Origin of the sequence: Acinetobacter sp. YH12045 (assembly GCF_013419925.1) — a bacterium.
Taxonomy (GTDB): domain Bacteria; phylum Pseudomonadota; class Gammaproteobacteria; order Pseudomonadales; family Moraxellaceae; genus Acinetobacter; species Acinetobacter amyesii.
On record NZ_VOZE01000001.1, the window covers coordinates 688,614 to 738,877 of the forward strand.

General features: G+C 39.3%; 48 protein-coding genes, 2 rRNA genes, 1 pseudogene and 1 riboswitch (1 of these 52 only partly in view). Of the genes and pseudogenes, 26 read left to right on the forward strand and 25 right to left on the reverse strand.

The genetic code is table 11. From position 1 onward, the window contains the following. The 13 genes and pseudogenes from cobT to FTU02_RS03500 all read right to left on the reverse strand — a co-directional run. On the reverse strand, positions 1-804 hold the 5' portion of the coding sequence (gene cobT / locus FTU02_RS03440; RefSeq protein WP_180155816.1) for a nicotinate-nucleotide--dimethylbenzimidazole phosphoribosyltransferase. The gene continues 249 nt to the left of window position 1, outside the view; 804 of the gene's 1,053 nt are visible here — the first part of the coding sequence; its start codon is at positions 802-804; its stop codon lies off the left edge, out of view. Continuing rightward, on the reverse strand, positions 801-1,322 hold the full coding sequence (gene cobU / locus FTU02_RS03445; RefSeq protein WP_180155818.1) for a bifunctional adenosylcobinamide kinase/adenosylcobinamide-phosphate guanylyltransferase: 522 nt from the start codon (positions 1,320-1,322) through the stop codon (positions 801-803). The genes cobT and cobU overlap by 4 nt, the downstream gene beginning before the upstream one ends. Further along, on the reverse strand, positions 1,319-1,993 hold the full coding sequence (locus FTU02_RS03450; protein WP_373684195.1) for a 2'-5' RNA ligase family protein: 675 nt from the start codon (positions 1,991-1,993) through the stop codon (positions 1,319-1,321). The genes cobU and FTU02_RS03450 overlap by 4 nt, the downstream gene beginning before the upstream one ends. Positions 1,994-2,183: 190 nt before the next feature. Continuing rightward, positions 2,184-4,355, reverse strand: a complete 2,172-nt coding sequence (gene mtlD, locus FTU02_RS03455; protein WP_180155820.1) for a bifunctional mannitol-1-phosphate dehydrogenase/phosphatase — start codon at positions 4,353-4,355, stop codon at positions 2,184-2,186. Between the two features lie 235 nt (positions 4,356-4,590). Continuing rightward, positions 4,591-5,811 carry an MFS transporter gene (locus tag FTU02_RS03460; protein WP_180155822.1) on the reverse strand — a complete coding sequence of 407 codons (1,221 nt, stop codon included), beginning with the start codon at positions 5,809-5,811 and terminating at the stop codon, positions 4,591-4,593. 111 nt (positions 5,812-5,922) lie between these two features. Further along, entirely contained in the window at positions 5,923-8,190 is a 2,268-nt protein-coding gene (locus tag FTU02_RS03465) for a TonB-dependent receptor (protein ID WP_180155824.1), read from the reverse strand. A gap of 15 nt (positions 8,191-8,205) precedes the next feature. Further along, positions 8,206-9,477, reverse strand: coding sequence for an MFS transporter (locus FTU02_RS03470; protein ID WP_257232752.1), 1,272 nt, complete (start codon positions 9,475-9,477; stop codon positions 8,206-8,208). Further along, positions 9,453-9,845 (reverse strand): hypothetical protein, encoded by a 393-nt coding sequence (locus FTU02_RS03475; protein WP_180155828.1) that lies wholly within the window; start codon positions 9,843-9,845, stop codon positions 9,453-9,455. Before FTU02_RS03475 ends, FTU02_RS03470 begins: the two co-directional genes overlap by 25 nt. Continuing rightward, positions 9,842-10,474 carry a GNAT family N-acetyltransferase gene (locus tag FTU02_RS03480; RefSeq protein ID WP_180155830.1) on the reverse strand — a complete coding sequence of 211 codons (633 nt, stop codon included), beginning with the start codon at positions 10,472-10,474 and terminating at the stop codon, positions 9,842-9,844. The genes FTU02_RS03475 and FTU02_RS03480 overlap by 4 nt, the downstream gene beginning before the upstream one ends. Positions 10,475-10,528: 54 nt before the next feature. Then, positions 10,529-12,187, reverse strand: a pseudogene (locus FTU02_RS03485) (IucA/IucC family siderophore biosynthesis protein); the annotation flags it as partial. A gap of 176 nt (positions 12,188-12,363) precedes the next feature. After that, positions 12,364-13,821, reverse strand: coding sequence for a lysine N(6)-hydroxylase/L-ornithine N(5)-oxygenase family protein (locus tag FTU02_RS03490; RefSeq protein WP_180155834.1), 1,458 nt, complete (start codon positions 13,819-13,821; stop codon positions 12,364-12,366). Beyond that, entirely contained in the window at positions 13,814-15,598 is a 1,785-nt protein-coding gene (locus FTU02_RS03495; protein WP_180155836.1) for an IucA/IucC family siderophore biosynthesis protein, read from the reverse strand. The genes FTU02_RS03490 and FTU02_RS03495 overlap by 8 nt, the downstream gene beginning before the upstream one ends. Before the next feature lie 584 nt (positions 15,599-16,182). Continuing rightward, positions 16,183-16,452, reverse strand: a complete 270-nt coding sequence (locus FTU02_RS03500) for a hypothetical protein (RefSeq protein ID WP_180155838.1) — start codon at positions 16,450-16,452, stop codon at positions 16,183-16,185. Between the two features lie 353 nt (positions 16,453-16,805). Here FTU02_RS03500 and FTU02_RS03505 point away from each other — a divergent pair, with 353 nt between their 5' ends. Continuing rightward, positions 16,806-17,297 carry a hypothetical protein gene (locus FTU02_RS03505; RefSeq protein ID WP_180155840.1) on the forward strand — a complete coding sequence of 164 codons (492 nt, stop codon included), beginning with the start codon at positions 16,806-16,808 and terminating at the stop codon, positions 17,295-17,297. 113 nt (positions 17,298-17,410) lie between these two features. Here the strand turns inward: FTU02_RS03505 and ybaK are convergent, their stop codons facing one another. Then, positions 17,411-17,878 carry a Cys-tRNA(Pro) deacylase gene (gene ybaK, locus FTU02_RS03510; protein ID WP_180155911.1) on the reverse strand — a complete coding sequence of 156 codons (468 nt, stop codon included), beginning with the start codon at positions 17,876-17,878 and terminating at the stop codon, positions 17,411-17,413. A 154-nt stretch (positions 17,879-18,032) separates the two neighbouring features. Here ybaK and FTU02_RS03515 point away from each other — a divergent pair, with 154 nt between their 5' ends. The 7 genes from FTU02_RS03515 (at position 18,033) to FTU02_RS03545 (ending at position 24,906) form a co-directional block, all read left to right on the forward strand. Then, positions 18,033-18,926: an acyl-CoA thioesterase II gene (locus FTU02_RS03515; protein WP_180155841.1), complete on the forward strand. Its 894-nt coding sequence runs from the start codon at positions 18,033-18,035 to the stop codon at positions 18,924-18,926. A gap of 90 nt (positions 18,927-19,016) precedes the next feature. Continuing rightward, positions 19,017-19,652, forward strand: a complete 636-nt coding sequence (locus FTU02_RS03520) for a CDP-alcohol phosphatidyltransferase family protein (RefSeq protein WP_168378667.1) — start codon at positions 19,017-19,019, stop codon at positions 19,650-19,652. Positions 19,653-19,699: 47 nt separating this feature from the next. Then, positions 19,700-21,454: a bifunctional alpha/beta hydrolase/class I SAM-dependent methyltransferase gene (locus tag FTU02_RS03525; RefSeq protein ID WP_180155843.1), complete on the forward strand. Its 1,755-nt coding sequence runs from the start codon at positions 19,700-19,702 to the stop codon at positions 21,452-21,454. A gap of 18 nt (positions 21,455-21,472) precedes the next feature. Then, a complete protein-coding gene (locus FTU02_RS03530) occupies positions 21,473-22,825 on the forward strand; it encodes a phosphatase PAP2 family protein (RefSeq protein ID WP_180155845.1) in 1,353 nt (450 codons plus the stop codon). Beyond that, complete coding sequence (locus FTU02_RS03535; RefSeq protein WP_111884314.1) at positions 22,822-23,250, forward strand: hypothetical protein; 429 nt, start codon at positions 22,822-22,824, stop codon at positions 23,248-23,250. Before FTU02_RS03530 ends, FTU02_RS03535 begins: the two co-directional genes overlap by 4 nt. A gap of 61 nt (positions 23,251-23,311) precedes the next feature. Beyond that, positions 23,312-23,962, forward strand: a complete 651-nt coding sequence (locus FTU02_RS03540; RefSeq protein ID WP_180120382.1) for a lysophospholipid acyltransferase family protein — start codon at positions 23,312-23,314, stop codon at positions 23,960-23,962. Continuing rightward, positions 23,962-24,906 carry a phosphatidate cytidylyltransferase gene (locus FTU02_RS03545; RefSeq protein WP_180155847.1) on the forward strand — a complete coding sequence of 315 codons (945 nt, stop codon included), beginning with the start codon at positions 23,962-23,964 and terminating at the stop codon, positions 24,904-24,906. Before FTU02_RS03540 ends, FTU02_RS03545 begins: the two co-directional genes overlap by 1 nt. A 445-nt stretch (positions 24,907-25,351) precedes the next feature. Here FTU02_RS03545 and FTU02_RS03550 read toward each other — a convergent pair whose 3' ends face one another. Further along, on the reverse strand, positions 25,352-26,557 hold the full coding sequence (locus FTU02_RS03550) for an alkane 1-monooxygenase (RefSeq protein WP_180155849.1): 1,206 nt from the start codon (positions 26,555-26,557) through the stop codon (positions 25,352-25,354). A gap of 181 nt (positions 26,558-26,738) precedes the next feature. On the opposite strand from FTU02_RS03550, the gene FTU02_RS03555 reads away from it, so the two are divergent. Next, the gene (locus FTU02_RS03555) at positions 26,739-27,689 is read left to right on the forward strand and encodes an AraC family transcriptional regulator (RefSeq protein WP_180155850.1); all 951 of its coding nucleotides are present in this window, start codon (positions 26,739-26,741) and stop codon (positions 27,687-27,689) included. Between the two features lie 4 nt (positions 27,690-27,693). Here the strand turns inward: FTU02_RS03555 and lpxB are convergent, their stop codons facing one another. After that, positions 27,694-28,866: a lipid-A-disaccharide synthase gene (gene lpxB, locus FTU02_RS03560; protein WP_180155852.1), complete on the reverse strand. Its 1,173-nt coding sequence runs from the start codon at positions 28,864-28,866 to the stop codon at positions 27,694-27,696. Between the two features lie 106 nt (positions 28,867-28,972). Then, entirely contained in the window at positions 28,973-29,233 is a 261-nt protein-coding gene (locus FTU02_RS03565) for a helix-turn-helix domain-containing protein (protein ID WP_180155854.1), read from the reverse strand. A gap of 387 nt (positions 29,234-29,620) precedes the next feature. Between FTU02_RS03565 and FTU02_RS03570 the strand changes: the two genes are divergently transcribed. The 3 genes from FTU02_RS03570 (at position 29,621) to FTU02_RS03580 (ending at position 32,318) form a co-directional block, all read left to right on the forward strand. Then, on the forward strand, positions 29,621-30,517 hold the full coding sequence (locus tag FTU02_RS03570; RefSeq protein ID WP_180155856.1) for a sulfite exporter TauE/SafE family protein: 897 nt from the start codon (positions 29,621-29,623) through the stop codon (positions 30,515-30,517). A gap of 127 nt (positions 30,518-30,644) precedes the next feature. Then, positions 30,645-31,736: a 3-deoxy-7-phosphoheptulonate synthase gene (locus FTU02_RS03575; protein ID WP_143221612.1), complete on the forward strand. Its 1,092-nt coding sequence runs from the start codon at positions 30,645-30,647 to the stop codon at positions 31,734-31,736. 57 nt (positions 31,737-31,793) lie between these two features. Continuing rightward, positions 31,794-32,318, forward strand: coding sequence for a protein tyrosine phosphatase family protein (locus FTU02_RS03580; protein WP_078191020.1), 525 nt, complete (start codon positions 31,794-31,796; stop codon positions 32,316-32,318). On the opposite strand, the gene ispF is transcribed toward FTU02_RS03580, so the two are convergent. Next, positions 32,306-32,794, reverse strand: coding sequence for a 2-C-methyl-D-erythritol 2,4-cyclodiphosphate synthase (gene ispF, locus FTU02_RS03585; RefSeq protein ID WP_168378679.1), 489 nt, complete (start codon positions 32,792-32,794; stop codon positions 32,306-32,308). The two genes, FTU02_RS03580 and ispF, sit on opposite strands and share 13 nt — an antisense overlap. 100 nt (positions 32,795-32,894) lie before the next feature. On the opposite strand from ispF, the gene FTU02_RS03590 reads away from it, so the two are divergent. After that, entirely contained in the window at positions 32,895-33,545 is a 651-nt protein-coding gene (locus tag FTU02_RS03590) for a hypothetical protein (RefSeq protein WP_180155858.1), read from the forward strand. 94 nt (positions 33,546-33,639) lie between these two features. Here FTU02_RS03590 and FTU02_RS03595 read toward each other — a convergent pair whose 3' ends face one another. Then, positions 33,640-34,881 carry a D-amino acid dehydrogenase gene (locus FTU02_RS03595; RefSeq protein WP_180155860.1) on the reverse strand — a complete coding sequence of 414 codons (1,242 nt, stop codon included), beginning with the start codon at positions 34,879-34,881 and terminating at the stop codon, positions 33,640-33,642. A gap of 134 nt (positions 34,882-35,015) precedes the next feature. Beyond that, positions 35,016-35,106, reverse strand: a riboswitch (glycine riboswitch). 229 nt (positions 35,107-35,335) lie between these two features. Between FTU02_RS03595 and FTU02_RS03600 the strand changes: the two genes are divergently transcribed. The 3 genes from FTU02_RS03600 (at position 35,336) to FTU02_RS16295 (ending at position 36,810) form a co-directional block, all read left to right on the forward strand. Continuing rightward, positions 35,336-36,109: a hypothetical protein gene (locus tag FTU02_RS03600; protein WP_180155862.1), complete on the forward strand. Its 774-nt coding sequence runs from the start codon at positions 35,336-35,338 to the stop codon at positions 36,107-36,109. A gap of 174 nt (positions 36,110-36,283) precedes the next feature. After that, positions 36,284-36,490, forward strand: coding sequence for a hypothetical protein (locus FTU02_RS16290; protein WP_257232743.1), 207 nt, complete (start codon positions 36,284-36,286; stop codon positions 36,488-36,490). A gap of 56 nt (positions 36,491-36,546) precedes the next feature. Beyond that, positions 36,547-36,810, forward strand: a complete 264-nt coding sequence (locus FTU02_RS16295) for a hypothetical protein (protein WP_257232744.1) — start codon at positions 36,547-36,549, stop codon at positions 36,808-36,810. A gap of 104 nt (positions 36,811-36,914) precedes the next feature. On the opposite strand, the gene FTU02_RS03610 is transcribed toward FTU02_RS16295, so the two are convergent. From FTU02_RS03610 to prmB, 3 genes are all read right to left on the reverse strand, one after another. Next, complete coding sequence (locus FTU02_RS03610; protein WP_180155864.1) at positions 36,915-37,430, reverse strand: GNAT family N-acetyltransferase; 516 nt, start codon at positions 37,428-37,430, stop codon at positions 36,915-36,917. A 346-nt stretch (positions 37,431-37,776) separates the two neighbouring features. Then, positions 37,777-38,871, reverse strand: coding sequence for a chorismate synthase (gene aroC, locus FTU02_RS03615; protein ID WP_180155866.1), 1,095 nt, complete (start codon positions 38,869-38,871; stop codon positions 37,777-37,779). Positions 38,872-38,884: 13 nt separating this feature from the next. Continuing rightward, entirely contained in the window at positions 38,885-39,895 is a 1,011-nt protein-coding gene (gene prmB / locus FTU02_RS03620) for a 50S ribosomal protein L3 N(5)-glutamine methyltransferase (protein WP_078193871.1), read from the reverse strand. A gap of 312 nt (positions 39,896-40,207) precedes the next feature. Here prmB and FTU02_RS03625 point away from each other — a divergent pair, with 312 nt between their 5' ends. The 10 genes from FTU02_RS03625 to FTU02_RS03670 all read left to right on the forward strand — a co-directional run bounded on the left by FTU02_RS03625 (position 40,208) and on the right by FTU02_RS03670 (position 49,142). Beyond that, entirely contained in the window at positions 40,208-40,513 is a 306-nt protein-coding gene (locus FTU02_RS03625; protein WP_180155868.1) for a hypothetical protein, read from the forward strand. A 157-nt stretch (positions 40,514-40,670) separates the two neighbouring features. Beyond that, the gene (locus tag FTU02_RS03630) at positions 40,671-42,044 is read left to right on the forward strand and encodes an AarF/ABC1/UbiB kinase family protein (RefSeq protein WP_180155870.1); all 1,374 of its coding nucleotides are present in this window, start codon (positions 40,671-40,673) and stop codon (positions 42,042-42,044) included. A 241-nt stretch (positions 42,045-42,285) separates the two neighbouring features. After that, positions 42,286-43,572 carry an acyl-CoA dehydrogenase family protein gene (locus FTU02_RS03635; RefSeq protein ID WP_180155913.1) on the forward strand — a complete coding sequence of 429 codons (1,287 nt, stop codon included), beginning with the start codon at positions 42,286-42,288 and terminating at the stop codon, positions 43,570-43,572. A 29-nt stretch (positions 43,573-43,601) separates the two neighbouring features. Beyond that, positions 43,602-44,801 (forward strand): acyl-CoA dehydrogenase family protein, encoded by a 1,200-nt coding sequence (locus tag FTU02_RS03640; RefSeq protein WP_180005578.1) that lies wholly within the window; start codon positions 43,602-43,604, stop codon positions 44,799-44,801. Positions 44,802-44,889: 88 nt separating this feature from the next. Beyond that, positions 44,890-45,375: a GNAT family N-acetyltransferase gene (locus FTU02_RS03645; RefSeq protein WP_180120325.1), complete on the forward strand. Its 486-nt coding sequence runs from the start codon at positions 44,890-44,892 to the stop codon at positions 45,373-45,375. A gap of 342 nt (positions 45,376-45,717) precedes the next feature. Continuing rightward, positions 45,718-46,302, forward strand: coding sequence for a lytic transglycosylase domain-containing protein (locus tag FTU02_RS03650; protein ID WP_111884299.1), 585 nt, complete (start codon positions 45,718-45,720; stop codon positions 46,300-46,302). Between the two features lie 480 nt (positions 46,303-46,782). Further along, on the forward strand, positions 46,783-47,142 hold the full coding sequence (locus FTU02_RS03655) for a hypothetical protein (RefSeq protein ID WP_078193877.1): 360 nt from the start codon (positions 46,783-46,785) through the stop codon (positions 47,140-47,142). Between the two features lie 52 nt (positions 47,143-47,194). Beyond that, positions 47,195-48,154 carry a hypothetical protein gene (locus tag FTU02_RS03660; RefSeq protein ID WP_180155872.1) on the forward strand — a complete coding sequence of 320 codons (960 nt, stop codon included), beginning with the start codon at positions 47,195-47,197 and terminating at the stop codon, positions 48,152-48,154. A 9-nt stretch (positions 48,155-48,163) separates the two neighbouring features. Beyond that, positions 48,164-48,700 carry an ATP/GTP-binding protein gene (locus tag FTU02_RS03665; RefSeq protein WP_180155875.1) on the forward strand — a complete coding sequence of 179 codons (537 nt, stop codon included), beginning with the start codon at positions 48,164-48,166 and terminating at the stop codon, positions 48,698-48,700. A 10-nt stretch (positions 48,701-48,710) separates the two neighbouring features. Then, a complete protein-coding gene (locus FTU02_RS03670) occupies positions 48,711-49,142 on the forward strand; it encodes a roadblock/LC7 domain-containing protein (RefSeq protein ID WP_180155877.1) in 432 nt (143 codons plus the stop codon). 11 nt (positions 49,143-49,153) lie between these two features. On the opposite strand, the gene FTU02_RS03675 is transcribed toward FTU02_RS03670, so the two are convergent. The 3 genes from FTU02_RS03675 to FTU02_RS03685 all read right to left on the reverse strand — a co-directional run. Beyond that, positions 49,154-49,594, reverse strand: a complete 441-nt coding sequence (locus tag FTU02_RS03675) for a hypothetical protein (RefSeq protein WP_111884295.1) — start codon at positions 49,592-49,594, stop codon at positions 49,154-49,156. A gap of 235 nt (positions 49,595-49,829) precedes the next feature. Then, a 5S ribosomal RNA gene (gene rrf, locus FTU02_RS03680) occupies positions 49,830-49,944 on the reverse strand. 212 nt (positions 49,945-50,156) lie between these two features. Beyond that, positions 50,157-50,264, reverse strand: a 23S ribosomal RNA gene (locus FTU02_RS03685); the annotation flags it as partial.

Here is a 50,264-nt window from a genome sequence, read left to right on the forward strand (position 1 = left end):
AACCGTACTAATAAATCCATCCACGACCATTGCTAGCCCCAATTGCGCACAGCGAATGTATGCTCCAACCATTGCGGCAATTTCCAAACCACCTACAGCACATAGAGCTTTAAAGACATCTTGGCCGACATAGTCCTGATGTAAAGCCAAGGCCTTATCAATCACTTGTTTCTTATGTGCCAATTGTTCAGCACGAATACCTGTACCAACACCTGTCAGTTTTTCGGCCGGCTCATTAAATAAAAAACATGCAACAGCAGAAGCAGAACAGGTATTGCCAATGCCCATTTCCCCTGCGACATAAATTGACGCACCTGCAGCGATAGCATCTTCAACACTTTTACGGCCAAGATTCATCGCTTCAATACATTGTGATTCGCTCATCGCAACAGTTTTAGCAAAATTTGCTGTACCCGCTGCAATACAGTAGCGCTCTACCCCTGCATATTCATAAGCTTCGCCTACCGAACCACAGTCAATCACTTGTAGTTTGGCTTGATACTCACGTGCAATGACACTAATACATGCACCACCTGTCGTGAAGTTTTGTAGCATTTGGCGTGTGACAGCTTGAGGATAGGCCGAAATATTTTCTTCCATCACGCCATGATCACCTGCAAAGATGGTGATCCATGGGAAATCGATATTAGGCTGATCCGTGTTTTGTAATGATGCAAGTTGCACCGCTACATTTTCAAGTTCTGAAAGCGAGCCCGTAGGTTTAGTTAGCTGTAACTGGTGATTTACCGCCTGTTGCTTAGCTTCGATACTCGGATTTTGACAGGGTTCTTGCCACCAGTTCATGCTTTATCTCCTTTTAAGATTATTGGAAAACCTGCAACACAAAACACCACATGGTCAGCAATTTGACCAATTTGTTGATGTAAGCGCCCAGATTCATCGACGAATTTTCGACTGATTTGTCCCATGGGAACAACGCCTAGTCCAGTTTCGTTACTGACTAAAATAATGTCTGACTTTAATGTTGGCAGCACCGTAAGTAATTTTTGGCATTGATGCTGTTGAAAGTCTGCTTGTTCATGCAGCAATACATTACTCATCCACAGCGTTAAACAATCGATAAGAATGGTTTGATGAGCTTGGTCTATTTCAACTAAGCGATCGGCTAAATACAAAGGCTCTTCAATCAGCCCCCAATGTTCAGGTCGGTCCGCTTGATGATGCTGAATTCGCTCCTGCATTTCCCCATCATATGCTTGTGCTGTAGCCACATAGATGACGGCTTGAGCACTTTCTTTGGCTTTTTGTTCTGCAAGTCGGCTCTTACCTGAACGTGCCCCACCCAAAATAAAATGAATCATGACTGTGTCATCTCTATATTTTGTCTGAACTGATGTTGATAATAAGGACTTAATGCCCCTTGTAGTACTTGAGCCTGATAATGACCAAAAGTCAGCTGCTCACTTTCAAAATCAAAGCTGTGCTGTTCAATTTGTTGGATTCTTTCAAAAATATCATCGCTATTCCATGCCTGTTTATACAAGCCCAATGTGATATGCGGACAATATTCGATTGGTGCAATTTCATTCGAACTTAAATTCAAAGCTTGACGTAGATGCTCTAACTTACGCTTTAAATCCACAATTTCAATAAACAACGCGCTTTGAAAGCTATTGATCTGACCTGTACGTAACCGAATATTAGATAGCGATAACTGTCGAAGTTGTTGTTGGTGCAGTGCCAATTCATCTGCTGAGAAATTATCATTCCATCGTTGTTCAGAATGATCGATTAATTGGGTTTTATTCAGCTCTTGAAAAAAACCACAAATAAACACGGTAATATGAAATTGGCGCGTATTTGGCGTGTATAAAAGATCTGAAAACTGCGCTCGAAGTGCTGTGAGATACGCCAATAATTCAGGATCCTGTATTTCTATATACCACAAAGCATAGTGCTGACGACCTTGATGCCAATCGGGATAATCCTGATTGAGCGTCGGTACGACTTGCATTGAGGGTTTTAAAAACACAGATAAATCACTTTAAATTTAATCCGCTTTATTAAAGCATGAATCAAAACAGACTTTGCCCAATTTTGATTTAGTAATATTCATTTAAAGCTGAAATTCATTCATCTAAAGCTTCTTTGTAAGAAAAAAATGCCGAGTCATACTCAGCATTTTGATTCAATATACATTGCGCACAGATAAGCATTATATTTTAGGCAAATTTCGCAGTATCTTTCTGATCTTGCGTTACAGCATGGTTTTTCCAAGATGTAAACTGCTCTGTGGACTGATCAGAAAAATGCTGCAATTGCGTCATTACATTGGCCTCAATCTGTTCAATACGTTCCAGTTGTTCAAGCTCGTTGGTCTTTTTCAGTTCTGAAAATTGCAACCGGATAAAGTTGATAGCCTGATCCATCGTACATTGATTTACACTCACGGCATACATCAAACCATAGACAATCCCTTGTTGTAGATGTGTTGTCTCAAGTCCATATTTCACATTGGTCGCCAACGAGCCCAACACTCGTTCATTAATTGCAAGTTTACGTAAAGGATCTCGTGCCACACGCGCACACGGATCTTTATACGCATGTTCACAAGAGTTTATAAAGCTTTCTGCCAGTCGTGTTAAATCAAAAGCACGATTAGGTAAGCATCGTGCTAAACCAGCCTGCACCTCGTCAATGAGTTCATGCATAAATTGATCAACACGATGATCTGCAAGTGCCACACCTATGGTTTGATGATTGAACAGTGCAGATTGCCAAGCCAACATGGCATGTACGCCATTCCATAAGCGATTTTTGATTAGCTGAATATCTTCAATATGATCGACCAAAATCATTTGACGCATTTTTTCTAACAAAGGACTGTTATTTTCTACATAGATCGGCATGTCAGATTCTGCGTTAAATAAAATTAAATCCATGCTTTGCAATATATGACTTGGGTGGAAATTTCGGCGCATATCCTCAACATATAAAGTGGCTTGACGTTCCTGATCAGGATTTAATTTCGTCGCATCTTCTAAGTCTAATTGAGCATTCACTTCAACTTCATCTAATTGAAATTGTTTGAAGATATTATATTTTATACGGAGCTGACGATATAAGTTTTGGTCACTTAACTTAGATACCATGCGGTTGACCACGGTATCGCAAAAATAGTGTTGTTGCATGATTTTCTCTGCAACAACCGCTCCAGCAAGCTCAGTTAAAGCCTGTTTTAAATGTAACATTAATAATTGTTTTGCTCCGACTTTGTTCAAAATGATCAGCATCGTTAGAGGTTCGATGGCTTTCTCATCATGTGCAATATGTCGTGCATACAGGCCTTGTGCAATGGTTTTGGCCTCTTCTGCAATCGCTTTTTCAGGCAAACAGATGGCAACCAAACTTGACTCTGTGTACATCTCTTGCATCTGCTGAATATTTTCAGCATCAATGACTGCCATGTTTTCAATGCGTTCGTCATAAGACAATTGACCATAGCGAATACAATAGGTACCAAATGCATTGACCGCAGAGCGATATAAAGGGTTACGAGTCGATGCATAGATTTTTTTCGGGCGTGTATAACCATCCCAATGCGACAAAATTTGTGCTAAATAACCACCACCAATCGCCCCAAAACCATGAATACCAACAGTGAGCTGATTAAGGGTTTGTGGAAAAGCCTCTTGCACATGCGGCATCTCTAAATGCGCAGTGAACGGGTCAAGTTCCGTCAAACAGTCATACATACATTCATAATAATATTTGGCTTTGGACAGCATGTTTTGATTGGGCGATTTAATATCTTTAAACAGTACGGTAATACCGCCAGCCTCAAAGGCCGAAGTCACACCATTTTCCGAGTCTTCAAACATCAAACAATCAGCAGGATTTAAATTCAGCTTTGCGGCAGCACGCATGAATATTTCAGGATGTGGCTTACCATTTTCAACTTCATCGCCACAGACTAAGACATCAAAGAACTTATACACATTGGCATTGATGAGATATTCTTCTGCGATTGCACGGCGACTCGATGTTGCCACGGCCATCCTCAGTCCTGACTTGCGTAAGCGTTCTAATACTTGAACCAAGCCTTTTTTGATCGGTACACCAAACTGACGAACATGCTCCAGTTCTAATTCATCTGCGCGTTTGCGAATATCTGCGTATGGAATGTTTTCATCATATTCGGCTTGGGCCAATCGATGCGCGCTTTGTGCACTTAGCCCCAAACAATTCATGAGATATGATTCGGAAAACTCAACACCGGTCAATTCAAGAGATGCCTGTTTCAATGTTTGAAACCGTAAACGTTCAGTATCAAACATTGTTCCATCCATATCAAAAATGGCGCCCAGAACCAAATCATTATTAAATTTAAGCATTTAACCTCCGTTATTTTTTATGTGAAAAGAATAACGGAGAAAACTATTGATTCAGTACTTTGAGAATTAATGAAACAATTGTGATTATTTTTTAATCAAAGTGCTTGCTCTAAACATCTATTTTGTAAGATCAATCACCAATCAAGTAACATCATGTAATCAAAACCCACTATTGTCAGGATAGTCCTATCTTCACACCGACCTATTGAAGTAAGTATACAAGTCTCTGCATATTTCACTCAGTTACTCGCTTCACGGTTTGAATTTTGGTTTGAAATAAAAAGAATACGATTAAACCAAGCATCACTAAAAATAAAAAATAATACGGAAATTTTTTGTGCCACTGGTATAAACCCGTACTAATCAATGGCCCAACAACAAAGCTTAAAGCCTGAGTGGCTGTACACCAACTTGCCACCTTGGTCTGTAACGCACTGGGCGCCGTTTGCGCTGCACCCGTTGTAAATGCAGGGATTAAACACGCAACCGAGATACCATATAAAAGATATGTAGCTTGAAATATCCGTAATTCAGTGGTGAAAACCGAAATCAGCAAGGCTGCTACCATGCTAAACAGCCCAACCCACAGTAAGCGATATACGGACCAATTTAAATACTTAGAAATCAGCGTTTGCATAACCACCAAAGCGATACCCACGACGAGAGAACACTCTGCAAAATGCACTGCACCTTCTGCAGCAGTCATATTAAAGCGGTCTTGAATATAAAACCCGGCCGTTAAATTTACGGTCACGATAGCAAGATAGAGACTAAAACCTAACATTAACCATGGATAACATTGCTGAATGCTCAAATCCGTAGATGCTGCCTCATGCTTTTCTGTCACTAGCTTTTCAACGCTATGCTGTTCGGTATGTCGATCAAAGCTGAATACCAAGACCACAGAAATCAACGCTAAAATAATGATTGCAGCCCACAGCGGTGTCATGATTCCACCAAAACCCAGCAGCAAGGTTGTTATAAATGGCCCTATGATTACGCCTGCACTGTTTAATGCACCAAATTTTGACATCGCTTGTGAACGCTGCTGCTCATTGTTAAAACGAGTCATCACATAAGTTTGCAAGGCAATCTGTGGCATCGCCATAAATACCCCAGTGGCTGCACGTGACAACATTAATAAACTAAACAGCAACAACATCCCTATCTGAACAGAAAGGCCATACATCAACACTGCAGTAAATAGCCCCCATGTCACAGCCATGCCCACAAAACCGATACTCAAGAGTTGATAAATCGAAAACTTGGATTGATTTTTTGAAATGTAAATCGCACCGATAGCCATCAGCAGCGCACCGACGGAAACCATTGCTCCGCCTTGTAGTTCAGAAAGCTTTAACTCTCGAACCAATGGCGCCAACAGCGGCAATATCATCGAGAAACTTGCACCATTGGCAAGACTGGCAGCAATAAACAGTTTGTTATTTCGATCCATTATTTTTGTTATCCATTTTTAATGGCTACGTTATAAACAATAGAGGTGACTTAAGCCACCTCTATTTTGTAAGTCACGATACCGTGCTTTAAACCCGATTCAGGATTTAAATTAGTATTTCACCGTATAACTTAAACCGTAGGTACGACCTTGAGCAGCTAGGCTAGAAATTGGGCCATAGACAGTTTCAACCGACTGGCTGTATACCGATTTATAATCCGTATTCCACACGTTGTAGACACCAAAGCCCACATTACCCGGTCCTACTTTTGCATTGGCAATCACGTCCATCGTTGCAAAGCCTTTAATTGCCGCTGCTGGAGCAGATCCATATTTCACAGTGTCTTTTTGGGCTTTGTCTGTACCGCCAATCGCTAAAGCTTGAACACGTAGGCTCATGTCATTATCAAATTGCCATTCTGAAAATGCTGTTCCTTTTAAAGGTGCTACACGAATAGCATCCAACTCTTGCCAGTCACCTTGGGTATTTTTAAATTGGCCCGTGGTATATGCAACGGTGCCTCCAACCGTCCAATTCGGTTGAACTTCATAACTGGCATTGGCTTCGACACCATAGATACGTTCATCGGTATCAATAACATCAATGGTGTAATTCGGCGCACCGAATTTCAGGCTCTTGTCTGAGTCATTATAAAAAGCCGTCACACCGGCATTTAAACCACCGGCATTTTGTACACGCCAACCGAGCTCATAGTTATTGACTTTAATCGGGTCAATGGTTTGGCTATTAATCACAGAATTTGCTGGCACATCACGCAGCATACGTTGCACATCGGGCAAGTTTGAACCTTGTGAGAAATTGGCAAACACTTGCTGTGCATCTGTTAAGTGATACACCGCACCAACATTAAACAGCGTTGCATCATGTTTCACTTTACCGCCATTCAGTGTTTTCGCCACATAACCTGGGGTTAAATCTGCGGTAATGGCTTCCATATAAGGCACAGATGAATCGACATCACTCTCTACCCGCTCATGGCGAATGCCGGCTTGTAAACCAAGACGGTCGGTTAATTCATATTGCGCTTGGGCAAATACCCCAAGTTTTTCTGTTTCAACATCAGGGCCAAAGGCATAATAGTTAAACGGCTGATAACTCAGACCATTACTTTGAATAAATGTAGCACTGTCATACATTTGGATATTTTGTTGATCTTTTTCCTTTTCATAGTCCACACCATAGGTTAGCCCCAGTTCACGACCATTTAAGTTAAGATCTTTTTGTAGTGCAACACGTGCGCCTAACACATCAATATCGGTTTCTGACTGATACACCAAGAATAGTTCAGGGGCCATTTGACGTGCAGATGGGAACCAACGTGCTTTTTCATTTCGATAATAGGTTTCAGCGTTTAGACGGTGGCCTAAAATATCTTGATTTTCATATTGTGCGTTGACGCTATAACGTTCAGTTTGTGGTTGTTCAGCAAGTTGTAAGCCCTTTACTGCATTTAATGACAACGGCAGCTTGCCACCCACGGGCTGTGAGCGCAGCGCATTTAAATTTGGACCATAGTCAGGTCCATAATCACTATCTTGCTCATCATTATAATATTGCGCACCGAAACTCAGCGTTTGACCATCGGCAATTTTCCAACTGACACGACCATTTAGATCTAAAGTGTCGGTATCTTGACGGTCTGTTTGTGCAATTTCAGGCCCAATACGGTTGCCATGACTATCCTGTATTTCGCCACGTTTGGTATAGCTTGCACCTAAAGTTCCGCGTAAATTGCCTTGATTAAAGTTCATGGTTTGTGCAGCTTCATAAGCTAGAGCATCAGACTTAAAATTATTACCAGAAGTGACACCGACTTTCGTTTCAAAACTCAGCGGTTCAGATCCACCTCGTTTGGTGATGATATTGATAATACCGCCTGTTGCACCTGAACCATAAATACTACTTGCACCAGAGACCACTTCAATTCGTTCAATCATCGACGGGCTAATACTCGCCAGTTGTCGAGATCCATCACGATATCCCGTTTGCGGCACACCATCGATCATGTATTGCACCACACGTCCACGCATGGTCATCCCATAGTTAGACGTTGTACCACTCGATGGAGTCAGTGATGGCACCAATAAACCGACAATATCGGCTGTGCTTTTACCTGCATTGGCTTGTTTTTCAATTTCTTCTTTAGGAATGCTGTACACCGTACCTGCAATATCGGCAATGCTTTTCGCAGAACGAGTTGCCGTCACAACAATCGGTGCCATTTTAGTAGCTTCTGCAGTTTGTGTTTCAACTGCAGTATTTTGTGCAGTGTCTGTCGTGACGTCTTGCGCATAAAGCTGAGTGCAAATTGCTAAGCTGAGACAAGTCAGTTGCATCGGTAGAGCTAAACGTTTCATATTCTTTTCCATTTCTTAGAGTTCCGATTGAGTCGGAAGAGTTTGAGTTTTTAAATTTTGTATTTTTAAAACAATGCGTTGACTAAGTAAGACACTGATTACTGAGCCGATTGCCAATACCAAGTAAAAATGTCCATAGCCTAATGATTTTGCGAGAAAGCCTGAAAATGCACCGCCAATGAAGTAAACGAGCAATTCAAAGCACACTAATATGGTGAAATCGGTACCCGCCTGTTCTTTAGAACTAGTCTGCATGAAATAGGCATAGAGTGATGTCATGGCGATATAACGAATGGCTAGCATCAACACGACAAATAGACCTAAAAGCAGATGCCATTGATTCAACCACCCCAATACAACGGCTGCCCCAATGACGGCATATAGCAATGTACGTAACCAACCTGCCCAGACCAACAATTGCGTCGCTTTGATTTTTTTCAGCATTACAGCTGCACTAACGGCTGCAATTAGACCAATACCGGCACCGACCACAGACATCAACACGCCGATCTGAGACAGTGACCATTTTTGATCGATCAACATGGGATTCAGCATTGCCATAGCGGGTGCTTCCACCACGCGATAACAAACTATGAGCAGCAAGGCCCAACGAATCTCAGGTCGTTTAAACGCTTGTCGTAGGCTTGGTTTGGCTTTTGCAATTTGAGTTTGTGGTTCTTCTTGAATAAAAAACACAGCAAACATGGTTAAAAATGTCAGCAGCGCTAAAGTTGTGAGCGCTGACTGCCAACCCCAATATTGGTAAATCCATAAAGTTGCAGCGCCACCAAGCATGCTACCGACGGCCACCCCAATACTCTGTGCCATACTGCCCAGACGGTAATTGCCTTCGGTAAATTTCTCTACGGTATAACCATCAATCGCAATATCTTGCGTTGCCGCAAACGCTGAAATCCATAAACCAACAATGACAAATAAAGTCAGCCCATAAGAAAACTGCGTAAAGGCTAAAACCAATACCCCCAGTACCAATGCGATTTGCGTAAATAATAGCCATGTTTTACGTTTACCGAGTTTTTTGACATAGAGCTGATCGATCCAAGGCGCCCAAAAAAACTTGAATGCCCATGGAATGTAAAGCAGCGATAACATGCCAATCCAACGTAAATCTACCCCTTGATGTCGTAAAATAGCAGGCAAAGCCACATTGTAAAAATACAAAGGCAATGCATGTGCTAAGTACAAAATGATCACGACGCTCAAACTCAGGACTGAAATTTGAGATGGTGAAATTGCATGATTTAATTTTCTTGAGTGTTGTTGCATATCCACCTCTGCACTGCCCATTGCAGCGCATCAGACTGTTCTAATGAAACGTAATAAGGCACACGCCACGCTGCATGCAGTGCGGGTGTATTTAAACGTTTGAAGTCATTTGGATCTTGCGCAATACGCACCAGACCCAAACAATATTGAAAAAAGAGATGTTTAAACTTCTTGTACCAAACGGCCTGTATTTGCCGATATTCTTCGGGAAAAGTCGTTCCCTCAGCCGTTTGCATTACCAAAACAAAGGGCTGACTTTTCAGAAAAAAGCGCTCAACTTGAGTCAACCATTGTTCAAACTCTTCCACTGAAACATGCGCTGAAAAGCGCATGTCCAGTATGTGCATGTGGGTGCAGCTGTAACTCATGACACCGCCTTAGCTAGTTGCTGATGCTGAAATGCCTTGGAGTCGTTTAAGTAATGACCAAATTTTGCATAAAAAGTTTCTCTAAAGCAGTAATACAACATGGCGGTCTTTTCAGGCATTGGGATTAGGCGCTGCGCTTCATAGCACATGTCTTTAACCACAACGGCATAAGGCTTCACACTATGATCAGGCTCTCCCACAATCTTGGCTGATGCGGCATTTTCAAAGATATAAAAACTCAATAAACGCATGACGGGACGTAAATAGCCTTTACCAAAAACGGACTTTTCACCAAATAACAAATGCCAACCTAGATCTAGCTCGTCACCGTCGTAGTACAAACCTAATCGATCCCGTTTTCCCTCGTAAATCTCTGTGTAGCCCACATCTTTACCGTTTACCCCTACGATCAAAATTCGGTGATGATCATCTGCCAGCATTTTTTCGTAATACACTTTTAGTTCAGTTTCTGACTTATTGAGTTGCCACTGTGGAATCACATGCGGTTCATGCATCCATTTATGAACCAAAGCCATATCTTCTGGATATTGCATTTGTCGTAAGTAGTATTGCGTCTCATTCTCATGGTATTCATAAAAATCAGGTAGTTGTCGTGATAACGTTGTCATGATCTCGTCCTTTAAGTTTGTTTAATATTTTCTGTTCTTAGCTCAAAAATCTGCTTATGACGCAATACGGTTGGTTGTCATTTTCTGCTTAGCAGTATGCAGTTGTTTCGCCCACTGATTTAAAGTGTTTGGACTTACAGGGTTTGCAATTGGATCTAAAAATACAGGTACCGGTCGTTCTGCTTCGTCGTTATAACTGGTGGTAAACAGTCGAACGCGGTTCAGACAAATTTTCTCGAAACGTGGACGGAACATACTGAATTTTTCAATACGATCTGCCAAATCAGGATGCGCCTGATGAAATTCATCGATCACGCTGGAGATGGTCTGCCAAAATTCAAGTTCTGTATGCTCTGGATAATCTTTAAGGAAGACATTACAGATATAGCGGTAATGCACCATGAATAAACCTGTAAAGATAAAGTGACTAAGTTCTTCAGCAGGATGGCGCAGTAAAATTTGCCCTTCAGGTGGTAAATTTTCGAGTTCAGGAAAATCTTCATCAACTAAATTGACATCATCAATAAAGTCCTTCAGCACCATTTTTTTCGGTAAGCCATTTTCATGGATCAACATGGTGTTTTCACCGTGCGGAGAAAAAGCTAAACCATATTTGTATAAGCAAATCAGTAGTGGTGTTACGCAGACTTCAGCAAAACGCTTCAGCCATTGCAAAGGCGTCAAACCTGAAGCCTGAATCAACACATATAAAATAGACTGACCATTTAGATCTCGATGTAACAATGCGGCTTGGGAAAGTGCCATCTCATGTTCACCAATACATGGCTCTACACTTTCACGCCATAAGCACCCAAACAATTCTTTAAATTGGTAAGGCGCACCGTCTATCTGATCAAAACACGGCTGTTGTAATGTGAGACTTGCAACTTCGCCTAAAAATGCTACCTGTGTTTTTTGCAGGTCTACATCTTGACGTTGTAAGTCCTTCAGCCAAGCGGTCACCGCAGGTGCAGCCAAATTTCGTTTTGAAGGCAAACCTCGATAGACCGCGGTATTAAAGATACTGACGGGTAACTTCACATAATGCCGTTCAGGATGACTGGTATTGCATAAAGTACGAATTGATTGCATTGGCACATAGTCGTCTTGTCCAATTTCCAATTCGACAATGCGCTGATCAACGATTTCATTGGCATAGGTCGGGATTAACCACTGATGCCATTGCCATGCATGTACAGGAATAAAGAAATACTCAGCAGCATTTAAGGCTTTGTCCGCCAATTGCTGTTGAAAATCGTGTAATTGCGCAGAATTCAATTCATGGCGATATAAGCTTTGCGCATCCCAAGCCTCGGTCGAACGAAACTCAGCTAAATCACGATGAACAGCTAACCACAGAACTTTGACCGTTGGAGAAATTTCTGGTGCGGAGCTTAAATAATCATCATAGCCAAAACCCATACGGCCTTTACTCATAATGAGCCAGGGGTGTCCACGTAACATGCCTTCAATTTGATAGTGCGGTGCTGACAGCACAGCCTGACTTAGCAATCTCTGTTCATCAAAAACATGTGCTTCAGCCAACCATGTATTGTTCATTTCTTTAATCAAATAAGCCTTGGTAAATGGTTTCACCTCAGCTTGATTTGAAAAAGCACGAATAAATTCATGCAGATTCCATGCGGGCTCTGTTGTCGATTCACTTAACTCTCGAACGCTCCCTTCAACAATACGCCAATGCCCAAGCAGAAACTGTGTCGCTTCAAATTGATACGTTTTGTCATCCAGTTTAAGTTGCCAAGTGTTATTTTCCACTGGCTGAATCTGAATAATTTCTTCATATAAAAATTCAGCAATCGCCATTTCAATCAGTCTTTGCCCTGCACGGCGCCACTGCGTTTGATTTATCTGTAATTTTGCAAATGTCATTATAATTTCTCGAGTTTAACCGTATTCTGTTCTTGCTTATTCGGCATGGTCGTATTGCGGTTCATTGCGTAGTTGGCAATGGTTTTTTTAACGGATAAAGGTCTTTGGATATTGGTTGGCGCTGATTTCTTCACAATGCCCATACTGTGCATTTCAGCATTTTCATTGGGTGAAAAATGTTGGAAACTTTGAGCTTGATCACCTAAATCGTATAAGTCAAAACCCAATAATTGATTGGCAATGATCGCTGCACGGTGAGCACCCAACCCTAAATCAGGAGTCCCGACACCGTGACTGTGCATTTCCTGATTTTGAACAAAGATCTCCCCAACAGCGTCATGCTGTACGCGGTAGTCCTGACTGATTTTCCAGCGACCGAATTCATCACATTGAATCAGTGGTTTTAGATATTTGAGATATTGCCACTCTGGACTGTGATATCCCGTTGAAGCCACGACAAAGTCCGCATCCAGATAGAATTGTTCTGCCGTGACTTTATGCTGAAACTGCAAACGGATGCCCGCACCATGAGGCTCGGCATCGACCAAACCCACCTGAGCATGTAAATGCGTCTGTTGAATATTTTGACCAATGGTCCGGTGATATAGTTTTTGGTAAATATCACGGATGGTTTTTGCACTGATGCCCTTATATAACAAACTTTGTTGCTTCAATAGTTCGGCTTTATTTTCAGGACTTAGTTGATAAAAATGCGTAGTATAATCCGGACTAAAATACTCTAAACCAAGCGGCGCATATTCCATCGGGAAAAACCCATTAGAACGGGTCAGCCAATGCAATTTAAACTGCGCTATTGTCGTCTGATCCTGCAAATATTGACGATCAAACAGATCCATAAAGACTTCGGCCGAAGACTGGCCTGATCCCAGTACAACCACATTCCCTTTCAAGTGATTTAACGCTGCATTGCAATAATTTGCAGAATGTAAGCAGCGCTCTGGATATTGCTGTTGTATGTCTTTTAGACACTGTGGTAAATGCGGAACATTACCCGAACCAATGACCAAATTTCGGCATTGATAACGTCTAAAACGTCCATCTTGCTCAACCATGACTTCAAAGCCTTGCTCTTGGGCATAAATGGCTTTTACGGTTGATTGATATTGAATATGCTCTAGTTGGTCTGCAACCCATTGACAATAATGGTTATATTCACGTCTAGGAATCTGAGCTTGTTCTAAAAAATAGAATTTGTATAAACGCTGCTGCGCCTTTAAGTAATTTAAAAAACTAAAAGGACTGGTTGGATCGACCATGGAAACCAGATCGGCCATAAACGGCACTTGCAGTACTGTATTGGGCAATTGCATACCCGCATGCCAGTCGAACTGTGGTTTCTTTTCAAAAAATTGATACTGCAAATGATTTTGCTTATGTAGCAAACTCGCCAAACTGAGGTTAAATGGCCCTAAGCCTATCCCAATAAAATCAAGCATATTGCACATCCGTCTGTTCCACACATAAAGGATTTGGCAACTGTACATAAACCGATTGCTGATCGACTGGGGCAATCAATTCATCCAGTTCATACAAGCGCGTCAACAGATTACCCTTATACGGCAAGGTCGGCTGATAAAGTAATAAATGAATCAATGAACTTTCTGGATATGCCCGATGTAAGTCCAACAGTTCATTTTGCAATATCGATATCAACACTTGCTCTGTGACATATCCAGTTGCACCAATTGCATTGATAATGCCGAATAAAGTATTACCAAAGAAATAATAGCTAAAGCGCTCATCGACAAAGGCTTTGGAACCCACGGCTTGCGCTTTTTCTTGCAACTCTGGAAATGCGCTTAAGACCTCACCTGCAAGTTCTTCGATATAGTAAAAGCCTTGATTGTCACGCAGCCATAGATATTTAGGCATTGCATGTTCAAGCTCAAGTAAGACATTTTGCTGATGTGATTCAAAGGCCATTCCGTATTGATGGTACAAATACATTAATGGTTTTAGACTGATAGCTAAGAATTGTTTAAACCAATTGATCGCAATGGCGCTTTGATCAAGTTCAGGTTGTTGTTTTGCGATTTGTTCGAATAGTGCATTAAAACGGTTTTTAGGCTGTGCAGGATGATCTTGGCACAATGACGCAATACAACTCACCTGCTGCTTTTCACTGAAAGGCTGATCACGGAAGATGCAAATAGTTTCATCGACGATTTCATCATCTATGCTCAATGCCATCCAAGCAGGATCATTCACCGCTTTGAGCGTTGGGCATTGTTTTAAAATACGTTCACCGAGACTTGAATGCCAAAGTCGATGGGTCATTTCACCACGGTGGCATTCTTTGGCAAGATTAACTCGGATTGAATTGGTGATCATTACAGATAGTGATGGTTTCAACATCCACGGCGCTGCAAAACTTGCCATAGTGCGTACCGAAGTTGTTGGTGAAAATGCCCAACCTTTCTCGCCAAAATCGATAATTTTTAATTTGGTTTTTAAGTTTTTAAACCATGCTTTTGACTGTAAATAACGTGCTTGCCAAGGATGCAAAGGCAATAACTTATAATGTGAATAGGCATTCAGTAGTGCTTGATCAGTTTCTGATAAATGCCATTGCAATTCGCTTTTCAATTGCGCTGATACAGCTTGATCTAAAGCTGAACCTTCTTGAATATATTCTGGAGCTACCAACCAATAATGCAGTTGGCTGAGACCTTTGGCTTCTGGCGAATACCTTTCCCAATCTTCATGCACAAAACCGACCCGACTTTTCGGTGCAGGATGCATGCTGTGCCCTAAAATTAAAGCTTGTTCCGATTCAATGAAACTTTGTTCCGCTTGGACTAAAGCCTCAAAATCATGTTCACGCAGTGTCAAAAATTGAGTTAGCGCTTCACGACTTTCGATCCAACGCTCTAATAATGTTGAAGCATCCAGTGTATGACCTGACTCTTGTACGAGCTGTTCAAGTAATAAACTCGCTATCGCGGTGATACTAAATGACTGTTTCTGTCCTTTATTAAAAACGTATGGGATATCTGCAAGACGATGTCTACCAACAAGGCTGACATAAGATAGTGGTACAAATAACTGTGATTGAATGCAATCTAAAGGGATGCATAACAACGTCAAGCCTTGGCTAAACGTCAATTGTGATGAATTCTGTTGATACTTTTCCAGTAAAATACCTTTACCGGTTTCTTGTGAGTATGCATTGACAAGATGCTGCATCGCCAAGCGATTAGCAAGCTCTTTCATCTGACCATATCCTCTATTTTTAAGCTTTTCCAAGCTTTGTCATGTAATTATGTTTCTTTAACTGTGCAAGTAATGCTTAGTACGCTGGCCAGCGTGAAACTATGTTAATGATAATCATTATTGTTAATAATTGCATTTTTGTGAAGATTTGCTACAGGATTGAAAATTTAGTCTTATCTCTATGTATTTAAAAATTAATTTTTTTGATATGAACTTTTCTGTTTTTATTTATACAATTTTCTGAAATGGAACTAAATGATAATTTTCTCATTTAGCATTGAACAAATAAATCATATTGCTTATTTTTTAGCCGAATTATCACATTGTGCAACTTAAACTAAAAACCCATGTCTTTTACATGGGTTTTTATATTCTGCTTTTAACCAAGCTTTTATTTAAATCAAGGAACGAAATGTGCAGTTAAATTTTAATCATTGAAGACTTTACTAACACCATACTGGCCATACATCCTTATTGCCAATTAGCATGTATTTCATAACAAACACCTACTGATTTCTGATCTATATCTTCTATTCAGACTGGTTATACAGCATGAATTATGTACTCCAATGATTTGGTTGAAATCAATCAATTGATTTAACAACCCAATCCAAAAACTTGTGCTTATCAAAAAAGTCTGGCGCAGCATTCGCAAATATACTTTTTTCTCTGTTGTTAAAGATACCTTTGTAATAAAAAGACCTATCTGCGGTAAATTTTGACTCTTCCCCTTCATGCAATTCTCTAAAGAAGATCGATAACTGCATAAATCGACTTTTAGACGCTAAACCATGTTTTTCTAATACAAAATTATAGATTTGCTCAATAATCGCTTTCGAATTTGAATAAGGCATTTTGTTGTCTCTTAATTTGATCACACTTTCAAATTACAGCTTTTAAATTAAAATACAACTGTTTTAGTCGGATTTTAAATACCTATTTTTTATAAGTATTTTTATAATTAAACACCTTTAAGTGCTATTAATGAATCAACCTCTAAACATGAAGTTTTACTAAATTCTACTTCTGCGACTACAAACATTTTCGTTATTCAAAGCTAAAGAAACAACAAAAGTGTAGTCTTAGCTAGAACTTCCAAATTAAAAATAATCAGTTGGAGTGAATTGATCAGTATTAATATGCACAAAATACGTATTAACCAAGATTAAAATGTTAAAAGTTTTAGCTGAACAAGGACTTCACCTAGATGTATATCAAAATTTTAAAGTTTATAAGTATTCTCATTTTTAGCAGTATTTTAACAACAGGATGTAAATCTTCACCGTCTCCTCAGCAAGAATTAGATGTACAGGCAAATTTTTTCCCGTCTATGTTGAGAATTGATGGAAATCTCTTTGCCTTAGCGAATCAAACACCTCCTAATGATTTAACTATGGAATTATTTAAATCAACACTACTCAAAGCAACTATGTTGAGAAAATACGAAGTTGAAGCCAAAAATAATTTTAGTTTAGAAAAAAATAGAAATCCAATTGAGCTGAATTCAATGTGTTTGATGACAAAATTTCTTCTAAATAAATCATATATTCAAAAAGCTAATCTCAATCCTGAATTTTATGAAGATATTTATAGTTGGATTAAAACAAAGAATAGTTCTTGGGAAAACCTACTTAAAGAGACTAAACCCGGAGAGTTCGAATATTCATGTGTGATTTCTCCTTCAAATATCCCCAATTAAGATGTGACATTGAACCAAAAAGCCGCTTAATGCGGCTTCTGTTATTTTATAGATTATGAAGTGGAAGGTATTCCCTCTAAATTCACTTAAATTTAAGTAGTCAAAAACCGCACTTAAACATCTATCACATCAGCAAAATTTGCACCCAAAACTTTTGCTAAATCTTCGGGTTTTAAACCAATATCCAAACCACGCTTACCGCCACTCACATAGATTTTAGCTAAGTTCTGTGCAGAAGCATCGATCACAGTTTTTAAGCGTTTTTTCTGTCCAACTGGACTAATACCACCAACCAAATAACCGGTTAAACGCTCTGCATCTTTTGGGTCAGCCATTTTGAGTTTTTTACAGCCAAATGCTGTAGCCACTTTTTTCAAATTTAGCTGATATTCAACTGGCAATACGGCAACAAAGTAATTTTTATCGTCCGTAACCATCAAGGTTTTAAAGACTTCTTCGACCGTTAAACCAAGTTTTTCCGCAGCTTCTAAACCAAAACTTTTTACTTCTGGGTCATGGTCATATTCATGAATTGTAAAGTCGATTTTATTAGATTTTAAGAGTTTACATGCAGGTGTCATTGCTTTTTCGTCATTCCATTCGGACAACTAGGAAAACTCGATTATAAGCCTATTCTAGAAAGACCGGCGAAGACTTTTATATTTTTCATGAACACGACTTGTGCAATAAGTTTGAGTTGAATACATTTAAACAAAGCTAAAATTTTAAAAAAATATGACAACGCTGACTCAAGACCTCATCCAATTATTATCTGTAGTGCCCAAAGATCAGGGCTACTTTTTGGCACAGAGCAAACCTCTGTTTGGTGACCATATTTTTGGTGGGCAATTACTTGCTCAGAGCATAGTCAGTGCATCCTATACCTGCACACTCCCACTTCACTCTTTACATGCCAACTTTATTTCTGCGGGTCATGCAAATCAGCCCGTCTTATTTAAAGTCGAAAATTTACGTGATAGCCATAGTTTTTCTACACGACAAGTGACCGCCATACAGCATGGCAAACCAATATATATGGTGATGTTGTCCTATATGAAAAACGAAACGGGTATGGAGTATCAAATACCCGAACCAGATCTGATCCAACAGTTTCCACCAAGTATGCTCAAAGAAGAGCAATTCCATAAAGCGCAAATCCAATCATCTATTTCACCTGAATATCTGGCCACATTTTTACAGCCTTTTCAGCTTATATCTAAACCAATTGAATACGTGCTGACAGATTTGCCACCTTCCGGTCAAGCTTCTGTCTTAAATCAAAATCAATATGCAGAATATTTAAAACTCCATGATGCCTTGGATGCACAATTTGACCAACTTCATATACATCAGGCCATTGCAGCATACTATTCAGACTATAATTTATATTCTGCGGCGCTCAAAACACATGGTTTAAATTATCTGTCTCCTGAACTCATCGCAACTAGTCTTGATCATTCGATGTATTATCATCATGCCTTTCGGGTGGATGATTGGGTTTTCTATGACATGAATACCACCCGAACCTCCCAATCACGTGGGCTTAGTCATGGGCAAATGTGGCAAGATGGAAAATTAGTCGCAAGTACTACACAAGAAAACTTAATGCGTTATACAGGCGAATCTTGAGGCCTGTGACAATCTTTAACATTCAAATTCTTGTTAAGTTAAGCATCAATCGTATAAAATTCATGCAAATCATACCGCTATAACAATAATATGCCTTCGATCTACCAGCTTAAGCCTGCATTTCAAAACCTGCTTCGACCTTTGGTTAAATCACTTCATCATCTTGGTATTACAGCAAATCAAGTAACACTACTGGCAATGTTCATTTCGCTAGCTGTGGCATTTTTTATTTATATCTATTTTTCTCACAACGGTATTGGCATTTTACTGTTGATTTTCCCCGTGTGGATGCTTATTCGAATGGGCTTCAATGCCATAGATGGCATGCTGGCACGTGAGTTCAACCAACAATCCAAACTCGGTGCTTTTTATAATGAATTATGTGATGTGATTTCCGACTCAGCACTCTATTTTAGTTTAATTTGTTTTGCTTTTATTCAAGCTGAATTACTTATTTTAACCTGTTTTCTCGCCATACTTGCCGAATATACCGGTGTGATGGCGCCATTAGTGGGGCAAGAACGTCGTTACGATGGTCCAATGGGAAAAAGTGACCGCGCTTTTGTATTTAGCATCATCTGCGTCATCATCGTAACCTCTTCTATATTGAATGTTGGCTTAAATACATTGTCTCTTATCTGCAATAGTATTTTGATTATTACCATCTTTTTGTTATTTATTACGATTTATAACCGCATTAAAAATAGCATTATCAACCCACAATAAATTTCAGTTTAGATCGTCAGTCGATTCATTATTTTGAGAACAACACAATGTATAACAATACTCAGCATACCTTTACGAGCCATGATGGAACATCCTTGTTTTATCAACATTGGGAAAATAGCAGTTTAAAAAGCAACCGTAAGAAAAAAGCGGTGATCTTATTTCATCGTGGCCATGAACATTCGGGACGAATGGCGCATTTGGTCAATGAATTGAATTTGCCTGATTTTGATTTTTTCGCTTGGGATGCGCGAGGTCACGGCAATACCCCAGGTGAACGTGGTGATGCACCTAGCTTTTCTGCATGCGTTCAGGACATTCAATATTTTATTCAGCATATTGAACAAACTTACCAAATTCGATCAGAGAATATAGCGATCGTGGCTCAAAGCGTTGGTGCTGTTTTAGCCGCGACATGGGTGCATGATTATGCCCCTAAAATTCGTGCTTTATGCCTTGCCTCGCCTGCATTTGACATCAAACTCTATGTGCCTTTTGCAAAACCTGGCTTAACACTCCTCAACAAATTCGCTGGCAACTTTTTTATTAATAGTTATGTCAAAGCCAAAATGCTGACGCACGATACTGCACGTGCGCAAAGTTATGACACTGACCCGCAAATCGCTCGGGCCATATCGGTCCGTATGCTGCTGGGTCTATATGCAGCGTCAGATCGAATCGTTAAAGATGCACAAAATATTTTTGTTCCTACTCAAGTCTTATGTTCAGGATCTGACTTCGTGGTGCATCAAAAACCGCAATTGGCGTTTTATCAAAAACTTCCTCATCCAATGAAGGAATTTCACGTCTTAGACGGTTTTTATCATGATACTTTGGGTGAAAAACATCGCAAAATCGCCACAGATAAAATCCATCGCTTTATTCAACAATGTTTTAAACAACCCTATTCCGCACCTAAACTTTTAGATGCCGATAAAATTGGCCCGAGCTGTGCTGTTGCAGAAACCTTAAGTTCAACGCTTCCAAAACACTCTTTAAAACATGCATTTTGGAGCTTAACCAAACAAAATCTTAAAATTGGTAGTCTCTTTTCTAAAGGTTTAAAAATTGGTGAAGATACAGGATACGACTCTGGCAGCACCTTAGATTTTGTCTACAGAGATCAATCAGAAAGCCAAAATGCTCTCGGTAAAATCATCGATCGACAATATTTAAATGCGATTGGTTGGCGTGGTATTCGCGTTAGAAAACAAAATATTGAAGCGCTATTAACGAAATATGCTTCTAAGTTAAATGATGCCCAACACGCAGTACGGATTATGGATATTGCAGCAGGTCATGGCCGTTATATTTTAGATGCTGTACAAAAACTGCCTGAGCATCCTGAATCCATCCTGCTTAGAGACTACAGCTCGATCAATGTACAAGCAGGTCAAGTAATGATTGAGCAAAGAGGTTTAAGCCAGATTGCCAAATTTGTAGAAGCGGATGCCTTTGATACCACATCACTAGCCAGTGTTGAACCTAAACCGACTTTAGCCGTGGTCTCAGGTTTATACGAATTATTTAGTGATAATGATTTGCTTAGACAGTCTTTAACCGGCTTAAGTCAGGCCATTGAGAAAGATGGTTATCTCATCTACACAGGTCAAATTTGGCATCCGCAACAAGAGTTTATCGCCCGTGCTCTGACCTCACATCGCCAAGGAGATGCATGGGTCATGCGTTTACGCTCACAAGCCGAGATGGATGCCTTGGTTGAGCAAGCAGGATTCAAGAAAATCGATCAAGTTATTGATGAGTTTGGTATTTTCACCGTTTCCGTTGCACAAAAAATTTAAGCTTGGACGGTCAATCTTATGCATAAACTGGATCCGGAAACAGGAACTTGGAAATACGGCCTACTGTGTTTGGCATTTCTGGCACCTTTTTTCTTCTTAAGTTATGGTTTTGCCAATCAATACGCTGCGGGTTTAGCGTCTGTACCTGTTATCGTCTTTGAATGGGAAAAATATATTCCACTTTGGCCATGGAGTATTGTGCCTTATTGGTCGATTGATCTGTTCTATGGATTGTCTTTATTACTTTGTTGGAATAAGTTTGAATTAAAACAACATGTCCTGCGACTATTTTCGGCACAAATCCTTTCAATCAGCTGCTTTTTACTTTTCCCGCTACGTTTTAGCTTTGAGCGCCCCGAACTCACAGGTTTTTTCGGGCTGTGGTTTGATGTCTTGATGGGCTTTGATAAACCGTTTAATCAAGCACCCTCTCTGCATATTGTGCTACTGGTGATACTTTGGGATTTTTTCCGTCGGCATAGCACAGGTAAGCTAAAATATCTGGTAGATGGTTGGTCCTTTTTGATTGGTCTCTCAGTTCTAACCACTTGGCAGCACCATTTTATAGATATTCCAACAGGTTTATTGGTCGGTGCCTTATGTTTATGGCTATTCCCGATGGCTGGCTCTGCGCCATGGGTTCAAAATAAACAAAGTCGGCTAAGCTTAAAGCACATTAAAATCGGCATCCTTTATCTGTTTGCTGCCTTATTGTGTAGCGCAATCGCACATGCAAAAGGTTGGTGGCTTTGGCTGCTCTATCCTGCAAGCAGTCTGCTTTTAGTTTCGTTTGCATATTTATTCAATCGTCCCCATTTTTTTCAAAAACTCAGTCATGGTGATATGACCATTGCTGCAAAAATATTGTTTGCGCCTTACTTTGTATTTGCTTGGATCAATAGCCGAATCTGGACCTATCGCCATCCTGAAGATTCTAAAATCATCAAAATCAATCAGAGTTATATTTATTTAGGTCGCTATCCGTCCAAACACGTCATGCAGCAATATGATGCTTTACTCGATTGTTGCGCAGAATTACCCACTTATCCAAAATGCTCCTATGCTCAAAACTTGAGTTTGGACCTGATTCCTTTACAGGCCAATCAGCTACATAATGCTGTAGAGTCTTTAGAACTATTCTTGAAATCTAATAACAATGATGAAGCACAAAACATCTTGGTCTTCTGTGCTTTGGGATATTCACGAAGTAGTGCTGTAGTTGCCGCATTATTATTGAAACAACATCCTGAATATTCAGTCGAAGATGTTTTACGGATTATTCGCCATAACCGTCCTTGGGTTGTGCTTAAAACACCGCAAATAAAACATTTAAATACTTATCGTTTAAAACTTAAAGGACTTGCACCATGAATTTACAACTTGTGGTGCTATCAAAGTTGTTGCAATCCACCACTGGATTGCTCATTTCAGCTTATGTAGCAGCGATCCTCACGCTCTGGCTCATCATCCAGTTTGGCAATGTGATGCTATTCGATTTGCTATATGTAGTGATTTGTCTAGTTTTGCTTGGAATACAACATTATTTAAGCCTGAGAATCAAATTTGATTCGGCACTGTTAGCCACTGTCGCTGAATACAGCCAAACCCAAAGCCTAGAACAAACCACCAAAGAGCTGGACTTAAGTTTAATTAACCTAAAATTAATGCCTACAAATAAATGTGGCCGCGCATGGGAACTACGTGAGTTAGGTTGTCTGGCTTTATTTAAATGGCAGATCTTTGTGCTTTGCTTGCAATACATCGCATTCATCTGCATATTTTTACTGTATAAATAATTCACAATAATTTGAAGCCATGCCAAATCCATTAGACACTTCAAGGAATGCTCACTCACCAATGAAAGGTAATTTTTTAAGCCGTTCAATTGCTCGCTATATTGCCTTTCTCACTCGTCGTGGTGCGCGGCTGCTCACGGGCGCGCGGAGTCTGTGGGTCGGGTGCAAACCAGTTATGAAACAGCGTATTTATTATGCAAATCATAATAGCCATATCGATTTTATTTTGCTTTGGTCCTCTTTACCGACAGATCTCAGACGGAAGACGCGTCCTGTAGCTGCTTCGGATTATTGGTTAAAAGATGGCTTTCGACGTTTTCTCATTCAAGACACGTTTACTGGCGTCACTATTCAGCGAAATCGAGAGCAAAATCAAGATCCATTAGAACCGATCAAAACCGTATTAGCTCAAGGTGACTCGATTATTTTCTTTCCTGAGGGTACTCGAAATTTAAATGATGACGTTGAATTATTAGAGTTTAAAAGCGGCTTATTTCATCTCAAAAATCAATTTCCTGATGTTGAAATCGTGCCTGTGTGGATCTCTAATTTAAAACGTGTCATGCCTAAGGGTGCGCTTATACCATTACCTCTTTTGTCTACCGTTATATTTGGTAAACCTTTAGAAGCCCATAATGAACAGAGTAAAACTGAGTTTTTAAACTACGCTCAGGAAGAACTACTCAAGTTAAAAGCATTGGAGTATCAATAATGGAATTCACCAATGCGCAAATGACCTATGTATTGTTTGGTATCTTTGCAGTTATTTTGATTATTGCCTCAACCATTGGCTCCATTTTAAAATTTAAAGCGGGTTATGCACCTGCACCAGTTATCGACAATTTAAATGCGCGGATCAATGCATGGTGGGTCATGTTGTTGGTACTTGGTGTAGCAATTTCATTAGGAAAAATTGCTTTTGTGATCCTGTTTGCATTGATTTCACTCTTTGCTTTACGTGAATTTATCAGCTTACTTCCAACCCGTCGCGGTGATTATCTTCCGTTGCTGATCGCTTTTTATTTTGTCATCCCTTACCAGTATTACTTGGTGTATATCGACTGGTATGGGCTATATTCGATTTTTATTCCGCTGTATGTATTTCTTCTTATCCCTATCGCTACACTCAAAGCCGAAGATACCACGCGATTTTTAGAACGCAGTTCAAAAATTCAATGGGGTTTAATGATCAGCGTATTCTGTATTTCGCATGTGCCTGCGCTATTAAATCTCAAACTTCCCGGATTTGAAGGTGAAAAAATTTGGCTAGCGATCTGGTTGATCATGGTGGTACAAGCCTCCGATGTCTTACAATATGTCTTTGGCAAGCTATTTGGAAAGCACAAAGTCGCACCGATACTTTCACCATCTAAGACTGTTGAGGGGTTAATCGGAGGCATTGCTTTAGCTACTGCTCTAGGTGTTGCCATGTCATGGCTTACACCCTTCAGCTATCTACAGGCTGCATGTATTGGTTTTATTGTTTGTATATTCGGTTTCTTTGGTGGTCTTGTCATGTCAGCCATTAAACGCGATCATGGTGTAAAAGATTGGGGACAACTCATCCAAGGCCATGGTGGCATGCTCGACCGAATTGATTCCATCTGCTTTTCTGCACCGATTTTTTTCCACATTTTGCGCTATTGGTGGTCTTAAGAAGTGACTAAGTTTCAAATAGAAAATTTGGGATTTTAAATGATGTTACGCATGTAGAATTAATTTCACATTTTAAAAATGATTTTTAAGTCAATGCGACGGTGTCTTACATCTAAGGATTGAATAAAGATCTTAGCCTTCGGCTGGAGATACTTTTGTTTCGGCAAAATGAGAAGCGAAGCTTCGAAAGGAAACCATCTTGCGGTGCAATGCACCTCACCGACAAAACTCGTTCACTAACGTCTAATTATTCAAAGAATCGCAGAAACATTTTTGATTACAATAAGTCTTGTCTCAAACAATTTCGGATGACGTTACCGTGTATCGTTCTTTTATTTGAATCAACGTGCACTTCTGATGTTACTGCGTAGCATCGGTTAATAATACACACAATAAAAAAATCCCAAGCAAACAAGCTTGGGATTCTTCTCATCAGGTATTCGATTTAAACGACTGAAATTGCAAACTTTTTAAAAATACTTGCACGACGTTTAGGATGAATATTGGCTTTAGTTAAATCACCTTGATAGTGATCATAGACACGTTTATCCATCATCTTAAACCAAATCGATGGGACTAAAGCAGGAATTAGCATAGTGGCATAGCCGCTAGGCAACTCTGGCGCTTCATCAAAATGTCTTAATGCCTGAAATGGACGAGTCGGATAAGCGTGATGGTCTGAATGTCGTTGTAATTGATACAAAAATAGATTGGTCACAATATTATTATTATTCCAACTATGTTCAGGCATGGTGCGCGCATAACTTCCATCCGTTTTTTGCTCACGCTTCAGGCCATAATGTTCAATATAATTAATAATTTCAAAAAGGCTGATTCCATAAAAGGCCTGTGTAACTAAATACGGTGTCACGCCTTTACCAAACATTTTCAGCATCGAGGCATGAAAACCTGCACTCATCGCCCAACCATGAAACAGTTCATTGTCCTTCGAAAAGAAACTTAAACCTTTACGTTTTAAACGTTGTTTTTCAATCTGTACCGCCGATTTAATTCCACCAAATACAGTGCGTGGCCAAAACTCATAAAAAGTTTCGCCCATTTTTGAAGATGCAGGATCTTCAGGCGTTGCCGCACGTTTATGGTGTCCATATGGATGTTCTATACGGAAATGGCTATAACCTAAAGGTGCGAGCGTCGCATGTGCCCAGTAGTGGTCTTTTTTATGTGGTCGATGGCAGAGTTCATGTGCTGTATTTACGCCAACACCATTAATGGCACCCATCGAAATCCCAAGTAGAACTTGATCTAATAATGAAACATCTTTACGGGTAACCACATAGCCTGCAAAAGCGTTCGCTGCCATTTGCAGTGGAATAAATAATTTGACGATCCGATCATAATAGGGATCATTCACTAAAACTTTGATGTCATCATCTGTCGGGTTATTGGCATCATCACCGATCAGTGCATCCAGTGCAGGAATAATGACATGCAGTAGAAGCGGCCCGCCCATGGCAAATAGTTTTTTTGTCGGTTTTGGACCAAAATGATAACCCGCCAAGATCCCCATACCAATGACTGGTAAACCTGGACTCAATAGCCAACCATAACGTTTTTTATCTAAAACACTACAGATTTTGCTTTCTAACTGAGCGAGCTGCTGTTCATTTAATTTTACTGGTGCATTCATGCGCTAGACTTCCTTAATTACTTCTTCTGTGTTTATATTCGTAAAATATGGGCAGCCAGAACAGTTTTAAGCGTCCAAAAAAACTATGCTATCGTCTTTGGCATTTAAGGATAAATGTTGACCTTTAAGCACATAGTGACCATCTATAAATACAAAATTAATATGAGTAAATATTTGAAATATGGATGCTTTAAGTAAAATTTTTGATGATATTCATCTCCACCGATCTGAATATATTTATTTGAGATCAAAGCATCCTTGGGCTTTTCATTTTCAAGATCACAATGCCATGGTTGCGTATGTGGTGATTCAAGGTCAGTGTGTTGTGCATATAGATCAAGAGCAGGTCTTACTTGAAGCTGGCGATCTTTGCCTTATTCCCTCAGGGCAAAATCATTACTGCAAATCTATACAGTCTGATGTCTTGGTTGAGTCAATAAACATCACACCACTGTTTCAAGAGCAACGAAATAAAACCATTGAATTAAATTCTGCCGAATCTCATAAAGCAGAGGAATTATTTGTACTAGCGATCCGTGGGCATGTCGACAGCATTATGGCAAAGCCCTTAGTGAATGCACTCCCCACGCTATTGCATACACCACACATCATGAGCAGTACCGCACCTGAATGGTTGCAAATTGGCTTACATTTTCTGGCCGTTGAAGCGCATCAGATCCGTCCAGGCCGCGACAAAATTTTGGATCATCTGGTGAGTATTTTATTTATCGAATGTGTGCGTGATTATATTGCAGCCTTGTCAGATTCAAGCAGTTGGTTGCATGCCTTGAGTCATCCTGAATTATCCAACGCTTTGGCCGCGATTCATGAAAAACCGCAGCATGCTTGGACCGTCGAAAGTTTGGCAGAACAATGTTGTATGTCGCGTTCTAAATTTGCCAGTTTATTTACTCAAATGCTCGGTGAATCACCACTCGCCTATTTGCAGCAACATCGTTTGCGACTGGCAACACAGCACTTACAAACGGGGCAACTGACTATTCAGCAAATTGCCCATCGTATCGGCTACTCATCTGAAACGGCATTTAGCCAAACTTTTAAAAAGTTTTATGATCTAACACCGAGCCAGTATAGACAGCAGCATCAACTCGCAAAAACTGAGTCACCTTAAAGGTTTAATCTAAAAGCTTTAAAATCGCTTCCACAGGGTTTTCACTGTTGCCTGAAAGCAGTTGTTTATGCATGGTGATGTGCTGCATCACTTGAATTTGCGATTTTTCAACATCCATCAAGCTTTCAATTTCTGCTGCTAATTTTTCAGGCGTTGCATCATGTTGGATGAGTTCCTGAATCACTTTTTTGCCCGCAATAATATTTGGCAATGAATAATACGGAATTTTGATCAGCAATTTCACCACATGATAGGTCAGCCAATTTAACTTATAAAAAGTCACCATTGGACGATGTAAAAGCATCGCTTCTAAGGTTGCCGTTCCTGATGCTAAAGCGACAATATTCGATGCGTTCATCACCTGACGGCCAATTTTAGATTCCGTATCGTTGTTTTCCATCAAGCGAACTTTGGCTTGTAATGCTTCAGGGTACTGCTTGAGCAACAATTCGATTTGCTGTTTACGTGCATCATTGATTGCAGGAATCAGGAACACATAGTCTGGATGCTGCTCCGTCAAAATCTGTGCGGCGGACAGTACCAAAGGCCCCAAACGCTCAATTTCACCGCGACGGCTGCCCGGAAGTAATGCAATATGTTTTTGATGCTCATCTAAGCCTAACTCGTGTTTAGCTGCAACGAGTGGATTATCTAAAGGCAACTGACTTGCCAATGGGTGTCCGACAAATGCAGCCGGAACTTGCCATTTTTGAAAAAATGCTTTTTCGAAAGGAAATAAACAAAGAACTAAATCGATACTCGCCTTGATGCCATGTACACGCCCTTGACGCCACGCCCATACTGAAGGGCTGACATATTGCACTGTTTTAATTGGTAGCTGTTTTTGCTTTAAGCTCTTAGATAAACGCAAATTAAAATCCGGTGCATCTATCCCTACAAAAACATCGACAGGGTTTTCAGTCCATTTTTCAACCAGACCATCACGTACAGCAAAGAGTTTTTTAATATCTTTTAAGACTTCAACAATCCCCATCACCGATAAAATATCCATCGGATAATAGCTGTTAAAGCCTTCTGCAATCATTTGCGGACCACCAATGCCTTCAAATTCCGCATCAATCCCTTGCTCTCGAAAACTACGGATAAGCTTGGCGCCTAATGTATCCCCCGATACTTCCCCAACCACGATGCCAATTTTAAGTTTCCGATTTTGCAAAAGTCTGTCCTTTTAACTCAATTTTCTTTAGCTATAGATTCTATACGAGTCCTTCGCAAAGTTAATAGATTTCCCAAAAAAAGCTGCACGTCTTTAATTCACCATTTTAGAAATATTCATCACTGCTACTTAGCTGCTGATTAAAATTTTTCCGCCAATGGTTCGGATTTGTGCCGTATTTATTCTTAAACATTTTACGAAATAGCACTGCGGTATTAAAACCAGAGGCTTCCGCAATTTTATCAATTGAGTAATCCGTCACTTCGAGCAATTCAGCCCCACATCGCAGTCTTTCATTATTTAACCATGTGACAATAGGTAGTTTTGACGCATGTTTAAAATGTCTAGTTTGTGTCCTTCTACTCATATTCGAATAATGGCGAAACCTTATCTTTTTAAGGAGTATAGATTTTGCAGGAATGGACTTTAAGTTCACAGTCGCATATATCGATAAATAACTAATTAAAGACTAGGAAAATAAACCTACGGTGCGTTTTTTGGTATTAGATATGCATTTCAGATAGTCATCACCTTATATTCTAAATACATGATTTCACTGCAGCATAATCTCCATTTGAACTATCAACCAGTTGAGAAAGCCGAAATCAATAACTTAGCTTAGTAAAAATTCATGTATTTCCAAATTAAAGACACTCTTTATCTATTTTTTTCACAAGCAAATCACTAATCGAGACAACGACTTATATCAATTAGTCATAAGATATGCACGTTTTTTGATATTTGGCATTCAGCGATGGTCGGTCCTTTAGAGTTCATTCTGGCAGGTGTAATTGTAGGTTTCTGCGTAGGTATTACCGGCGTTGGCGGTGGTTCATTGATGACCCCGATCCTGATCAGCCTGTATAAAATTGAACCCCATATTGCGATCGGCACAGACCTACTATATGCCGCAATTTCAAAATTTTGTGGTTCTTTAGTTCATGCACGTAAAATGAATATTGTATGGACCATTGTTATTTGGCTTGCAGTCGGCAGTATCCCTGCGTCTTTTGCGACCCATTGGGTACTTGAAAACTATCTCAGCCAATCGACACATTACAAAACCGTCTTAACCATGTTTTTAGGTTTTATGCTGACGATTACAGGGATCTCAATTATTTTCCGTGGTCATATCGAAAAATTCTTTAATAAATTTCGAAAAACTGATCAGTTGGATGATATGAGTGCTGATCTGGAGCGTATCAATTTCCAAGCTAAAAATAAGCGTGCATATATCATCATCATGGGCATTATTTTAGGCGTATTCGTTACCCTATCGTCTGTTGGTGCAGGTGCCTTCGGTATTATGGCATTGGTACTCATGTTCCCTAATTTACCAATGATTCGAATTATTGGTTCAGACGTCGTACATGCCGTGCTTCTTACACTGGTTGCTGGCTTGGGTCATATGAGCTCAGGTAATGTCGATTTTCATTTATTGGGTTGGTTATTGGTGGGTTCTATTCCCGCGATTGTGGTCGGAACTTTGATCAGCTCACGTTTACCTGAAAAAGTCATTCGTAAAGTCTTAGGCATTACCTTGTTTGTTTTAGGCATGAATTTCATTATTAATCCAGTAAAATCAAAACCTGTTGAAAAACCAACAACTGCAATGTTGATCGCACCAATAGTAAATAGTCAGCAGGTTTAAATTAACTGCCCGATTCATCACTTTTTTTTCAGAGACTTATTGATCTTTTTTATAACATTTGAATGCTATATTCATGTTATATTCGGCTCACGAAACAACCTTTTGTATAATCAAACCAGTGACGGCAATGAATACTTTACAGTCAAATTCTATTACCCAAAACGACATTGATGACGTGAATGTAAAAAGCATTCAGCCTCTTGTTACTCCTGCAGAACTAAAAAAAGAGCTACCTCTGACTGAAACTGCCTATCAAACAGTCCTTAAGGGCCGTGAAACTGTACGTAATATTTTAGATGGAAATGACAAACGTCTTTTTGTTGTCATTGGTCCATGTTCAATTCACGACACAGTCGCTGCACATGATTATGCTGACCGTTTAAAAGTTTTAAGTGACAAAATCCAAGATACAATTTATGTCGTGATGCGTGTGTATTTTGAAAAACCACGTACCACTGTGGGTTGGAAAGGTCTAATTAATGACCCAGACATGAACGATTCTTTCAACATCGAAAAAGGCTTACGTATTGGTCGTAAACTTTTACTTGAATTGAATGAAAAAGGTTTGCCTTGTGCAACTGAAGCACTCGATCCAAACTCACCACAGTACTACCAAGATCTTATCTCTTGGTCAGCGATTGGTGCGCGTACCACTGAAAGCCAAACACATCGTGAAATGTCTTCTGGCCTTTCTTCACCAGTTGGCTTTAAAAATGGTACAGATGGCGGTTTAACCGTTGCGACCAATGCCATGCAATCTGTTAAACATGGTCATAGCTTCTTGGGCTTAAGTGACCAAGGTCAAGTTTCTGTTATTCGTACCAGTGGTAACCCATATGCACACGTTGTACTTCGTGGCGGTAACGGTAAACCAAACTACGACGCAGGTTCAGTTGCAGATGCTGAAGCGGCATTAGCCAAAGCAAAAGTTAGTGGCAAAATCATGATTGATACCAGTCATGCAAACTCAAACAAAGACCCGTACCTACAACCCCTTGTTCTGAAAAATATTACTGAACAAATCCTTGACGGAAACAAGTCAATCGTGGGTATTATGGTAGAAAGTCACTTAAAAGGTGGTCGTCAGGATATTCCTGCCAACCTCTGTGACCTCGAATATGGTAAATCAGTGACTGATGGCTGTATCGATTGGGATACGACTGAAAAAGTCTTGTTAGAGATGCATGAAGCACTTAAAGACGTGTTACCGACACGCTAAGTGAATGAAAAACGCCATCTTCGAGATGGCGTTTTACTTTGAAGGATTATTTGTCAGATGAATGAAATCGAAAATGCGTTAAGTCACATTGAAAACTTCCAATATATACATGAACACTTATTAACGTCCGGTCAACCATCTCCTTCTGAGCTTCAAACGATCAAAGAATATGGTGTTTCAACAGTTATCAATTTAGCCTTGACCGATGCATCCAATCATATCGAGCATGAAGACCGCATTTGCCTAGATCTAGGCCTGAACTACATCCAAGTTCCAATCTCTTGGGATACTCCTTCAGATGATCAATGCCTTTTAGTACTCGATATGATTGACCATTTGGTTCAAGGTCAAACGGTTTGGCTGCACTGTGCAAAAAACTTCCGTGTCAGCAGTTTGATGTATTTATATCGTCAATACTATATGGATGTTGATATGCCAAAGGCTCAAGATTTGATGCATCAAATTTGGGAACCCAATGAAACATGGACAGGTTTAATCCATGCGGTTGCCTTACAACTTCAAGGCCGTAAAGCAACTCAAGATTTACAACATGCACTGATCCATCCAGATCATTTTGCGTGAGAAATCAGTACTGTTGCAGTAGAAAGAATACCTTCTTGGCGACCAGTAAACCCTAATTTTTCGGTGGTGGTCGCTTTGATGCTAATTTGTGTGACTTCAACATCCATAACATCTGCGATACTTTGACGCATTTCTAAATTATGTTTTGCTAATTTAGGGCGCTCACAAGCCACGGTAATATCAGCATTATTAAGTACATATCCACGATCTAAAATCAGTTGGTAGACGTGTTTTAAAAGTACTCGACTATCGGCACCTTTAAATTTTGGATCTGTATCTGGAAAATGCTGACCAATATCTCCAAGTGCCAAAGCACCTAATAATGCATCACAAAGCGCATGCAATACCACATCACCATCTGAATGCGCTTTGAGTCCATGTGTATGTGGAATTTGAACACCAGCAAGCGTTACAAAGTCACCTTCTTCAAATGCATGCACATCCATGCCCTGACCGATACGAATTTGAGCTATCATGCTTGAGTTCCTTGAGAAAATAATGATTGAAATCTTGTATTCACGCTTTCTATTTCGCTATAGTGTGGGCAAGCGCAACACAGTGAAAGTATAAGCGATCATGCTGTTGAAAACTGAAATAAATATCATCAAAAAATTCGGACTAGTTCTGCTAATAGGTTCTGGCCTAGCGATGTTTACGCATGCAGAAAAGATAGACTGTGATCAGGCCAATACTCAGGCAAAAAAAAATTACTGTTCTGACGGTTTTGAAGAACAGCGTGAAAAGTTAGATGGGCTTTTTTTAACAGCGCACTTAATTACCGATGCCCCAATACGCTTACTGATAGATACGCAAAAATTATGGTACAGTCGTGTTCAGCAATGCAAAAACTTGGAGTGTTTCAAACAACAGTTTGAACTTCGCCATGAAGATTTGAATATTTATACCTCGATGAACCAAAGTTTAACGCAGCATTATCTTAAATTTGAAAATGGTCATTTTGCGACATCACCTGTACATTTAAAGGTGCATCAACTGGGCAAAGACAGCATCAAAATTGAAGGCATTGCCTATCGTAATCCGAACAATCGAGTCGAAACACAAACCATTCCCTTTTTAGCTTACACAACACCCGAACAAAAAAATCAAATCACCGATAATGAACACGACTGCAAATATCAGTTCAATTACAGTAAAGCCTTACTCTCAGTAAAAACTGAACAAAAAGGCTGTGAACGTTTTGCAGGGATTTATCGTTTATATGATTAAGATCAAATTCGAATGACTTAGAAAAATACAAAAAAAGCCTCAACATTGAGGCTTTTTTGATGTCTACAATTTTTTGATGTCTACAATATGTCAGTTAAATCGGATGTGTTTGCTGCACTTGCTGGCTGATCATTGCAGCTGTTGCCGCAGATAAAGTCCATCCAAGGTGACCATGCCCTGTATTATAGAAAATATGATCTCGCTTACCTGCATGCACTACTGGCATCATATTGGGCATCATTGGTCGTAAACCCGCCCACGGCACCACATGTTCTGTTGATAGATTAAAATTACGATTCGACCAATCAATTAAAGGCTGAATGCGATCGGCACGAATATCTCGGTTATAGCCATTAAACTCTGCCGTACCTGCAACACGGAGTCGATTTGCACCTAAGCGTGAAGTCACAATTTTGGCACTTTCATCCAACAGACTTACCCAAGGCGCATTGGCCTGACTTTGTTCATCATTTAAATTAATGGTGATTGAATATCCTTTGACTGGATACACATTTACGCGATCACCGAGTTTATGTGCAAGTTCATAACTACCTACGCCACCACAGACCACCACAGCATCTGCTTCAAGTATGCTATCAGCATCAGGATGTTCCATATTTTCATCACTGGCTTTTAACTGAACATTGACACCTTTTGCATGATGTTCAAAGTCAGTCACCTCAAAACCCCACATATATTTCACATCAAAGCGTTCCGTTGCTTTGGCAAGCTGCGTTGTAAATTTATGGATATCTCCAGTGGCATCACCCGGACAATAAAAGCCTCCATAGTATTCACCTGTCAGACTAGGCTCAATGTCACGGATTTCAGCTAATGTCACAGGATGACGCTCTAAGCCACCCTCACAGAGCATATTATTAACTTGAGTCGCTACCTCATAATCATGTTGATTATGAAAGAAATGTAAAATGCCGCGTTTTTCTAAATCAAACTGTAAGTTTTCATGCTCAGCTATTTCAAATAAGCGCTGACGTGCCATCAATGCAAGACGGACAGTCTCGTGAGTATTTTCACGATAATCTTTAATATGCCCCATAAATTCAAAAAGCCATGAATATTTGTGTAGATTAAAACTTGGATTTAATAATAATGGCGCGGTTTTTTGTGACATCCATTTGATGCCTTTCACCACCGTTGCCTTTTGGTTCCAGACTTCAGCATTACACGCAGATAATTGTCCACCATTGGCAAACGACGTTTCCATCGCAGGATAAAGATGTTTATCGACCACAGTGACACGATAACCGAGTAATCCGAGTTCGTAAGCTGTCGTTACCCCAGTAATACCTGCACCAATCACAACTATATGACACATATAGGCTCCTTGGAAATTATATTTCCTATGTTTGCCCCATCTGTCATTGGTACCTGAGAGCTTTGGTTCCTTGCGAAGCAATGTGAACCTTCCCCTTCGGTGAGTAGGTCTAGCCTACTTCTCTCCAGATCTTTTATATGATTACAGTCCTTTTGCCTGAGAGTTTCCTGGGGGAACTTGCTCCTTCGGCGAGCACGATCTGTGCTTCTCTCCTGCAATCATCCATTCATTTTTATTCGGCATTCCTCTTGGTATTGCCTTAGTTAGATATGAGCAATATTTGTACCAAATCTCAAGTCCTATTTGGGTTAATATTGTTAAATATTATTTTTTATCAATTTAAGTTGTTAGTCTATAAATTTAAAATCATTTTTTTCTACACCTAAATACTTCATCTTTAAAATAAAGGTTTAAAATACTGAATGAAATTTATACCTAGAAAAATTGAAGTTTTATGTCGGATTCAACACTTTTCTCTCGCTACGCATCTGTGATCAAAACACATGCTATTGAAGAATTAACTCAAAGTGATTTACTCCTACTTAAGACTCTGGGAACTATTCAAAGCTTTTATGCACCATTCGAGGCCATAAATCATAATGCAAAAGTGGTTATCGTCGGCATCTGCCCAGGCCAGCAACAATGGCGTAATGCATTAATCGCAGCAAAGGTCGGCTTAGAACAGCAAGTATCTGAGGAAAACATTCTTAAACTTGCCAAGAATAGTGGCGCTTTTAGCGGCCCTATTCGTAAAAATTTAACTCAACTGCTAGATCATATTGGATTACACAATCAATTAGGCATACAGACCACTGCTGAGCTATTTAGCAATCATCAAGATATAGTGCAAATGTGCTCGGTTTTACAGCAATGCATTTTGGTCAATGGAAAAAATTATGCTGGCTCAACACCCGCAATGCTAAAAAATGAATTATTAAAACAACATATTGATGATTATTTTATTCCTATGGTCCAACAGCTTCCTAACGCAATTTATATCCCGCTAGGCAAAGGTGTAGAGGAGGTTTTAAATTATGTAAGCAGCTTAGGCTATTTAAATGATCAGCAGATTCTAGCTGGACTTCCCCATCCATCAGGTGCAAATGCTGAACGGATCAAATATTTTTTAGGTGAAAAACCACGTGACCAATTATCTCGAAAAACCAATCCCGAGCAGATTGATAGCGCGAAATCACAGATTTTGCTTAAGATATCTAAATTTCTATGAAGTGCAATAAAGATCACTAAAAAATATTTTTTATCTGAATATCGAACACTTATATCAAAGCAGTGCTCAAACAAAACTAGAAAAGTGTGATGTATTTTACTTTTTTGTTTTTCTGTGTGAATATGCGCCAAAATAAATATTGCTCATAAAAATAACGCTAACATGGAAATACGCATGAAAAATTATTTAGTTCTAGGATTTACACTCCTACTACTCACGGGTTGTATTACCGTACCTAAAAATAAACCTGAAACAAGAACCTTGAAGCTAAAAGGTGTGAATACCGTTGAAAACAGCAAAGTGATCCAACGGACCAATACTCGAGGTCAGTTACTATGTGAAGCTGGCAAAAATGTCCTGAACTTGCCATTGATTGGCTGAAAAGCAAAGGTGAGTATGCACTTTCACTGCATTCTTATGATCAACAGCAGCTTGATATGAGTGAAATATCTTTTGTGATTGACGGCAAAGTTTTGTCTTATCCTGCAATTGGTCGAACAAATTATCGTCGCTTAGATAATTCAAATGTGATTGATTCTTCTAATACCGTGATGATCCCAGATGCTGTGCTTAAAAAATTTCGGGACGCAAAAAATATTGCTGTGATTATGAATACCAACCAAGGTGAAATCGCACACTATATGTTAAAAAACCAAAAATCTTCAGATGCCTATCGTCTATTTTTACGTGCTTATTCTTAAGACCAAATAGTCTAAAATAAAAATCCCAGAAGTTAGTGTATGTTTTCTTTTGGGATTTTTTATTCGTCTCATCTTATAAATTGATCAAATGCATCACATGATCTTTATTTTATTCGTTTAATTAATTGTTTAATTGTCAGTTCACATATCGGTTGACCTACTTCTAGATGAAGAGGATAGGCTTGATTTTCATCTGTTATGTTATAGCCACGTCGTTGATAATATTTTATTAATTCTAAACGCCGATCAATCACATACATGACAAATTCTTCAACATTGGGTTCAATCAACATCGCTTGTTGTTCTGCAAATTGCAATAATTTTTTTCCTAATCCCTGAGCTTGCTCATCTGGGTGAATTGCAAAATGACCAATTTCACAGCTCATTCCCTGCATTTGAATACCAATACACCCCTTGATCTGTGTATTTTCTGACTCCATCACATATAGATGAAAATCCTTTTTTTGTAAGAGTTGACTGAGTTGAGAGACATTTATTCGATTTCCTCGAACAATATGATGTTCCGTGGTCCAACTCTTGGGATGATTCTCCCGATAGGCTATATTCATTAAGCTTTCGAGCTGCTGAATATCACCAAGTAAAGCATGTCTTATATTCATATTTTTTAGCTATTTATTTTCATAGGCCTATTTTACTGAAATAAAAAAACCAGACAATTGTCTGGTTTTTTTAAAGCAATGTGCTCATCAGTGTGACTTGCTAACGCTATTCACCAACAGCATCGGAACAAAAAGCAGTGCTTTGTTATTTATCCTCTGTGACTCGCTAACGTTACTCACCAAATCGCGTTCGAAACAAAGCAACGCTTTGTTATTTATCCACTGTGACTCGCTAACGCTACTCACCAACCGCGTTCGGAACAAAGCAGCGCTTTGTTATTTATCCAATGTGACTCGCTAACGCTACTCACCAACCGCGTTCGGAACAAAGCAGCGCTTTGTTTCCTCACTTGGGTTCAATTGGGGCAAATGGAGCGACAACATCCGCATTTTGTGCACGGTTACGCATGAAGTGATCCATGAGCACAATTGCTAACATCGCCTCTGCAATTGGTGTCGCGCGAACACCGACACAAGGATCATGACGACCTTTGGTCAACACATCTGTATCTTCACGATTAATCGTAATGGTTTTACCCGGCGTAGTAATGGAAGCTGTTGGTTTCAAGGCGATCGCAACACGAATGTCTTGACCACTCGAAATACCGCCCAAAATGCCGCCTGCATGGTTTGCCAAGAAACCATCCGTAGTTAATTCATCACGGGTTTCATGACCAAACTGCTCAGCAACGCCAAAGCCATCACCAATTTCAACACCTTTTACAGCGTTGATGGACATCATAGCATGTGCAATATCTGCATCTAAACGATCAAATACAGGCTCGCCCCAACCGACTGGAACTTGTGTCGCAATAATTTCCAGTTTGGCGCCACAGCTCGTTCCTTGTTCACGAAGTGACGTTACGAGAGCTTCAAAACGTGGGACGGCATCTGCATCACCACAGAAAAATGGGTTATTCGGAACTTCAGTCCAGTCCAATTTCTCTGCTTTTTCGGTACCAATTTGGGTTACATGACCACGAATTTCTATGCCGAATTTCTCAAACAAGTATTTTTTAGCAATCGCACCTGCAGCAACACGCATCGCAGTTTCACGAGCACTCGAGCGACCACCACCACGATAATCACGGAAACCATACTTATGTGTATACGTATAGTCTGCATGACCCGGACGGAAGGTTTGCGCGATGTTGCCATAATCTTTTGATTTTTGATCTGTGTTACGGATCAATAGACCAATCGATGTACCGGTCGTTTTGCCTTCAAATACGCCTGAAATAATTTCAACTTCATCGGGTTCTTTACGCTGAGTTGCAAACTTAGATGTGCCCGGCTTACGACGATCCAGATCCTTTTGCAAATCGGCTTCAGTCAGTTCAATACCCGGTGGAACCCCATCCACAATGGCCATCAGACCAACGCCATGAGATTCACCACAAGTCGTTACACGGAAGAGTTGCCCTATACTATTACCTGCCATGTCAAACGACTCCTTATGCTTGAACAGATTGAATGAATAAATCTCGGTATTCGCGGCATTGAGCAGCAGTCAATGCAAAGATACCTGTACCGCCTTTTTGGAACTGTAACCAGTAAAAATCAACGGTATTGAAGTTTTGACGCATTGCCCATTCTGAGTTACCCACTTCGATCACAATTAAGCCATCTTCAGTCAGGTAATCTGCAGCTTGTGCCAACATTTTACGGACAAGATCCAAACCATCTTGACCCGCAGCAAGCGCCATTTCAGGTTCATGGTGGAATTCTTCTGGTAAATCTGCCATGTCTTCAGCATCCACATATGGTGGATTCGACACGATCAAATCATATTGATTTTCTGCTGGAATTTTGGCGAATAAATCAGACTCAAGTAAAGCCACTTGATATTGTTTATTGTGGTGTTCACAGTTAATTTGCGCCACTTCAAGTGCATCTTTAGACAAATCTGTTGCATCAACTTCAGCGTCTGGGAATGCATAAGCTAAAGCAATCGCGATACAACCCGAACCCGTACACATATCTAAAATGCGCTGAGGAGTTTTTGGATTGGCATTTTCAGGTAGATTATTAACTGCAGCACCCATCTCGCCATTTTCGCCTAAACAATAAGGTGCAAAACGGTTTTCAATTAACTCTGCAATTGGAGAACGTGGAATTAGTACACGTTCATCGACATAAAATGGCTTACCAAAGAAATACGACAAGTTTAGTAAATAAGACGTCGGCACTTTTTCATTAATACGACGTTCTAACAATGCTAAAAATTCTGCAACTTCACTTGGCAATAATTTCGCATCTAAGATTTCCGCATCTGCATTCCAATCTAGAGATAACGTTTGTAAAACCAATGCTGAGCTTTCAGCAAAATAGTCTTCTGTACCTTGTCCTAAGTGGGCATCATATTGACGTAAAGCTGTTACCCCAAAGCGGATATAATCACGAATTGTAGATAGGTTTTCAGCTGCTTCCTGTAAATGTTCAGGGCTAATAGTCGGTCGATCCACTTAAGGCGTCTCCAGTTCATAATTTTTTAAACGCCCTATGATACCTTGTTTTAATGCTATTTATAATAAAAATACGGCATTATTCACCGCTTGAAAGCATTTCTTAACCGTATATATGAGGTCTGATACATTCGCTGAAATGAAATGTGTACTTTATGCCTTTCTTCAGTATTCTATAAAATCTAATTAGATGAAAATTACGAATAAAAACCAATTCAAGCTCAATTGTTTAGCAATTTGTACTTGATCCTAAGCTTTAATTTCTTAAAATCATCCCCATACAAACAGTTAAATTTTAAATGCGGAGCTCCTATGAGCTATAAGCACAATAACCTCATGGCTATGCGTCAGAGCTATTGGGAAGACACTCAGTCTTTAAATGTGCAAACTGAAAAGGCATTTTTTCAGCAACTATTGATCGAACATCAAGTTTTCCCAAATGCGAGTCTAGAAAACGCACGCACCCTATTTTTTAGCTTACCGAGCATTATTATTGTCAAAGGTTATGCTGCCGGATTTAAAGACGAATCTGTCCAACATCTTATTCATCAACATATTGAAGAACATAAAACCGCATTGATGCAAAACGACACGGTAAAAATCAAATATCGTTTATAGTTTTCTTTCCAATGTACCTGTCTACGCGGCATCTTGCTTAAGTTTGCAAATGCTTACTGCATATTCAGTAAGTTGAACTATTTTAATACGTTAAGAAACGTTAAAATTAGCTACAATGTATTTTTCTGCGAATTGCTGATTAAAGGATTTAATTTACATGTCAGATCAGAACGATAAGCTCAAACACTTGAAAACGTCTTCTATGGATCGACGCTTATCTATCGCAAAGGCATCGCTACTTGCGGGAACTCGTTGGGCAGCATCAAACGCCACTTCTATTTTTTCGAGTGAAGAAGAAAAAGAGAAAAAGCGTAAAAAAGCCATGAAAGATCAGGCTGAATATCTCGTCGCAGAAATTGGTAAATTAAAAGGTTCAATTGTAAAAATTGGGCAAATGATGGCGTTGTATGGTGAACATTTTCTGCCTGAAGAAATCACCCAAGCCCTCAACACCTTGAACAATCAAACAGTTGCATTGGCATGGCCAGCCATCAAAGTCCAATTACAAAATCAACTTGGCTCAAAACTTGATGATCTCGTGATTGATCATGAGCCACTTGGTACAGCTTCTTTGGCACAAGTTCACCGTGCAAAACGTAAATCTGATGGTTTAGAACTGGTTTTAAAAATCCAGTATCCGGGTGTGGCAGATGCAATCGATTCGGATATGAATCTATTCAAAAACATGCTCAAACTGACACGAATGGTTCCTCAAACCCGTGAATTTGATCAGTGGTTTGATGAAGTTCGTGAAATGATGCATCGTGAAGTAAGTTATAAAATCGAAGCAGATACCACTCGCCGTTTTGCTGCACGCTTAAAAGAAGACCCGCGCTATATCGTGCCGCAAATCATTGATGGTTATTCAACACCTCAAGTGCTGTGTATGACTTTTGAACGTGGTGTACCGATTAACAGCCCAGTAATGCTGTCACTTCCTCAAGAGCGCCGTAATGCCTTAGGTGAAGCATCACTTGAAATTGCCGTACGCGAAATTTTTGAATGGGGTGAAATGCAAACCGACCCTAACTTCGGAAACTATTTGGTCCGTTTGGGCAATGGTGCGGATGTGCCCGATAAAATCGTACTCCTCGACTTCGGTGCGATCCGTCAGTTCGATGAGCATCTATTAGGCGTTGCGCGTAATTTGATTACCGCGGGTTACCATCACAGCTCTGAGCAAATGGTCAAAGCGATGACGGGTTATGAGTTCTTTGATGGTATTCCACAAAGTATTAAACCTGATATGGCTAAAGTCTTTTTGTTAGCGACAGAGGCATTTAGTAGCACTGCAAATAACCCGGACATCCCTGCTGGTGTTATGGACGAACAACAACGCTATGATTGGAAAAAAAGCCAATTACATAGCCGTGTGATGCAACAAGCGTCAAAATCGATGGCATCTCGTTACTTCTCAGTTCCACCTAAAGAGTTTATGTTTATTAGCCGTAAATTTATCGGTGCATATACCTTTATGACCGTCATTGAAGCAAAAACCAATGTTCGTCGTATGATTCAAAAATATCAATAATCATTCAATGCACACTTCAAGACTTGGCTAACCCAAATGTCAGCCAAGTCAATTTTAAAATAACAATACTTTTAATCCTTTTTACTTTTCTATTCTTAATTAATCATTTAGCTATCGAATCCCACCTAATCTCGCCGTTTATCTTTGACAATCATGCATGTCATTTATGACATGGTTTTTCTATCTTTGGCATGTCAGCATTAAATAAGAACAACGCAAATGGAAAACAACAATGACCAATATGGTAAACAAGGCTCAAGGATTTGGGCTCTCACTTTTAACTAAAATTGCCGGAAGTGATGTACTCGATCAGTTTAAACTGCGCAAATTTGTTGAAAAATCTTTGTATCAAAGCTCAAAAGCTGGTTTTAAAACCCTGAACCAGACGCAAAAAGCATTTCAGACCAACAAAGATGTGCATAAGCAACGTTTGCCAAATCAACAAAAATCATTATTTGATTTAAACCTGACTGAAGAACAGCAAATGACTGCTGATGCGATGCAGCACTTTGCCACAGAAGTCTTGTATCCACTTGCTCATCGAGCCGATCAAGAGGAAAGATTCCCTGAAGCGTTATGGCAACATATCCAAGATCTAGGTCTAAATTATTATGCCTTACCTGAAGATTTGGGTGGCGTTGCAGCAGAAAAAAACATCATTAGCAATATCTTAATTGCTGAACAATTGGCTGAAGGTGACTTTAGTTTAACAGCAGGTTTACTGTCGACATTTAGCTGTATCAACGCCATTACCCAATGGGGTTCCGAATCTGTTCAAGCAACCTACTTAGCGGCATTTGCAGATGATTCAGCCCTACGTGCAAGCTTTGCGGTTCAAGAGGCAACAGCGGCATTTAATCCCTATCAACTTAAAACTCACGCGATTGCTGATGGCCAGCAGTATAAAATCAGTGGGGAGAAAACCTTAGTCCTTCTAGGCGAACAGGCAGATGTGCTGTTAGTGAGTGCCATGCTCAATGGACAGCCTGAAGTTTTTATTGTGCAACGCGACCAGAGCATTAGCGCAAAAAAAACACCTGCTATGGGTTTGAAAGCCACTGAAACGGTAACTTTAAAATTTGATCAGACCCCTGCCCAACGCTTAGGAGATCAAGATTTCAATTACACCTCATTTATCGATCTTGGCAATTTAATGTGGTGTGCCATGGCTGTTGGTACCGCAACTGCAGTCAAGAAATATTGCATTCAATATGCAAACGAACGTACAGCTTTTGGGGAGCCAATTTCGCACCGTCAAAGTGTGGCATTTATGATTGCAGATATGGCAATCGAAATAGATGCCATGCATATGCTCATCCTTAATGCAGCAAGTCTAGCCGAAGCCGGCAAGCCTTTTCATCGTGAAGCCTATTTAGCCCGCGTGCTATGTGCTGAAAAGTCAATGAAAATTGGGACCGATGGCGTGCAAATATTAGGTGGTCACGGCTTTACCAAAGAACATCCCGTAGAACGTTGGTATCGAGACTTACGTGCCACAGCGATTCTTCAATCTGGCTTACATGCTTAATTCAGCAAAATAAAAACAAGGAAATGTCCATGAACTTACAAAATCCGAAAAAATTTAAATTGCTGATCGACCAAGCCCATGAAGTTGCTTTAAATGTTTTACGTCCTATTTCACGTAAATATGACAAAGCCGAACATGCCTATCCGAAAGAATTAGATATGTTATCTTCCCTCGTCGACGGTATGAATGATGGCGGTGATGGCATGAATGCAGGTGCCGCCGTCAATAAACGTGGCGACACAGACACGGGAAATAAAAACGGTGTCAATATGTCGACAGCCCTCAGTATCATCGAGATGTGCTATGGAGATACAGGCCTGTTGCTCAGCATGCCTCGCCAAGGGCTTGGAAATTCGGCTATTGCAGCAGTAGCCAATGATGAACAACTAGAGCGCTTAAAAGGAACTTGGGCCGCTATGGCTATTACGGAACCGAATTGCGGCTCTGATTCAGCAGCAATTCGGACAACAGCGACGAAAGATGGCGATGAATACATCCTCAATGGTGAAAAAATCTTTGTTACCTCGGGCGAACGTGCTGATTCAGTGGTGGTTTGGGCAACACTAGATAAAAAATTAGGTCGAGCAGCGATTAAATCCTTTGTTGTTGAAAAAGGTACGCCGGGCATGACTGTAGAACGCTTAGAACATAAATTGGGTATTAAAGCCTCTGATACTGCTGCCATTAGTTTTGTAGATTGTCGTGTCCCTGCTGCAAACTTATTAGGCAATGCTGAAATTGATGTAGCAAAGGGTTTTGCTGGGGTTATGGAAACTTTTGATAATACTCGGCCGCTGGTTGCTGCGATGGCTATTGGCTGTGCAAAGGCATCTTTAGAGCGAATTAAAGAAATCTTCAAAGATGAACTAGATGAGCAGTATTCAACACCGATCTTACAAAGCTCGAATATTGCTGCACAAATCTACCGTATGGAAGCAGACTGGGAAGCAGCACGTCTACTCATGCTCAAAGCCGCATGGATGGCCGACAACAAAAAACCTAACTCACGTGAAGCATCCATCGCTAAAGCAAAAGCAGGCCGTGTAGGTAATGAAATCACATTAAAATGTGTAGAGCTCGCAGCTGCAGTTGGTTATAACGAAGATGAATTATTGGAAAAATGGGCACGTGATTCAAAAATCCTCGATATATTTGAAGGCACACAGCAAATTCAACAATTAATCGTTGCACGTCGTGAACTGGGTAAAAGTTCAAGCGAATTAAAATAATTTTTTGCTTGAGTAATTTTAAACTTAGAGATGGATTTTTTTATAGGATCAGTCTATAAACAATCCATCTTTTTGTTTTTCGATCATTATGTTTCAAATCCGACCACTTCAAATTGAAGATAATGCAAGCATTGCCAATGTCATTCGCACAGTTTCCAAAGAATTTGGATTAGCACCTGAATCAGGATTTGCCGTTGCAGATCCAATTTTAGATGATTTATATCACGTTTATGCACAAGCAAATGCACAATATTGGGTTATTGAAAATCAACACGGTACAATTTTAGGTGGTGGCGGCCTTTCTCCTTTAGCTGGAGATTCAAGCATTTTAGAAATCCAAAAAATGTATTTTTTGCCTGAATTACGTGGTCATGGTTTAGCCAAAGATATTTTAGAACTTTGTTTTCAATTTGCCAAAGATCATAATTTTAAAGCGTGTTATTTAGAAACCACACATACACTTGGGCAAGCGGTGAAACTCTATGAAAAAGTAGGATTTCAACACTTACAAGCTCCCAAGGGCAATACAGGTCATAGCCAAGCATGTGAAATTTGGATGCTTAAAACGCTTTAATAAACTTAGATTTAATTAATTTCGCTGAAAAGGTTTTAGAGCTTTTTCAAATAGAGATATTTAATGAGTGGATATTCAAGTTTTTTATAATTAAAGATCTCCGCTTTTGAATAACCCACAATCTTAAGTAAGTAAGAATGTAAAGAGAGAAATACTAACTCAATTAACACGATCTGCTTTTCTCTCTTCACTTAGACAATCATGTAATTTGAGTACATTTCCATCAATTTTTACAATTACACTGTATAGAGCAACTTAAGAAAATATTGACCTCTGAGTCTCCAGTTCATACTATCACTTTAGAAATTACACTTAGCCATGATTATTTTAAAGTGAATATAAATGCAGAATGTACTGAATAAAACTCGCCTTTCAACTCGTCTTTCGTCGCTCCTAAGCGCTCACAGCTTAAAGTTTTCAACTGTTATTATATCTGTAACCCTGATTTCTGGATGTTCATCACTCGGTGGTGGCTCTGTAGAAAAACGTGCTGTTAAACTTTCATCAGGGATCCAAAAGGCCTATTCAGTCAATCCTGAAACTGCAAATCGAGTGTCACCCTACATTGTGCAAACTGCTGATCAATACAACTTAGATCCTTTACTACTGGCTGCTGTTATTCGCCAAGAATCAACTTTCCGCCCTTATGTCAGTTCACCTGCAGGTGCAGTCGGTTTAACTCAGGTGATGCCACGTTATTGGCAAGCAACATGCCCTGGGGATTTATATGACGAATTAACCAATATTAATTGTGGGTCATTTATTTTAACTAAATATAAAAATGCCGCTGGCAGCATGCCAAAAGCTTTAGCCTACTATAATGTCGGACCTACCGCTTATAACACCAATCGAAAAATGAAAAAACAAGGCAAACGTTATGCAAAACAAGTGAAACAACATCGAAATAATTTAAAAAGTGCATTATAAGAAGTAAAGTTCAATCCTATTACCCCAGGATTGAACTTTTAACATATATCACAAATAATTAAATTTAATAGACTTAAATCACAAATATTAATCTAGAAATAATATTATATAATATATTTTAATGATCAGAAAATAAACAAACAGCACAGATATTTAATACTTATTTAATCTTATAAAATCGTTTTTGTATATTAAATTAATGAAATAATACATTAAATCTATTAATAAAAAAACTCTTATAAAACAACAACCTTAATTGAATTTCATATACAACAATTCTATAAAAGGTTTAAATATTCTACACAATCCTACAACTATTAGCAGCCAAGAATCGTTTAAAGACCATTTTTACTTTATTTATTATTAACAATAATCAACCAGCTGATTTTTTTAGCATTGTTTATTCATCATTTTTAGCTAATATCATATAGGTCAGTAAAACTATATTACTGATTAACATATAATTTATTGGGGTTAATAATGGCCAAATTATCTTTAAACGCTTTAACAGACATTGACGGTTTTATTGCTGCAGCTTTGGTTGACAGCGAAAGTGGCCTTGCTATGGCAACACAAGGCAATAACGACATCGATTTAGAATTAGCTGCTGCTGGTAATACTGAAGTTGTACGCTCAAAGCGTAAAGTTGCCAAAGCGTTGAATTTAAATGACTCTATTGAAGACATTCTAATTACTCTGGGTAAACAATATCACTTAATCCGCCCACTCGACTCAAATGAAGCATTATTTCTTTACCTCGTATTAGACCGTAGTAAATCAAACCTTGCTATGGCTCGCCATGAACTTAAACATTTCGAAAAAGAATTAGATTTTTCTTAATTTAAAGTTGGGTTATTTCACCAGAAATAACCCAGTTTTTCTGGACAATTTCGTGAATAGCACATTATATATTTCTATCTTTGGCTTAAATCTAAATGTTATCAATGACATTAAATCTATTATTTCAAATAAGCTATCTGAAACTTTTACTATTCATTGGACAAACATTGCAGATTCGAAACTCCAAGTCCTATTAATCAATGATGACTTTATCGACCTGCCGAATATAAATAAAATAAGGCACGAAGCTTTAATCATACTTAAACTTAAAAAAAATGAATTGAAAGCAAATCAAATCGAACACGATACCCTGTTTTTACCCCTAACAAATACCAATCAATTTGAGCATTGGTTAGAGCATTCAGTTGCGTTAAGGTTCCGAGACATTAATCCTGTAAATGTGTCCAATCCTATTGTTGTTCAAGACACAAAACCTAAATTAAATGCACACCAGATCACACAGGCTTTTAAAGATTTAAATAAACATCAACGTCAACTATTGCTTTTAGATCAAAAACCAATCGCACTCATTGATAACTTAAGCAATGAGTTTTGGATAGAACAAAATATACAAATCACACAAAATTCTGAAATCACACTCATTTCAGCAGATACAAATACAGTTGTCACTTTTAAATATGGGTTGGAATCAATAAATTTACAGCATGGATTATGGCAATTTGTTTGGGATTACGTAGATGATACTCCCCCCAATTACACAAGCCACTATAAACTTTTGCATTGGCCACAGCCTATACATTGTGCTGAGCGACAATCACTATTGAAAATATCCGCTTTTTTTATGGAAGGTAGTTCTACTCAATATATCGCTGAACAAATACATTTGAGCCAAAACATTATCAATCGCTATTTATTTGCATGCCACATAGCTGAAATCATAGAAGAGATTCCAGCCATGGCGACTGTATATCATAGCCAAAAAACAGCTCAAGAATCTTCAAATCCACTACAGAGTTTTTTCCGTAGTCTTCGAAAAAAATTAGGAATCTAAAATTTCATTATGATTTTACAGCAATACAAGATCGTATTTGCCGGAACGATGGGTGCCGGAAAAACCACTGCTATTCAAAGTATTTCTGATATTCCTGTACTGAGTACAGAAGCGCTGAATACGGATCAAAATGCGCATCAGAAAATGTTGACTACCGTTGGAATTGATTATGGTGAACTTACTCTAGCCGATGGTACTAAACTTGGTTTATATGGTACGCCGGGCCAAGAAAGATTTAACTTTATATGGAATACCATTTGCAACGGCGCAATTGGTACAATTATTTTGATTGATCATACACATGACCATCCAATTCAGCAGCTGAATGATTATTTAAATTATTTTTCTGAAAATAATGAAAACATCATCATCGCGATTACACATTTAGACGGTACGCAGTATAAATCCACCAAACTTTATAAAGAATGGCAGGATTCACAACAGATACATCACCCCATTTTTTATATCGATGCTAGAAATAAAAAAGACATTCTTTTTATTCTAGAAGCACTCATTGCAAAAGCCGAAGTTCAACTTTCAATCTGATGAAGATATTATGAATACAGCAATTCGTACTACACGTTCAGCACCACTACAGTTTATTGAACAAGCACATAAACTCATGAAGGAGTTAATTTCTGATGTGTCCGGTGTTGAATATATGATGTTATGCTCAACAGATGGTTTTGAATTAAAATCTATAGAAAAGAAAAATATTGAAAATTCTGGAAAACTTGCAGCTGTAAGCAGTTCGATCTTAGCAATGGTTCAAGCTTTTACTAACGAGATTAATTTAATTGGTTGTCAAACCATTACATTAGATGCTGAAAATGGTAAAGCATTACTCACAGCGATCTCTCACCCTCAGCACCCCATGATATTAGTTGTCTTGACATCAAAAAATGTATTATTAGGGCAATTATTATATTCTTTAAAAAGAGTGAGTAATGAACTAAGCGAATATCAACTGTCAAATACATTCGCCTAGTCCGATTCAAATTATTTCATCGATTCACGCATTTTATCTTCATCAAAATATTGTGCAAATGATGCAATACGTTTTTCAACAACTGGATTTTTCATCAGGTTCTCAGCTGCACGATTCCCCAATAGTTCAAATGCTTTACCCAAAGCATTTGTTCCTTCATTTTCTGTAACAGCTTTGATTTCAGCATTACAACGTTTAGTAAATAAATCTTGAAATAAATTTGCCATATTTTTATCAATTTTTTGCATCTCAGCGGACGTCACTTTACTATATTTAGAAATTTCTGGATGTGCTGAAAATGCCAAATAAATCCAAGTCGTTAAGTTCTGACTCTCTTCTGCTGAAATTTTATTTACCAAACATTCACTTAGTTTATCCTGATACACACCAGCTGTAGTATTGAAAGAAACAAATGCAAATAAAACTGTAGCTAATAATTTTTTTAAAAACATCTTAAATACCCTATATATTATTAATGAGACAAACGATTTTATTATATTGATTTATTACACATTTTCATTAGCAAAAGATTTTAAAATGATATAAATGGATTGAGCATTTTAGTTTTATTTTCTTTAAATATCTCTCGTTTTCCTATTTTGTGCTTTTGCTTTTCTTCCTATTTCCCTTTCCCTCACGCATAAAAAAACACCCCCTGCACTAGTCAGGGGGTGTTTTCGAATAATGAGCTGGCGATGACTTACTCTCACATGGGTAACCCCACACTACCATCAGCGCTAAGAGGTTTCACTTCTGAGTTCGGGAAGGGATCAGGTGGTTCACTCTTGCTATTGTCGCCAGCACAACTGTTATGGATACTTGCTTAGTCTAATCTCAGAGCAGTGCTCTTCGTGCTAAGTTTTCTACCAAATGAGTTATTAACAGAAGTACTTGAGTTAATTTAAGGTGTTCATTGTATCTAGCTTTTGAACTAAATCAAGTCACTTTGCTTAATATCGAATCAATTGAACCTCACTTCTTTCGAAGTTCGTACAACAACTGTTTGGGTGTTGTATAGTCAAGCCTCACGAGCAATTAGTATTGGTCAGCTTCATGCGTCACCGCACTTCCACATCCAACCTATCAACGTCGTAGTCTTCAACGGCTCTTTAGTGGACATAA

What these genes read in the sequence shown, in the direction of transcription:
- FTU02_RS03565 (WP_180155854.1), bottom strand. Translation starts at nt 29,233, where the DNA reads ATGAGTAGAAGGACACAAACTAGACATTTTAAACATGCGTCAAAACTA.
- FTU02_RS03515 (WP_180155841.1), top strand. Translation starts at nt 18,033, where the DNA reads ATGACAACGCTGACTCAAGACCTCATCCAATTATTATCTGTAGTGCCC.
- aroC (WP_180155866.1), bottom strand. Translation starts at nt 38,871, where the DNA reads ATGGCAGGTAATAGTATAGGGCAACTCTTCCGTGTAACGACTTGTGGT.
- FTU02_RS03500 (WP_180155838.1), bottom strand. Translation starts at nt 16,452, where the DNA reads ATGCCTTATTCAAATTCGAAAGCGATTATTGAGCAAATCTATAATTTT.
- FTU02_RS03635 (WP_180155913.1), top strand. Translation starts at nt 42,286, where the DNA reads ATGGTAAACAAGGCTCAAGGATTTGGGCTCTCACTTTTAACTAAAATT.
- FTU02_RS03600 (WP_180155862.1), top strand. Translation starts at nt 35,336, where the DNA reads ATGTCGGATTCAACACTTTTCTCTCGCTACGCATCTGTGATCAAAACA.
- FTU02_RS03575 (WP_143221612.1), top strand. Translation starts at nt 30,645, where the DNA reads ATGAATACTTTACAGTCAAATTCTATTACCCAAAACGACATTGATGAC.
- cobU (WP_180155818.1), bottom strand. Translation starts at nt 1,322, where the DNA reads ATGATTCATTTTATTTTGGGTGGGGCACGTTCAGGTAAGAGCCGACTT.
- FTU02_RS03625 (WP_180155868.1), top strand. Translation starts at nt 40,208, where the DNA reads ATGAGCTATAAGCACAATAACCTCATGGCTATGCGTCAGAGCTATTGG.
- FTU02_RS03675 (WP_111884295.1), bottom strand. Translation starts at nt 49,594, where the DNA reads ATGTTTTTAAAAAAATTATTAGCTACAGTTTTATTTGCATTTGTTTCT.
- FTU02_RS16290 (WP_257232743.1), top strand. Translation starts at nt 36,284, where the DNA reads ATGAAAAATTATTTAGTTCTAGGATTTACACTCCTACTACTCACGGGT.
- FTU02_RS03650 (WP_111884299.1), top strand. Translation starts at nt 45,718, where the DNA reads ATGCAGAATGTACTGAATAAAACTCGCCTTTCAACTCGTCTTTCGTCG.
- FTU02_RS03655 (WP_078193877.1), top strand. Translation starts at nt 46,783, where the DNA reads ATGGCCAAATTATCTTTAAACGCTTTAACAGACATTGACGGTTTTATT.
- FTU02_RS03595 (WP_180155860.1), bottom strand. Translation starts at nt 34,881, where the DNA reads ATGTGTCATATAGTTGTGATTGGTGCAGGTATTACTGGGGTAACGACA.
- FTU02_RS03610 (WP_180155864.1), bottom strand. Translation starts at nt 37,430, where the DNA reads ATGAATATAAGACATGCTTTACTTGGTGATATTCAGCAGCTCGAAAGC.
- FTU02_RS03480 (WP_180155830.1), bottom strand. Translation starts at nt 10,474, where the DNA reads ATGACAACGTTATCACGACAACTACCTGATTTTTATGAATACCATGAG.
- FTU02_RS03630 (WP_180155870.1), top strand. Translation starts at nt 40,671, where the DNA reads ATGTCAGATCAGAACGATAAGCTCAAACACTTGAAAACGTCTTCTATG.
- ispF (WP_168378679.1), bottom strand. Translation starts at nt 32,794, where the DNA reads ATGATAGCTCAAATTCGTATCGGTCAGGGCATGGATGTGCATGCATTT.
- FTU02_RS03465 (WP_180155824.1), bottom strand. Translation starts at nt 8,190, where the DNA reads ATGAAACGTTTAGCTCTACCGATGCAACTGACTTGTCTCAGCTTAGCA.
- FTU02_RS03525 (WP_180155843.1), top strand. Translation starts at nt 19,700, where the DNA reads ATGTATAACAATACTCAGCATACCTTTACGAGCCATGATGGAACATCC.
- FTU02_RS03530 (WP_180155845.1), top strand. Translation starts at nt 21,473, where the DNA reads ATGCATAAACTGGATCCGGAAACAGGAACTTGGAAATACGGCCTACTG.
- FTU02_RS03670 (WP_180155877.1), top strand. Translation starts at nt 48,711, where the DNA reads ATGAATACAGCAATTCGTACTACACGTTCAGCACCACTACAGTTTATT.
- FTU02_RS03580 (WP_078191020.1), top strand. Translation starts at nt 31,794, where the DNA reads ATGAATGAAATCGAAAATGCGTTAAGTCACATTGAAAACTTCCAATAT.
- FTU02_RS03590 (WP_180155858.1), top strand. Translation starts at nt 32,895, where the DNA reads ATGCTGTTGAAAACTGAAATAAATATCATCAAAAAATTCGGACTAGTT.
- FTU02_RS03490 (WP_180155834.1), bottom strand. Translation starts at nt 13,821, where the DNA reads ATGCTTGATTTTATTGGGATAGGCTTAGGGCCATTTAACCTCAGTTTG.
- FTU02_RS03495 (WP_180155836.1), bottom strand. Translation starts at nt 15,598, where the DNA reads ATGAAAGAGCTTGCTAATCGCTTGGCGATGCAGCATCTTGTCAATGCA.
- FTU02_RS03645 (WP_180120325.1), top strand. Translation starts at nt 44,890, where the DNA reads ATGTTTCAAATCCGACCACTTCAAATTGAAGATAATGCAAGCATTGCC.
- FTU02_RS03535 (WP_111884314.1), top strand. Translation starts at nt 22,822, where the DNA reads ATGAATTTACAACTTGTGGTGCTATCAAAGTTGTTGCAATCCACCACT.
- FTU02_RS03460 (WP_180155822.1), bottom strand. Translation starts at nt 5,811, where the DNA reads ATGGATCGAAATAACAAACTGTTTATTGCTGCCAGTCTTGCCAATGGT.
- FTU02_RS03555 (WP_180155850.1), top strand. Translation starts at nt 26,739, where the DNA reads ATGGATGCTTTAAGTAAAATTTTTGATGATATTCATCTCCACCGATCT.
- FTU02_RS16295 (WP_257232744.1), top strand. Translation starts at nt 36,547, where the DNA reads ATGAGTGAAATATCTTTTGTGATTGACGGCAAAGTTTTGTCTTATCCT.
- ybaK (WP_180155911.1), bottom strand. Translation starts at nt 17,878, where the DNA reads ATGACACCTGCATGTAAACTCTTAAAATCTAATAAAATCGACTTTACA.
- FTU02_RS03520 (WP_168378667.1), top strand. Translation starts at nt 19,017, where the DNA reads ATGCCTTCGATCTACCAGCTTAAGCCTGCATTTCAAAACCTGCTTCGA.
- FTU02_RS03570 (WP_180155856.1), top strand. Translation starts at nt 29,621, where the DNA reads ATGGTCGGTCCTTTAGAGTTCATTCTGGCAGGTGTAATTGTAGGTTTC.
- FTU02_RS03665 (WP_180155875.1), top strand. Translation starts at nt 48,164, where the DNA reads ATGATTTTACAGCAATACAAGATCGTATTTGCCGGAACGATGGGTGCC.
- FTU02_RS03505 (WP_180155840.1), top strand. Translation starts at nt 16,806, where the DNA reads ATGTATATCAAAATTTTAAAGTTTATAAGTATTCTCATTTTTAGCAGT.
- FTU02_RS03475 (WP_180155828.1), bottom strand. Translation starts at nt 9,845, where the DNA reads ATGAGTTACAGCTGCACCCACATGCACATACTGGACATGCGCTTTTCA.
- FTU02_RS03545 (WP_180155847.1), top strand. Translation starts at nt 23,962, where the DNA reads ATGGAATTCACCAATGCGCAAATGACCTATGTATTGTTTGGTATCTTT.
- FTU02_RS03470 (WP_257232752.1), bottom strand. Translation starts at nt 9,477, where the DNA reads ATGCAACAACACTCAAGAAAATTAAATCATGCAATTTCACCATCTCAA.
- FTU02_RS03550 (WP_180155849.1), bottom strand. Translation starts at nt 26,557, where the DNA reads ATGAATGCACCAGTAAAATTAAATGAACAGCAGCTCGCTCAGTTAGAA.
- FTU02_RS03640 (WP_180005578.1), top strand. Translation starts at nt 43,602, where the DNA reads ATGAACTTACAAAATCCGAAAAAATTTAAATTGCTGATCGACCAAGCC.
- mtlD (WP_180155820.1), bottom strand. Translation starts at nt 4,355, where the DNA reads ATGCTTAAATTTAATAATGATTTGGTTCTGGGCGCCATTTTTGATATG.
- FTU02_RS03540 (WP_180120382.1), top strand. Translation starts at nt 23,312, where the DNA reads ATGAAAGGTAATTTTTTAAGCCGTTCAATTGCTCGCTATATTGCCTTT.